The organism is Aminipila sp. (genome assembly GCF_032051575.1).
Lineage (GTDB): Bacteria > Bacillota > Clostridia > Peptostreptococcales > Anaerovoracaceae > Aminipila.
This window is the reverse complement of record NZ_DAMBYD010000004.1, coordinates 230,687-288,357: the sequence shown is the minus strand read 5'-3', so window position 1 is coordinate 288,357 and position 57,671 is coordinate 230,687. Positions and strand designations below refer to the sequence as shown.

General features: G+C 36.0%; 40 protein-coding genes, 1 pseudogene and 1 riboswitch (2 of these 42 running past the window's edge). Of the genes and pseudogenes, 6 read left to right on the top strand and 35 right to left on the bottom strand.

Going from position 1 to position 57,671, the window contains the following annotated elements; all coding sequences use genetic code 11:
* The 4 genes in view from RTW14_RS07340 to RTW14_RS07325 are tightly spaced (at most 23 nt apart) and all read right to left on the bottom strand, a layout consistent with a single transcriptional unit that may run on beyond the window.
* On the bottom strand, positions 1-1,051 hold the 5' portion of the coding sequence (locus RTW14_RS07340) for a pyrimidine-nucleoside phosphorylase (RefSeq protein ID WP_312649058.1). Its footprint begins 254 nt before the window's first position; the window shows 1,051 of its 1,305 coding nt (coding positions 1-1,051); its start codon is at positions 1,049-1,051; its stop codon lies off the left edge, out of view.
* Positions 1,052-1,074: 23 nt separating this feature from the next.
* Positions 1,075-2,250, bottom strand: a complete 1,176-nt coding sequence (locus tag RTW14_RS07335) for a phosphopentomutase (RefSeq protein ID WP_312649057.1) — start codon at positions 2,248-2,250, stop codon at positions 1,075-1,077.
* Between the two features lie 16 nt (positions 2,251-2,266).
* The gene (locus RTW14_RS07330; protein ID WP_312649056.1) at positions 2,267-2,962 is read right to left on the bottom strand and encodes a metallophosphoesterase; all 696 of its coding nucleotides are present in this window, start codon (positions 2,960-2,962) and stop codon (positions 2,267-2,269) included.
* Positions 2,963-2,968: 6 nt separating this feature from the next.
* Positions 2,969-4,285: a DNA recombination protein RmuC gene (locus RTW14_RS07325; protein WP_312649055.1), complete on the bottom strand. Its 1,317-nt coding sequence runs from the start codon at positions 4,283-4,285 to the stop codon at positions 2,969-2,971.
* A gap of 91 nt (positions 4,286-4,376) precedes the next feature.
* On the opposite strand from RTW14_RS07325, the pseudogene RTW14_RS18830 reads away from it, so the two are divergent.
* Positions 4,377-4,721 (top strand): annotated as a pseudogene (locus tag RTW14_RS18830) (nucleoside recognition domain-containing protein); the annotation flags it as partial.
* A gap of 464 nt (positions 4,722-5,185) precedes the next feature.
* Here RTW14_RS18830 and RTW14_RS07320 read toward each other — a convergent pair.
* The gene (locus tag RTW14_RS07320; RefSeq protein ID WP_312649054.1) at positions 5,186-5,320 is read right to left on the bottom strand and encodes a hypothetical protein; all 135 of its coding nucleotides are present in this window, start codon (positions 5,318-5,320) and stop codon (positions 5,186-5,188) included.
* A gap of 98 nt (positions 5,321-5,418) precedes the next feature.
* Here RTW14_RS07320 and RTW14_RS07315 point away from each other — a divergent pair, with 98 nt between their 5' ends.
* A complete protein-coding gene (locus RTW14_RS07315; RefSeq protein ID WP_312649053.1) occupies positions 5,419-6,195 on the top strand; it encodes an enoyl-CoA hydratase-related protein in 777 nt (258 codons plus the stop codon).
* 90 nt (positions 6,196-6,285) lie between these two features.
* Here RTW14_RS07315 and RTW14_RS07310 read toward each other — a convergent pair whose 3' ends face one another.
* Positions 6,286-15,180, bottom strand: coding sequence for an InlB B-repeat-containing protein (locus tag RTW14_RS07310; RefSeq protein ID WP_312649052.1), 8,895 nt, complete (start codon positions 15,178-15,180; stop codon positions 6,286-6,288).
* A 110-nt stretch (positions 15,181-15,290) separates the two neighbouring features.
* Positions 15,291-17,003, bottom strand: a complete 1,713-nt coding sequence (locus RTW14_RS07305) for a hypothetical protein (RefSeq protein WP_312649051.1) — start codon at positions 17,001-17,003, stop codon at positions 15,291-15,293.
* 241 nt (positions 17,004-17,244) lie between these two features.
* A riboswitch (cobalamin riboswitch) is annotated at positions 17,245-17,458 on the bottom strand.
* A gap of 209 nt (positions 17,459-17,667) precedes the next feature.
* Here RTW14_RS07305 and RTW14_RS07300 point away from each other — a divergent pair.
* The gene (locus RTW14_RS07300) at positions 17,668-18,333 is read left to right on the top strand and encodes a class I SAM-dependent methyltransferase (protein WP_312649050.1); all 666 of its coding nucleotides are present in this window, start codon (positions 17,668-17,670) and stop codon (positions 18,331-18,333) included.
* A gap of 83 nt (positions 18,334-18,416) precedes the next feature.
* Here the strand turns inward: RTW14_RS07300 and RTW14_RS07295 are convergent, their stop codons facing one another.
* The 6 genes from RTW14_RS07295 to RTW14_RS07270 all read right to left on the bottom strand — a co-directional run bounded on the left by RTW14_RS07295 (position 18,417) and on the right by RTW14_RS07270 (position 27,020).
* On the bottom strand, positions 18,417-20,381 hold the full coding sequence (locus RTW14_RS07295; RefSeq protein ID WP_312649049.1) for a methyl-accepting chemotaxis protein: 1,965 nt from the start codon (positions 20,379-20,381) through the stop codon (positions 18,417-18,419).
* 208 nt (positions 20,382-20,589) lie between these two features.
* Positions 20,590-21,513, bottom strand: a complete 924-nt coding sequence (locus RTW14_RS07290; protein ID WP_312649048.1) for an SPFH domain-containing protein — start codon at positions 21,511-21,513, stop codon at positions 20,590-20,592.
* Between the two features lie 27 nt (positions 21,514-21,540).
* Entirely contained in the window at positions 21,541-22,023 is a 483-nt protein-coding gene (locus RTW14_RS07285; RefSeq protein WP_312649047.1) for an NfeD family protein, read from the bottom strand.
* Between the two features lie 45 nt (positions 22,024-22,068).
* Complete coding sequence (locus RTW14_RS07280) at positions 22,069-25,494, bottom strand: SNF2 helicase associated domain-containing protein (RefSeq protein WP_312649046.1); 3,426 nt, start codon at positions 25,492-25,494, stop codon at positions 22,069-22,071.
* Between the two features lie 190 nt (positions 25,495-25,684).
* Positions 25,685-26,242, bottom strand: coding sequence for an HD domain-containing protein (locus RTW14_RS07275; RefSeq protein WP_312649045.1), 558 nt, complete (start codon positions 26,240-26,242; stop codon positions 25,685-25,687).
* A 166-nt stretch (positions 26,243-26,408) separates the two neighbouring features.
* The gene (locus tag RTW14_RS07270) at positions 26,409-27,020 is read right to left on the bottom strand and encodes a LysE/ArgO family amino acid transporter (protein WP_312649044.1); all 612 of its coding nucleotides are present in this window, start codon (positions 27,018-27,020) and stop codon (positions 26,409-26,411) included.
* Positions 27,021-27,199: 179 nt separating this feature from the next.
* Here RTW14_RS07270 and RTW14_RS07265 point away from each other — a divergent pair, with 179 nt between their 5' ends.
* A complete protein-coding gene (locus RTW14_RS07265) occupies positions 27,200-28,666 on the top strand; it encodes an aminotransferase-like domain-containing protein (RefSeq protein ID WP_312649043.1) in 1,467 nt (488 codons plus the stop codon).
* A gap of 37 nt (positions 28,667-28,703) precedes the next feature.
* Here RTW14_RS07265 and RTW14_RS07260 read toward each other — a convergent pair whose 3' ends face one another.
* From RTW14_RS07260 to RTW14_RS07205, 12 genes are all read right to left on the bottom strand, one after another.
* On the bottom strand, positions 28,704-29,639 hold the full coding sequence (locus RTW14_RS07260) for a hypothetical protein (RefSeq protein ID WP_312649042.1): 936 nt from the start codon (positions 29,637-29,639) through the stop codon (positions 28,704-28,706).
* 87 nt (positions 29,640-29,726) lie between these two features.
* Positions 29,727-32,222 (bottom strand): ABC transporter permease, encoded by a 2,496-nt coding sequence (locus tag RTW14_RS07255; RefSeq protein ID WP_312649041.1) that lies wholly within the window; start codon positions 32,220-32,222, stop codon positions 29,727-29,729.
* Between the two features lies 1 nt (position 32,223).
* Positions 32,224-32,901 carry an ABC transporter ATP-binding protein gene (locus RTW14_RS07250; RefSeq protein WP_312649040.1) on the bottom strand — a complete coding sequence of 226 codons (678 nt, stop codon included), beginning with the start codon at positions 32,899-32,901 and terminating at the stop codon, positions 32,224-32,226.
* A gap of 95 nt (positions 32,902-32,996) precedes the next feature.
* Positions 32,997-33,920, bottom strand: a complete 924-nt coding sequence (locus RTW14_RS07245) for a sensor histidine kinase (protein WP_312649039.1) — start codon at positions 33,918-33,920, stop codon at positions 32,997-32,999.
* Complete coding sequence (locus RTW14_RS07240; RefSeq protein ID WP_312649038.1) at positions 33,917-34,600, bottom strand: response regulator transcription factor; 684 nt, start codon at positions 34,598-34,600, stop codon at positions 33,917-33,919. The genes RTW14_RS07245 and RTW14_RS07240 overlap by 4 nt, the downstream gene beginning before the upstream one ends.
* Positions 34,601-34,780: 180 nt before the next feature.
* Complete coding sequence (locus RTW14_RS07235; RefSeq protein ID WP_312649037.1) at positions 34,781-38,290, bottom strand: FAD-dependent oxidoreductase; 3,510 nt, start codon at positions 38,288-38,290, stop codon at positions 34,781-34,783.
* Positions 38,291-38,307: 17 nt separating this feature from the next.
* Positions 38,308-40,056 carry an NADH-quinone oxidoreductase subunit NuoF gene (locus RTW14_RS07230; RefSeq protein ID WP_312649036.1) on the bottom strand — a complete coding sequence of 583 codons (1,749 nt, stop codon included), beginning with the start codon at positions 40,054-40,056 and terminating at the stop codon, positions 38,308-38,310.
* A gap of 12 nt (positions 40,057-40,068) precedes the next feature.
* Positions 40,069-40,581: an NADH-quinone oxidoreductase subunit NuoE gene (gene nuoE, locus RTW14_RS07225; protein WP_312649035.1), complete on the bottom strand. Its 513-nt coding sequence runs from the start codon at positions 40,579-40,581 to the stop codon at positions 40,069-40,071.
* 88 nt (positions 40,582-40,669) lie between these two features.
* Positions 40,670-41,593: a DMT family transporter gene (locus RTW14_RS07220; RefSeq protein ID WP_312649034.1), complete on the bottom strand. Its 924-nt coding sequence runs from the start codon at positions 41,591-41,593 to the stop codon at positions 40,670-40,672.
* A 14-nt stretch (positions 41,594-41,607) separates the two neighbouring features.
* Entirely contained in the window at positions 41,608-42,666 is a 1,059-nt protein-coding gene (holA, locus tag RTW14_RS07215; protein ID WP_312649033.1) for a DNA polymerase III subunit delta, read from the bottom strand.
* A 93-nt stretch (positions 42,667-42,759) separates the two neighbouring features.
* Complete coding sequence (locus RTW14_RS07210; RefSeq protein WP_312649032.1) at positions 42,760-45,159, bottom strand: DNA internalization-related competence protein ComEC/Rec2; 2,400 nt, start codon at positions 45,157-45,159, stop codon at positions 42,760-42,762.
* Positions 45,160-45,242: 83 nt separating this feature from the next.
* Positions 45,243-45,674, bottom strand: coding sequence for a HutP family protein (locus tag RTW14_RS07205; RefSeq protein WP_312649031.1), 432 nt, complete (start codon positions 45,672-45,674; stop codon positions 45,243-45,245).
* Positions 45,675-45,874: 200 nt separating this feature from the next.
* Between RTW14_RS07205 and RTW14_RS07200 the strand changes: the two genes are divergently transcribed.
* Complete coding sequence (locus tag RTW14_RS07200; protein ID WP_312649030.1) at positions 45,875-49,195, top strand: transglycosylase domain-containing protein; 3,321 nt, start codon at positions 45,875-45,877, stop codon at positions 49,193-49,195.
* A 71-nt stretch (positions 49,196-49,266) separates the two neighbouring features.
* Here RTW14_RS07200 and RTW14_RS07195 read toward each other — a convergent pair whose 3' ends face one another.
* The 6 genes from RTW14_RS07195 to spoVAC form a co-directional block, all read right to left on the bottom strand.
* On the bottom strand, positions 49,267-50,211 hold the full coding sequence (locus RTW14_RS07195; protein ID WP_312649029.1) for a DUF4037 domain-containing protein: 945 nt from the start codon (positions 50,209-50,211) through the stop codon (positions 49,267-49,269).
* The gene (locus RTW14_RS07190) at positions 50,208-51,071 is read right to left on the bottom strand and encodes a tetratricopeptide repeat protein (RefSeq protein WP_312649028.1); all 864 of its coding nucleotides are present in this window, start codon (positions 51,069-51,071) and stop codon (positions 50,208-50,210) included. The genes RTW14_RS07195 and RTW14_RS07190 overlap by 4 nt, the downstream gene beginning before the upstream one ends.
* A 26-nt stretch (positions 51,072-51,097) precedes the next feature.
* The gene (locus tag RTW14_RS07185) at positions 51,098-51,730 is read right to left on the bottom strand and encodes a DUF4125 family protein (RefSeq protein WP_312649027.1); all 633 of its coding nucleotides are present in this window, start codon (positions 51,728-51,730) and stop codon (positions 51,098-51,100) included.
* A 146-nt stretch (positions 51,731-51,876) separates the two neighbouring features.
* Positions 51,877-52,230: a stage V sporulation protein AE gene (gene spoVAE / locus RTW14_RS07180; protein WP_312649026.1), complete on the bottom strand. Its 354-nt coding sequence runs from the start codon at positions 52,228-52,230 to the stop codon at positions 51,877-51,879.
* Between the two features lie 14 nt (positions 52,231-52,244).
* Positions 52,245-53,342: a stage V sporulation protein AD gene (locus RTW14_RS07175; protein ID WP_312649025.1), complete on the bottom strand. Its 1,098-nt coding sequence runs from the start codon at positions 53,340-53,342 to the stop codon at positions 52,245-52,247.
* Between the two features lie 15 nt (positions 53,343-53,357).
* Positions 53,358-53,825, bottom strand: coding sequence for a stage V sporulation protein AC (spoVAC, locus tag RTW14_RS07170; RefSeq protein WP_312649024.1), 468 nt, complete (start codon positions 53,823-53,825; stop codon positions 53,358-53,360).
* Positions 53,826-54,062: 237 nt separating this feature from the next.
* Between spoVAC and RTW14_RS07165 the strand changes: the two genes are divergently transcribed.
* On the top strand, positions 54,063-54,656 hold the full coding sequence (locus RTW14_RS07165; protein WP_312649023.1) for a Maf family protein: 594 nt from the start codon (positions 54,063-54,065) through the stop codon (positions 54,654-54,656).
* On the opposite strand, the gene RTW14_RS07160 is transcribed toward RTW14_RS07165, so the two are convergent.
* From RTW14_RS07160 to RTW14_RS07145, 4 genes are all read right to left on the bottom strand, one after another.
* On the bottom strand, positions 54,640-54,852 hold the full coding sequence (locus tag RTW14_RS07160; protein WP_312649022.1) for an ATP-binding protein: 213 nt from the start codon (positions 54,850-54,852) through the stop codon (positions 54,640-54,642). The genes RTW14_RS07165 and RTW14_RS07160 overlap by 17 nt on opposite strands.
* Before the next feature lie 137 nt (positions 54,853-54,989).
* On the bottom strand, positions 54,990-56,270 hold the full coding sequence (locus RTW14_RS07155) for an FAD-binding protein (RefSeq protein ID WP_312649021.1): 1,281 nt from the start codon (positions 56,268-56,270) through the stop codon (positions 54,990-54,992).
* 20 nt (positions 56,271-56,290) lie between these two features.
* Entirely contained in the window at positions 56,291-57,091 is an 801-nt protein-coding gene (etfB, locus tag RTW14_RS07150) for an electron transfer flavoprotein subunit beta (protein WP_312649020.1), read from the bottom strand.
* 20 nt (positions 57,092-57,111) lie between these two features.
* On the bottom strand, positions 57,112-57,671 hold the 3' portion of the coding sequence (locus tag RTW14_RS07145) for an acyl-CoA dehydrogenase (RefSeq protein WP_312649019.1). It continues 586 nt past the right edge of the window; 560 of the gene's 1,146 nt are visible here — the last part of the coding sequence; the start codon falls outside the window, past its right edge — the gene reads right to left on this strand; it ends in the stop codon at positions 57,112-57,114.

Below are 57,671 nucleotides of genomic sequence, written 5' to 3'. Positions count from 1 at the left end.
CTGCAATTTTGTTTACATAACCTGATTTATGACAAGCAATTTCTTTTGTGCATGTATGCTGAGGAAACTTGCTATAATCATTTAAAATTTCAGGATTTCCACCTTGCCCTTCAATAAACTCAGACAGTTTGTTCAAGGCTTCGCCACTTTCAAGTGCGTGTTTAGCCATTTCATATCCCTGCTCTTTGCTTTCAGCCTTGCCTCCTGCAAAAATCATAATTCCTGCCAGAGTAAGGGAAAGTTCTGTGATATCACTTGGTCCTTTGCCCTTTAACGTATCAATCGCTTCAATTACTTCAAGGCTGTTTCCCACAGCCTTTCCTAAAGGCTGATTCATATCTGTGATTACAGCAATTGTTTTTTTATGGTCAGCATTTCCAATCTCAACCATCATTTTTCCCAAGATACAAGCATCTTCAAAATTTTCCATAAAGGCGCCATCGCCACACTTTACGTCCAGAACAATCGCATCACTACCTGAAGCCAGCTTCTTACTCATAATACTTGAAGATATCAGACTCATATTGCCCACTGTAGCCGTTACGTCCCTAAGTGCGTAAATTTTTTTATCTGCAGGTGCAATATGTGCAGTCTGCCCAATTACAGAAAGGCCAATAGTATTTACCTGTTCCATAAACTTATCCGCTTCAACTGTAGTCTGAAAACCAGGTATTGATTCCATTTTATCAACTGTACCACCCGTAAAGCCTAAGCCTCTTCCGCTCATTTTTGCAATGGGTACCCCGCAGGCAGCGGCTAGAGGTGCCACAACTAATGTAGTTTTGTCACCTACTCCACCAGTACTATGCTTATCTACCTTAATTCCTTCAATTCCAGACAAGTCTATTACATCACCCGAACATTTCATAGCACGGGTTAAATGAAAAGTCTCTTCTTTATCCATCTTTTGTAAGTAAATAGCCATTAGTAAAGCTGATGCCTGATAATCTGGTATACTACCATCTGTATATCCTGAAACAAAGTACTCAATCTCTTCTTGGTTAAGCTTACCACCATCACGCTTTTTGCCAATGATATCATTCATATTCATACTATTTCCCCCTTGATTCATATCTATGCCTTTAATAAAGATAAGAAACTTTTACCAATTTCAGTTTTGTCTACGTTAAGAATTTCTGATATAGTTGCGCCAATATCCGCAAAAGATTCCCTGACTCCCAAATCGGTTCCTTCTTTCACTTCTTTTCCATAAACAACAACAGGAATATGTTCTCGGGTATGATCCCAGCCTGCATGAACAGGATCATTTCCATGGTCAGCACAAAGCATCAAAACATCCTCTTCACCCATAGCAGATATAATCTCTGGAATCCTTTCGTCAAACTCCTCAATTGCTTTCCCATATCCTATTGCATCTCTTCTATGCCCATACTTTGAGTCAAAGTCTACTAGGTTAGTAAATATGAATCCTTCAAAGTCTTGTTTCAGGGCTTCTATTGTTTTATCCACTCCGTCCATATTGTTGTCCGTATGGACGGAAGTAGCCACACCATGACCATTAAAAATATCACTAATCTTACCTATGGCATAAACTGTTTTACCAGCAGCCTTAACATGATCTAAAACCGTCTTACCTGTGGGCGAAACTGCATAATCTTTTCGTTCAGAGGTTCTGGTTCTGTTTCCTTTTTCATCTATTATATAAGGCCTTGCTATAACCCTTCCACAAGCCACATCACCTACCAGCATTTTTCTTGCAATTTCACAAATTTCATATAACCTTTTTAGCGGAATCACTGCTGTATTTGCTGCAATCTGAAATACACTATCGGCAGAAGTGTAAATTATTGGTTTCCCTGTAGTCTCATGCTCAGGTCCTAATTCCTCAATAATCTCAGTGCCAGATGCTGCATAATTTCCTAAAGTTTCAACACCTATCGCTTCTTCATAAGCTTTCATAAAATCCTTTGGAAAGCCATCCGGATAAGTCTTAAATGGTACTTCTGTATAAAGGCCTGCTATTTCCCAATGTCCTGTAATAGTATCCTTTCCTTTTGATTTTTCTTTTAGTTTCCCAAAAGCTCCTAAAGGAGTATCTACAGCAAGTCTGCCCTGGGCTGCTCCTTGAATATTTCCAAAACCTAGCTTTCTTAAATTCGGTATATTAAAATTCTCCATATGATCTACAATGTGTCCAAATGTATCAGCCCCTTTGTCTCCATAGCTTTCTGCATCTGGAAGTTCACCTATTCCTAAACTGTCTAAAACGATTAATGTTACTCTCTTCATTTCGCACTCTCCCTTTTTATAATATTTGCAGTGGCTTGCATTGTAAATAATCCAACGAGGTTAGACTATACTCTACGCCATTCATTATACCTTTCAATCCATTTTTATACCCGTCTTTTCCATGTAGATGTCCATAAACTACTCTCTCCACACCATATTTTGAAAACAGTTCTGTAAAGCCGGAGTTTTGCATTCGATCATTAGTAGGTGGATAATGCATCATACCCACAATTCTTTTAAAACCCATTTTTTCAGCAGCTGACAAAGAAAATTCAAGTCTCAAGAGTTCTCTCTCATAAATTTTATTATCATGCAGTGTAAATTCATCACTTCCTGGGCATACCCAGCCCCTGCATCCACAAATAGCAATATTTCCTGCTGCATAAAAATCATTTTGCAAGAAAATCATATTTTCATAAAGTTTATTTAATTTTCCTACACCCGTCCACCAAAGATCATGATTACCCTTTGTGAGTATCTTTCTACCTGGCAGTTCCTGAATCCACTCTAAATCCACCAGTGCCTCTTCCTTTTTTAATGCCCAGGATATATCGCCTGGAATTAAAACAATATCCTCTTTTGTAATTGTTTCTTCCCAGTTTTCCTTTAATCTATCCGTATGATTCAACCACTGTCCACCATAGATATCCATGGGTTTCTGCACACGTTCATCAAAAGATAAATGTAAATCCGCAATAGCAAAAATCTTCATCTACGTTTATTCCTCTTCTTCATCATTTAAATATCCAATTAAATTGTTTGATTCTAATTCTAATATAGATGTGCTTTCCAATTCACTTAAACTAGTAATACCTCTAAGTTTTCTTTGAATACTTCTAGTCCTTGTTCCAATCAGCTTATCCAACTCAGCATTTGCTTGATTAATTCTCTGCTGAGTTGCTTCCAGAACATTACCAAACTTATCAAACTCTGTTTTAACCGCCCCTAAAATATCCCAGACTTGACTGGAATGTTTTTGTATCGCAAGAGTTTTAAATCCCATTTGTAAACTGTTAAGAAGTGCAGCCATCGTAGTAGGTCCTGCAATACTAATTTTGTATTCTCTCTGCAGTACCTCAACCATGCCTCTTCTAACCACTTCTGCATAAAGCCCTTCAAAAGGTAAAAACATGATAGCAAAGTCAGTAGTTGCAGGTGGCTCTACATACTTCTCATGAATATCCTTTGCTGCTTTCTTTATGGCTCTTTCCAAATTCTTTGCTGCTTCATCAATTTCTGCAGCATTACCTGAATCATATGCTTCTACAAGCTTAGTATACGCATCTCCAGGGAATTTAGCATCTATAGGTAAATAAACCACGCCATCCTGATCTCCAGGAAGTTTTATTGCAAACTCAACTCTTTCAGTTCCACTGCTTTTGGTTCTTATATTTTCTTCGTATTGCTCTTTTGATAGTATTTGTTCAAGTATAGCTCCAAGCTGTATTTCCCCTAAGATTCCTCTAGTCTTAACATTGGACAGAACTTTCTTTAGATCTCCCACCCCAGAAGCTAATGCCTGCATTTCACCAAGTCCTTTATAAACTTGTTCCAATCTTTCGCTTACAAGTTTAAAGGACTGGCTTATTCTATCCTCTAAGGTTTTCTGCAGCTTTTCATCCACAGTATTTCTCATTTGGTCTAGCTGATTTTTATTTTCTTCCTGTAATGCTGCCAGCCTTGTTTCCATAGTTTTACGAATGTTTTCCAGTTTATGCTCATTTAGCATAGCCATATCATTAAACTGTCTGTTTAACTGTGCCAGCCGCATATCCTGTGCTTCAGCAGATTCTTTCTGATTGCCAGCAACCATATCCCCCATAGCTTTAAAACTGCCTTGTATAAACTGCATCGTTTCCTGTCTGGATGATTTAATTTCGCTTACTAATTCTAACCTTATTTGATTCATATCTTTTTCAGACTTTTCGTTAATATGTAATATCTGGCCTTTCATAGATATATATATATATATATTTATCGCAATAAATAATAAGCTCATGCCTCCAATAAATGCCATGCTTATCATTGAACTCATAAATCTATCCGCCTTTCTTATTCTGCAATCAATATATCATGCATATTGTCTATATAAGTATACCACAAATTAGGAGGTTTAAAAACCCAAAATGAATATGACAAATAACCTGCATTCTTTAATCCAGTACACCCTTTATGGTGATTTCGGATTGCTCACCATGGTACCCTATTTTTTATTCAAAATTTTATTTCCAATTATAACGTCATTCTACCTTTTACAGTTATTTTTACTGGAATCAAATTTGTTAAGAATTGCTTCCTCAAAAGTAGACAGGATACTGAATAAATTTGGACTATCCTCCAATACCCTATTGCCGCTCCTGCTGGGTTTTGGCTGTGTTACTGTAGCATTAGGTGCCTTACAGTTAACCAGCAATAAACGGGAGCGAAGAATTGCACAAATTCTTCTTTGTATGATTATTCCCTGCTCTGCTCAGTTAGTTATCAATTCAGTCTTACTATTTCAAACCAGTAAAAATTATCTAATTGCTTATACATTGATTATACTTTCGATATTTTTATTTCTAAGCTATATCTTAAATTTATTTTTCCCTAATGATACGTTCTCTCATTGCAGCCAGTCATCGAAATGTAGATTTAAATGTAGATATTATTTTTTCATGCCTAAACTCTTGCCGCTTCTATTCAAGTCACTTCGTAACAGCATTGGATTTCTAATAGAAACCGCTGTACCTTTTGCCATCGGTAACATCATTGTTTCTATATTAAATTATTGTGGCTATATACATAAGCTATGCACCTTTTCCGCACCGCTTTTTTGTAACTTTTTGCATCTTCCTGCAGACTCAGCAACCATTTTTATCTTAAGCATTATAAAAAAAGATTTAGGCGCTTCCAGTCTGTTGTCCTTATTTTCAAATGGCAGTTTTACAGACCCTCAAATTTTTATATGTACCGTAATGCTTACTTTATTTGTTCCCTGTCTTGCTTCAATGATTATTTTATTTAAGCATGAAAATAAATTGATTGTTATTGCAATTTGGTTTTTCTGTATATTCATATCTCTAGCCATCGGAAAAATATTATCTTCCTTGTTAATATTGCCAATATCTAGCTGAAGTGTTATGATATTTGTATAAAATATTTCATAGATGAAAGGAAGTTTTTAATATGTACGAGAACTTAAAATTTGAAGTAAAAGATAAAATTGCATTTATCACAATCAATCGTCCTCAAGCAATGAACGCATTAAATATTGATGTTTTAAATGAATTATATGCTGCGTTCACTGAAGTAGAAAATAACGATGATATTTGTTCTGCAATTTTAACAGGAGAAGGAAAAGCTTTCGTCGCTGGAGCTGATATTGCTCAGATGCATTCTCTTGATGCAATTGAAGGCAGAAACATGATGATTACAGGTCATAAACTTATGAACTACATGGAATCAATCGAAAAGCCAATAATTGCTGCGGTAAATGGTTTTGCCCTTGGTGGTGGATGCGAGCTGGCTATGGCTTGTGATATCAGAGTTGCTTCTGAAAAAGCTAAGTTTGGTCAACCTGAAGTAAATCTTGGAATTATTCCTGGTTTCGGTGGTACGCAAAGACTTCCTAGACTTGTTGGAAAAAACATGGGTAAGTACTTAATTATGACAGCAGAAATGGTTCCTGCTGATGAAGCCTACAGAATTGGTCTCGTTGAAAAACTGGTTCCACCTGAAGAATTAATGGCCACTGCAGAAAAAATTGCTAAAACAATTATGTCAAAGGCTCCTATAGCGATTGCTGCTGCAAAAACAGTTATCAATAATGGTTATGGTCTTGATATGAAGACTGCAAGTGCTATGGAAATTGAAGCATTTACAGCACCATTTGCATCTCAGGATAAAACAGAAGGTATGGGTGCTTTTCTTGAAAAGAGAGAAGCTAAGTTCCAGAAGAAATAAATGAATTAAATTTCAAAAGAGTCTATGACCATATTTCAATGGTTATAGACTCTTTTTTACTGTAACACTCAAAAGTGATTTTACAAATATTTAATTATCTTTTCTATAGTTTTTATATCTGCCAATTGCTCCAAATGCTAAAATCATCACGATAATTGCCACAAACATAACGATGAGCCATGGATTCTCCTGTGCTGTTTTCTTGACAATCTCAAAAATGGTTAATTTAACTTTTTCTTTCTCTTTTTCATTTCCAATGCTGCCACCTTCCGTAGACCCACCAGAAGCTTGTATCACTTCCTCTTTTTCAATCTGATTTTGTTCATCCTGTTGCACCATCAACACGTTTTCAGGTGTTTTTCCTTCACTTTGCGTCATAGCCGTCGGATTGGTTACAGTGGTCTTGTCACCGGTTTCGTGAGCACCCTCATGATCTCCGCTGTCGCTGCCCTTTCCGATTCCATCTCCAGTTCCGCCTCCTTCACCAGTTTTCCCAAAATCATCGTTGCCATTGCCGTTACCTGTGCCGCTACCTTTCCCATGCCCGCCTTTGCCGGACTGATTATCTGGCTTTGGTTCTGGTTTTGGCTCCGGCTTTACCCCAACCATCTTAAAGTTGGCCGTTAACACTGCATTTCCGTCACCTAAAGTAAGGTTGCTTTCTGAAATAGTTCCCTTTCCATTTCCATCAAGGCTTAAAGAATCTAGTTCATATTTAGCTGTTTCTGTTGCCGCATTCGGCGTAACAGTAACCGCTACTGCCTTGCCCTGTACCAAATAAGCGGTCTCCATTTCTCCCTTGATAGAAGCTGTCCCCCCTGTTCTAGAACTTATGGTAACCTTATAAACGGAATCATTTCCCTTGCCAAAGGTCGGATAAAGATCTCCTTGTGTCCAAACATTTTTATGAGGCATGTTGTTTCCCCCATCTAGCAAGTAGGCAATCTTTCCTCCTGTAAATGCTTTTTCTGGCTGAGCCATCGGCTCTGGATTCTCTGCGGATAAGGATACGCCTCTTTCCGAAAGGACTTCTTCTGTTCCCATCAGGGACCCAAGAAGGCCCAAAGTTCTGCTTCTTACAATCTCTGTACTGTAATAATAACTGTTTTTAAGGGTTACACCTGTTGCATTGTTGCACAGTCCATCCACTTTGCTGTCTTTGTTGTACCAATAGCAGTTTTCAATAGTGGTAGGCGTATCTGCTCGATCGTAGTTGCTACAAATCCCATAGGTTGTGGAACCGGTAAGCATTGCCACACTATAACAGTTTTCTATTTTTTCAAGTCCTACTCCCGCGATTCCGCAGGCAGTGCCGTTACAGGTTACAGCTCCCGTGTTGCTGCATTTGGAAATCTTGCCACCTGTATCTACTTTACGTCCTAATATTCCCGCAGCATAACTTCCTGTTGAAACTACTTCCCCCATGTTTATACATTCAGATATTGTCACCAAACGCTCATCTTCAGCGATTCCCAACATACCACCAGCAACTGCAACAGAACCACTTCCTATAATCTTGCCATTATTTTTGCAATGGTCAATCAATATATGTCCCTCACTAATGCCTCCTGTGATGCCTCCAACATTCTTATATCCTGCAACTTCCCCACTATTTTCACAGAATAAAATGGATCTTTGACCAGGTGTGTTATTTCTTCCTTTGAAGAACCCTACAATACCACCAGAATCTCCATGCTCAGAAGAAATATTTCCGGTATTTTTACAATTATCCAAAGTCAAAGGAATAATAATCATCCCCACAATCCCGCCAGCCTGCTGGTCTCCCTGAATCTTTCCGCTGTTGCTGGAATTTTGGATTTGGCTTGCATGACCATTCCAATCTTTTTTATTCGATCCAATAATACCGCCTGCAACGCCGTTTTCACTGATTACCTCTCCTGCATTCTTGCACCCACTTATGGAAGCATTATCTAGATTTATACTTCCTGTCACACCTCCAACAGCATTGTGACCGGAAATGCGACTGCTTTCGTCTACTGTGCAGTCTTTTAAATAACCTATGGTTTCTCCCGCAATTCCACCTACTGCCTCAGCATTTCCTCCTTCAATGGTTAAATTCCTTGCATGACAACTCTTGATTACTCCCTTGTTCGTATTGACTAGTCCGCCAAAAGTATCGGTGTCTTTTGCCATCATGTTTCCTGAAACGGTCACATTATTGAGGCTCCCACTTTGTCCAATATATCCGAATAATGGCATGTTTCCATCTTTGACCATAATTGTATGTCCATTGCCGTCAAAGCTCCCTTCAAATGGACAGCTTTGACTTCCTATGGAACGAGTCCAACCATCTAATGTGATATCCTCTCCCAAATTCAGCTTTTTACCTAAATAACTCTCCCCATTCCGTACATTTTCTGACAGTTTTTCAAACAATCCTGCATCTGTTATGTCTTTTAGTTTTTCATCTTCTATATTATAAGTAGTCTTCCAGTGAGCATACAGAGTAATGGTTTTTCCCTCATCTTCTTCCTTTAAAGGTTCATTAAAGTTCCATTCCATCCATCTCACCGGATCCGTTGACCAACCCAAGAATACATGAGACTGTTCAATGTCATTTTGATCCTTTGTAGACCCCCATGTTGGATTTTCAGGTTTAGTTACTTTATCTCCTATAATAAGCTTCTGCTCTGGGGGAGTAGTGCTAGCCCCATCTCCTGCCTTTGGTCCGTTCAGATTAAATCGAATAGTTGTTTTTTCTTTGTATTTTGCATAAATAGTTGTATCCTCAGTAATCAAAGTGTCAAAATTAAACGCTGTATTCAAATCTGCATCTATATACCATCCTACGAAAGCATATTGCTTACCCTCGATTTCTTTGATTGGACTTTCATGTGGTTTCAACTCTAATGCTTTGGTTCCAAAAGGGATTTCTGTTTTTTTCAGCATTTCCTGATTGTCAATTTTCCCTCCTCTAAAGTCAAAGGTTACAGTAAATTTCTTGTCCGCCTTTTCAGCAAATGCAGCATGAATATTCATAGACTTTCCACTTGGCAATTGATAATTCAAAATTTCCTTTCCGCTACCGCTGTAAAGTACCTTTCCTGCTGTATCTACAACTTCAAACAAACTGATGATATGATTTCCTAACGGTTTTACTTCAATTGTCTGTTCTCCTTTAAAGGACTTATAATTTAGACCCTTTTCCAGCCCTGCACCTGAAACAATACCGGCTCCAGTTACGCTTAAACTAATTTCATACACTGAAGGATGTGTTTCATCTGCAAAAACCGGATGCTCTATGCCTTGACCCCATACATTACTATGTACTCCTGTTCCACCATCCATCAGATAGGCTGCCCGCCCACTTTCAAAGTCCTCCAGCTTCATGGCTTTACTATAAGCCGCATCTGCAAAAGACTTTCCCGATGTCAGATAGTAACAATTTGTAATGTTTTTGAAATTGGTCCCTGCAATGCCTCCTACGTTTACTGTAGATGGAGTTTCCATTATACCGGCATTATACGAATCCTTTACCTTAATCTTTCCAGGATTCTCTTGGACTCCAATTAATCCACCTATGCCCTTTGCTTCAGAAGCAGTGCTCTTTACCTTTCCCGTATTGTAACAAAGAGAAACAATAAATTCCTTTTCATCTACAGCACCTTGTGAAAGCCCTCCTAGAAGACCACCCGTTAAATCCTCTCCGGAAATCGTTCCTTGATTATACACTTTTTGCACACTTATAATATCTTGTCCATATCCAGCCAAACCGCCTACATAATTGGAACCTGCAACATTTGCCTCATTGGAACAGTTTTCTATGTTAGCTCCATAGTTTTCGCCCTGCTGCTGTTTGTTTTCGTAAAAACTTATTTTTCCAGAAATCCCGCCTACTTTATCTTCTCCTTTTATGCTTCCACTGACTTTGCAATCATTAAAATTTCCTCCATAAGTCTCTCCTGCAATACCGCCAACTTGGTCAGTACCAGTTACTGTTCCACTAAAGGTGGAGCCCAAGAAATTACTTTCGCCTGTGGTTCCTGCAATGCCACCAACTTGACTTATCCCTATTATCGTTCCGCTGACCTTTAAACTCGAAAGATTGTTAACCTGTAGGACCTTTCCACAACTTTGACCTGCCATTCCTGCAATACCACCAACGTAATTTCCACCTTCAATCTGTACTTCATTTAGAGTTAAATTCTTCACCTCAGCAAAGCTTATGTTACCGAACAAACCTGCATAATCTGTTTTTGCACTAATAGTCAGATTTTGAATAACATGACCATTTCCATCAAAATGTCCTGAAAAAGGAGCGGATGCGGTTCCGATTGGCGTCCATGAAGGAATATCCTTTAAATCCAAATCTGACTTTAAACAGAAATAACAGCCTTTATAGCTATTGCCTTCATTCACACACTCTGCTAGATACTGCAACATCTCAACAGAATCAATAATACATGGTTCTGATAAAGTACCTGCTGACATAGCATCTACTTCTTTCCACTGGGCATAAAGAACCGTATCCTCTTTTATGATATTATTAGAGAAATCCCATACTTTTCCCCCTACAGGTTCCGTATACCAGCCGCAAAATTTATACGCCGTATGTTTATCTTTATATACCCATTTTGGATTTTCAGGTTTGTTTACCTTTCCATTTGGCTCAATCTCCTGATCCTTAAACTGCTCTGGTATTTGTTCCTTTGACCAGCCTTCATGGTTTAGATTAAAACTTACAATGAATTTACCGTGGGTACTCCACTTTGCGGTTAAAGTTACATCCTCTGTTACCGCTTCTGAAAAGTTATATTTTTGATTTCCCACATACCAACCTCGAAAATCATAACCTGTTTTCTGAGGATTTACAGAAGGTTGTTTAAGCACTGTACCAAAAGGAATCTGTGCTGAAGGATCTGGATAATCTTCCCAATCTCCACCATCCAAATCATATTTTATGTTAACATTGCCTTCCCCTTTAGGTGCAAATATGGATAATATATTCACATCTGCCGTAGGCATATTAAAATAGATTTCTACTGTTCCAGCTCCTGTCCCTTGTGTTTCTACTGCTTTCCCGCTTTTAAACTCTGTCACCTTTAACTGTTTTAAAATGCAATTTTTCTCTGCGGATACTGTAACATCTACCTTTGTATTTGCTTTTACATATCTAAAGGATTTGTCATTTAAACCGCTTATAGTAATAGTACCATTTTCACCTTGTGTCATTGATAGCTTATATACCGCTTTATTCTCGCTGTCAGCAAAAATGGGAAAGCTCTCACCCTGACTCCAATATTCTGTACGTTGGGAATTATTTCCACAATCTAAGTTATAGGCTGCTTCCCCACTCTTAAAGAACAAAGCATTTTTTGCCTCTGCATTTATTTTGTCCACTGGTTCTGCAATGCTTTCATCTAAATAGTAGCAATTAGTATTGCCTGTATAACCTTTTCCTGTAATAGCTCCTGCATTTGCTCCAGAAATCTTTCCTGTATTATAACAGTAACTTAATGAATTTTGAGTATTTACGTTGCCTACTATTCCTCCTGCTTCTCCGTTTGATGCTGTTATATTAGCTGCATTAAACATTAAACAATAATCTCCGGAACGAGTATATTCCGGATTTAGCATAATACTTCCAATTATGCCACCTACTTTTGCAGTTCCGGATATTTTGCCGCTTTTTACCCCTAAACTTTTAAATTCACTACTGCCGCACCCAAATATGCCTCCTATGATTCCTCCTACATTACACTTCCCAATCACAGTTACATCTTCAAGATACAAATTCCTTACAGAAGGTTCTCTTGTTGTATATGACACATATCCAAATAATCCCTGATTATCCTTTTCAGGTTCATGGATTTTCAAGTTGGTAATGGTGTGATAATCACCATTAAAATTGCCCTGAAACGGATGTTCCTGTGTCCCTATGGGTGTCCATGATGGAATTTCTTTTAAATCGATATCCTTTCCTAATTTAAAATATTTGCCCTTATATCCTGAAACATTTCCACTGTTCACTCGTTCTGCCAGAAGCTTTAAGGTTTCTGCATCATTAATAATAAAAGGGTTTTCTTCTGTGCCGTTATTAAATGAATCCACCAGCTCCCATGCAGCATAAAGAGTTATTCTTCCACGCTGAGTAATTTCCTGATCTTTCTCCCATTTTGTTCCCTTGACTTTGCCTGTTTCTTTGTCTTGTTTTTCGGTATACCAGCCCAGCATCTTATATTCCATTCCTTCAGGAGTTGGTCTGCTTATTTCTTTCAACTGGAATTTCCCGCCAAAGGCAAAACGTGTAGGTTCTTCAGATTCAGCTCCATCATAGTTAGGATCAAAAGTTACATATAAAGCATCTTCACACCATATGGCGGTTAAGGTAAGATTTCCAGTCACTACACTATCAAAATCATAAGACTGTTCTTTCTCTGGCTGGGGATTTTCACCAACATACCATCCCATAAGCGTATATCCTTTTTTTTCAACTGAAGGTTCTTTTAAAACAGCACCATATTTTATACGTTCAGGCATTGTTCCCTTAGTAACAGTCCCTCCATTTAAACTCCAGACAACATTCAGTTCATCTGGAGCATTCTCACCTTTTTTCTCAAAAGTAGCTTCTGCACTTATATCCTTACCGGGATTTTTAAAAGTGAATATTATACTTCCGTCACCTTGATCTTCCCTGGATTTATTTATTTTATTTCCATTACCGTCATTTAGGCTAAGTAGTTTTAAAATGTAGCCTTCATCTGGTTTTACTTTGACAGTAAGGTCTTTCTTTACCAGATATTGCTCCGATTCTGTACTGTTTTCCAGCATGATAGATCCACCAGTAGTCTGCTCTTCTGCTTTATTAATCTTTAAGACAGCTTTGCATACCACAGGATGTTCATTATCCGCAAAAACAGGATATTCCTTGGCTTGACCCCAGATATCGGAATGACTTCCGTCTGCCTGTGTATTTAAAAGATAAGCCACCTCTCCGTTAGAAAAAGAAATCTCATCTTTGCCTATAGCATATTTTGTATCCACGGGATTTGCAATACAAGTATCTAAAAAATAGCAATGTATAACAGTGGTGTTATTATCTGTAACAATCCCACCTTTTGAATTCATTGAATCTATTTTCCCCCAATTATAGCATGATGTAACAATACTACTAGCGGATTTTCCTGCAATTCCTCCTGCATACTGTTTACTTGCACTAATGCTTCCTATATTATAATTATTACTGATGTTTGGACAATTGCTTAACTCTCCTACTACTCCTCCTGCATATTTAACTGCCTCTATCATTCCTATGTTTTTGCACTGCAATATTTCTGTTTGTTGAGCATAGGCAACAATTCCTCCCGCCCTAAAATTTGAAGCAGAAATATTTCCTTCGTTACTGCAATCCTTTATACTGCTATTTTGTAACTCACCACCAAAGCCACCTATTTTTGTTTTTCCATTTATCTCCTTAAGGTTTCGGCAAGATTTAATTTGTACAGCTTGCCCTTGACCAATTACTCCACCTATATATTGACCGTTTGTTACTTCTATTTCCCCATTATTCTGACAATCTGTAATGAAAATAATTTTATCTTCAGAAGCTTCTGCTATACCAATCACTCCACCAACATATTGACCGTTTATTTCTATTTCTCCATTGTTCTGACAGTTGGTAATGGAAACATTTTTCCCTTGCAAAGTTTGCCCTCTGCCTAAAATACCGCCAACCCACCAGCCTTTAATTTTTACCTTTCCATTATTTTGACAACCTGTAAGAGTAACATCCTTAGCTTGACCTAAAATTCCTCCTGAAGGGTAATTTTGAAAGTTTTCATTTGACCATCCTCCATCAATCTTTCCGGCATTTTTGCAATTTAAAAAGCTTCCTTCTTCAGCAGAACCAGCAATCCCCCCTGTTCCTCCCTTATGAATTAAATTTTTCTTTGCCTCTGAGGCAGAGGTAATGTTACCGTCATTACTGCAATCCGTAAAATTACTCTTTTCTACATAACCTACAAGACCTCCAGTATGAGTTTCATTTTTTTGAGCATCTGTAATTGAATTTAAAGTCATGATACTTACTGCATTACTGCAATTTGAAAATTTGCTCTCTTCTGCACAGCCTGCAAGGCCTCCTGCATATAAGTTTTTTTCTGATGTATTTCCCTCTATACTACCTTTTTCAGTCTTTACATTTTGAATAGTTGCCTTTTTGATATATCCAAAAAGCCCGATATATTCCAAGCTTGAAGTTTCGATTTTTAAGTTAGTTATTTTCTTGTCGCCCCCATCAAACACTCCGCCAAAAGGGTTTGCCGCCGTGCCTATAGGTATCCATTCTTCATTTTGCAAATTAATTTCTTTGGTCACGCTTATGCTTTTTCCTTCAAAGCTAGTTCCACTGTTGACCAATTCCCCCAATTTTTTTAATCCCTCTGTATCTTCAATAAAATATTCTTTTGATTTTGAGTTTGCATCATAATTCTTTATATTGACCGGTCCGCCTAATACCTCCTCAAGAACTTCCATAATTGGCTCAACAACTTTATCCTCAAGCAGTTCATTCAAGGTATCCTTTGATTCGGTTGGTTCAGTCTCAGTATTTATACTGCTGTCTGTTGTATTTTTATCTTCCCCAACAGCACTCCCTGTTGTTACTGTTGTATCAATACTGCTACTTGTTGTGTCTGTATTTTCTTTTAAACCCTCCTCAGCAGTAGATTCTTCTTTTTTCTCACTGTCAACTTTGCTCTCATTATTTTTGGTAATACTCCCATCCTTAGTGTCTGTTTCGGAGTTTGTACCTTCATTTATACCTTCTTTTTCACTTTTACTTTCATTAATCTCTATAGAAGGATTCGTCTCTTTTTCTTCATTTAATTGAATTTTTTCCGTCTCACCTGCCTGCACTGTGATATCGCTTTCTGCATAGCTCCATACTGCCGGCATCACTTGTCCCAAAAGCAAAGCCATACACAGCACTAAACTCAAAAGAAAGTTTCTCTTTCTATGCTTCATTGTTTTTACCATCCTCTACTTAAAATAAGGATGTGTCCGTCACCTTAGGCGGGGGGGCACATCCTTCTCTGATTTTGTACAGTTGCTCAGATTATCCTATCTATCAATCCTTATTGTACAACATAGAAATGATCATAATCATTTCCAAAAGTCAGCACACCTCCGCTGGAAGCCATACCCTGCAATGCATAGGTATCTCCCGGTGTCTGCCATACTTTTGTTCCATTGCTTCCATTGAAACAATAGCCTGCTCCAGTCCCAGAATTTGTATTAAAATACAGGTAATCTACTCCACCGTTTGTATATACCAATACAGAACTTTGTACTGGTCCTGGTGTTGCTACGGTAGAAACTTCATGGTTTCCTGTTTTGGCTACCTTCTGAACACCTCCAGCACTAAATCCACTGTAGTATCCTACATAGATATTATCTCCTACTACCGTTGGGGTAGAAGTAGAAGTTCCTGCTAGCTGAGCTTTCCAGTCTAAGGTTGGTGTTCCTGCTCCAGGAGTAAAGCTCCATAAATAACCACCCTGGCTGGTAAAGTAAAGATGTCCGTCTACCAAAGAAATGGTGCTGCGCACATTCCCTGATTCTACTCCACCTATAGTGGATAAATTAATAACGCTTCCTTCTGAATTATTATCAAAATTATTACCTACTGGACGAGCATATAGATAGCCTTTATCTCCACCAAAGTAAACATACGATCCATCTACAACAGCACCAGCCCAATAAAAACCACCGTTACCTGGATTAAATTCTTTTAACTCTTCATTATCCATGTCATACTGATAATATGTTCCTGCATTTCCTGACCATGTTCCAAAATACAGATAAGCCCCATTCTTTACTATAGGAGTATTGATCTGTGCATTGTTTGGCACGGCTAAAGACCATTCTGTAGTAGGTTCTCCGTCAATATTTGTTACTTTTGTAATAGAACTGTTCTGTTCATACAACTGGCAATATTCAATCTCCACTGTATTGCTGTCATTTCCTGAAATTTCATAGGTAAATTCCAGCGTATTATTTATCCCAGTATTTACAGCGGATTCTGCCGTAGATTGGAAATTATCATTCAGATAGTAATGTCCATCGATTAGGCTAGAAGCGTTTAATGTCTTACTTCCTACTATAGTACCGTTAAGCTTAGCAGTAATAATCATATTTACATTGCTTCCGTTGATTTTTACTCCAGTGGCAGAACGATGAGTCTCACCACTAGTTAAATTAGTATTTGTCTGAGTCAAAGTAACAGTTTGGTTACCTGAAACAACAACCTTACCATTTTCCAAATTTGTTCCTGCAGAAGATACAGACCAATCTGTGATTGCTCCTCCAGTCAATGTCAGCTCATCGTTATTTGCTTTCTGATTAAATCCGGATGCCCCCACATAGATGCATCGGTTTTCAGTATCCAGGTAAGGAGAAGATAGTTGGAATCCTGAACTTTGGGTAATCTGCTTTTCCCATACTACCTGTGGAGTAGATGCCGTACAGTCAATTTTAGCTAGTCTGCCGCCCCCCTTATCATTTGCAACTTTATATCCGTCATAAAGTATATAAGCAAAGGTATTTCCATTTCTGGTTTCCATAACAGCTGCTGAATCCACACCATCCCAACCGGATCCATTTTTCGGCAGATCAATACGTGTGACATTTGGACTTCCGTTGGTTGGTGCTGCATTGATAATCCCGTTGTGAATATCATTTCCCTGATAGGTTGGCCAGTCTGCAGCATAGGCAGTCAGCCCCATGCTCATGACCATAGCTATAATCATAAGCACCGCTAATGGTTTTCTTAACTTTAATTTCATCATTTCTTTTGGTCCTCCTTTAATTTAAGATGATAAGATAAATATCCATACAGCAAAATTGCCGTACTTCTTTTTTTTATGACAATCACCCCCTTTGCTTTATATAAACAAAATTTGCTTTCTAATTAAACACAAAAAAAGACCGTGGCGAAATATGCCACAGTCCGTTTTCACTGTTTTTCTTTAATGTATTCTAAAAAATGTTTTTAAAAATACTATCCCCTGGTCATTTACCTCGTAACCGGTTTTGAATCTCATCCATGCAGGTCTTCTGACTTACGTATCTACATTCTTGTCCTCCTTCCCAAAAGTTTTATTTGCTTCCAGTGGTCGTTTTTCATCTTGCAAATGAATGGTCAAGAACTCCTCGTTTACAGCGGCGGGTCCGTGCCGGACTTTCACCGGCTTCCCTCTTAGCTGTCGGCTTCCGCCGGCAGACATAGATTTTTATTTAATTTTTACTTTATTGCTTTTGTCGAATTTTGTATTATAATGTCGAAACTTCATAAATATATACAAATTGGAAATATTTATGTTATTTTCAACTATCATATCACTTTAATTCTCATATTTCAACATTTTTCTTAAAATAAAAAAATATACAATTAGTCTAAAATTTTACTACAATTTAATGTACAATATAGATGTATGGATGGGGGTGATTTCTATGAAGGATATAGAGAATAAAATTAAAGATGCATATAAAGAATCTAAACATATTTATGACGATGTTTTGACTGCAAATAGTTTCTGGTCAAAAGCCTATAATAAATTGGCTTGGGGTATGAAAGATGAGGATTACGTACCAACACTGCTTTCTTTTATTCCAAATGACTTCAATGGTAAAATGCTTGATGTACCAGTAGGAACAGCAGTATTTACTTCAAGTAAATATAAAACGATTAAAAACGCTGATATTACTGCATTAGACTATTCTACCGATATGCTCTCGCAGGCAGAAAAACGTTTCAAAGACTTGAAAATCAACAATATTAAATGTGTACAAGGGGATGTGTCCAATCTGCCTTTTGAAACAGGTAGTTTTGATTTGGTTCTTTCCATGAATGGATTTCATGCATTTCCTAACAAGGAAACTGCATTTAAAGAAACTGCAAGAGTTCTTAAAAAAGACGGTATATTTTGTGGTTGTTTTTACATTAGCGGAGAACGTAAAACAACAGATTTTATAGTAACTAAAGTCCTAATGCCCAAAGGATGGTTTACACCACCATTTTATACTAAAGATGAAGTACCCAAAATACTTGATAAATTATACACAAAAATGGAGATTTATATTATGAAATCTATCGTGTATTTTAGATGTATCAAATAAAGGTATACAATAAAAGGAGGAAACGATTTCCTCCTTTTAATATTGATTAACACTGTATTCGATTTATAAATACAAGTGCAATCCTATCTTAAATTAAATTTATCTACCAGACTCTTCAACATCTGTGCCTGTGCATTTAATTCTTCACTGGTTGCCGCACTTTCCTCCGCTGTTGCAGAATTAGTTTGAACTACAAATGAGATTTGATCAACACCCTGGGTTACCTGGCTTATTGCATCAGCCTGTTCAACAGATGCCGCAGTTATTTTCTGTAATTGCTCTGTTACGCCACTAGACTTTTCCACAATTACTTCTAGTGATTTAGCTGTAGCATCCGCAATTCCCGTACCATATTTAACTGCGGAAACAGCACTTTCAATTAAAGTTGTTGTATTCTTAGCTGCCTCTGCCGACTTTTGTGCTAAATTACGTACTTCATCTGCAACAACAGCAAATCCTTTTCCAGCTTGTCCGGCACGAGCAGCTTCTACGGCTGCATTTAGTGCCAATATATTTGTTTGGAAAGCAATATCTTCTATGGTATTTATAATTTTACCGATTTCCCCAGAGGTTTCTGATATTTCAGTCATAGCCTGGGTCATCTTCAGCATGTGCTGATTACCATTTTGAACTTCCTCGCTTGTTTCATTTGAAAGCTGATTTGCAACTTTTGAAATGTCTGCATTAGTAGTTACCTTATCAGAAATCTCCATTATAGTTGCTGACAACTCCTCAATGCTGCTTGCTTGCTCCATAGTTCCCTGTGAAAGAGCCTGTGCTCCAGATGACATTTGATCTGCACCTACAGAAACTTGTTCTGCCGCCTGATTAATCTGTTCTAAAGTCTCATTTAAATCATCTGACACCTTTTCTAATGACTGCTGTAGTTCTGCAAAATCCCCAGGGTATGTTATCATTGCTTTCATAGTCAAATCACCATTTGCAATTCCTGTAAGCTGTCTGGCTAAATCTACAATTATATCATTTAAATCCTTAACGATTTTTCCCGTTGCTTCTGCCAGTATACCTGTTTCATCCTTAGTTGTTATCTCAGGTACCTCTGTTTTAAGGTCTCCCTCAGCCAATTGTTTTAATCGATCTACGCAAATTTTAATTGGATTTGAAATCTTATTTGCTACCTTAATAGCAATAATTGCGGCTATTACCATAGACACCACCAATAAAATGCCAGTAGCTATTAGGGATCGCATCGTTGCTGACATAAAGTCTTTTAGTGGAGCTGAAATGCCTATGGTCCATCCTTCCCTGCTTTCTACTGGCTCATAAGCAAGAATTCTTTTATCTCCATTAATTTTATATGTATCAAAACCACCTTTTCCTGATTTCATCTTCGCATGTAAATCCGCCTGTTCTTTAAGGCTGGAATCCGTCTTTGCCATTTTTTCTATGTTTTCATTATTTTTAATGGTATCTAAATCAACGTCAGCTATTGTATCACCTTCTGCATCTATCATATATGCCTCTGAATGTTTACTAATATTAATTGATGCCATTATATCATTCAAGAATGTTTCTTTTGGAATAAAATAAACAACCCCTACTACTTTGGTCCCTGGGATTCCAGATTCCCAAAGGGGTGCCGCTATAACTATAGTAAGCTCTCCAGTTGTTTTACTTATAAGCGGTGTGGAAATAAATGCTTTACCATCCATACCCATTTGAAAGTATTCTCTATCACTATAATCTTTGCCATCAAAGATACTTTTTCCAGTTGCATCTAAAATATTTCCTCTTTGAAATCCATAAGTTTTAGCCTTTTGATCTATTAAATTTTCCTTGTCCGTAATTGGGGTTTCTGAATTTGCAAGCCTGGCAACACTTCCTGCCTCAATAGCTATATTCTGATACGAAACCAATTCTTTTGAAACACGATCTGATGCCAGTTTAGAGGATTCTAGCATAACCTGTTCCAGTAAACTAACTGTACTATTATAATTCAATAAAATAGAAGTTCCTCCTACTATAACCAGAGAAACTGAAACTAATAGTATAATTGCTGTAAGTATTTTCGATTTGATAGTATTCATGTCGGCTACCTCCACCATGCTAAAAACTAATTAATATTAGTCTACAATACCATAATGTGGGGATTCCTACAACATTTTTCGACATTATATTCTATATTATTTTAATATTTGATAAATAGGTTTTACTTATACAAAAATCTAGCTGCGCTCCTCCTATAAAAAAAACGGTATAGCCATATAGCTATACCGTAGTTCTTATATTTCCTAATTACCCATTAATTCTAGGCTGTGCGCTCTTCTTATCCTCTTTAATCAACTCTGAAAAAGAAGTTGCAAGACCAGCTATTCCCTGAATGTCTGAAGGAATAATAATTTTCGTTGCTTTTCCGTCTGCTGCTGCTACAAAAGCTTCTAAGCTCTTTATAGCAAGAACTTCCTTAGTTGGAGCGGAGTCAACAATCATTTTGATACCATCCGCTGTAGCCTTCTGCACCATAAGAATTGATTCTGATTCAGCTTCAGCTGCACGGATAACTGACTGCTTCTGAGCTTCTGCTTCAAGAATTACCGCTTCTTTATGACCTTCCGCAATAAGGATAGCTGAGTTCTTTTCACCCTCTGCACGAATAATAGCTTCTCTTCTTTCTCTTTCTGCTCTCATCTGCTTTTCCATGGCAACCTGAATATCTCTTGGAGGGGTAATGTTCTTTACCTCTACACGGTTAATTTTGATTCCCCATGCATCTGTAGCTTCATCAAGTACCACTCTTATTTTCCCATTTATATGTTCACGACTGGTAAGCGTACCATCCAGTTCAAGTTCACCAATAATATTTCTAAGTGTAGTAGCCGTTAAATTTTCAATTGCAGCCATTGGATTTTCAACACCATAAGCATAAAGTTTTGAATCTGTTATTTGAAAATATATAACGGTATCAATCTCCATAGTTACATTATCTTTTGTGATAACTGGCTGAGGTGGGAAATCAATAACGTGTTCCTTTAAGGACACTTTTCTTGAAATCTTATCAATAAGAGGTATTTTAAAATGAAGACCTACCTGCCAAGTAGCATTGTATGCACCCAATCTTTCCACAACATAGGCTTTAGCCTGAGGTACAACTCGAATATTAGTAACCAGTAAAAGAATAATAATTATTAATAATAATAATCCTCCAATATAACCAAACATAATTTTTTCCTCCCAAATTTAACCCTTTTATTTTTCAGCATTCTGCTCTGTTGCCGGTATGACTACAAGCTTTACGCCTTCAATGCTGCGAACTATTACCTTTAAATCCTTGTCCATTAGCAGTTCTCGATTTTCAGCAATAGCAGTCCATTCTTTACCTTCAATTTTCACTTGTCCTGTAGAAAATGGTTCAATAGTTTTTGTAACAAACCCAATTTCTCCAATTAAAGCATCCGAATTTGTCTTTTCAACTGCAACATTCAATTTTCTTTGTGCGATAGGTCTTGTAAAATACAATAAAACTATTGACACAATTAAAAACAACGCAAACTGTACTCCCAGCGGAGCACCAACCATGGCCACTAATGCAGCTACTACAGCCCCACCACAAAACCAAATAGTAGTGAGTCCCATAGTTACAGCTTCAATAACTCCAAATACTATAGCAACAATTACCCATATAACAGGCCAATTTCCTATAATGAATCCTGCTCCCGATTCTAATGACACATGCTTTCCCCCTTTCGATACAACGTTATGTTAATTATATCACAACTATATTAATAACTCCATCAAATCTTTTCCAGACAAACTAGTTATAAAATTGTGATTTTCAGTAACAATAGCCTCTGCCAAATCCTTTTTACTTTCCTGAAGTTTTAATATTTTTTCTTCTATTGTTCCCTCTGCAATGATTTTGTAAACCTGAAGCTTTTTCTGCTGCCCAATTCTATGTGCCCGGTCTGTTGCCTGATTTTGTGCTGCAATGTTCCACCATGGATCATAATGAATAACCACATCGGCAGCAGTTAAGTTTAATCCTGTACCTCCTGCTTTTAGAGAAATTAAAAATACTTTTACATGCTCCTCATTTTCCTGCAATCCTTCAGACTCATTATTAAAATCTTCCACTAATTGTGCACGTTTTTCTTTGGACGTACTTCCTGTAAGCTTGTAATATGCTATCTTTTTACTCCTTAGTTCTCCCTCTATAATTTCCAGCATAGAAGTAAACTGCGAAAAGACAAGCAATTTATGTCCTCCAGATATTGCTTCCTCAATGATTTCAATACAAGCATCCAGCTTATTGCTTCCCTGCCTGTAATCTTCATAGCATAAAGCTGGGTGACAACAAATCTGCCTTAGCCTAGTCAATAGTGCTAGAATCGCAATCTTATTCGATTCAAATCCACCTTCTTTAATTTCTCTGCCAATTTCAAGTTTAGCTTTTGCTAGATTTGCCTTATATAATTTTTGTTGTTCCCCTTCCATCTTAGCGTAAATAACGGTTTCTGTCTTTTCAGGAAGTTCCTTTAATACATTTTTCTTTAAACGTCTTAGCATAAAAGGAGCTACTTGTCGTCTCAGAGACTCCATCTTTTCTTCGTCCTTATCCCTCACTATAGCCATCTCATATTTTTCCTTAAACTTGTTATATGAAAACAAATATTGAGGCATAAGAAAATCAAAAATACTCCAAAGTTCACTTAGTCGATTTTCAATAGGCGTTCCTGTCAATGCAAATCTCTGTTTGCTATTGATTAGTTTTACAGCTTTGGCATTTTGAGTAGAATAGTTTTTAATATATTGAGCTTCATCAATTATGCAATAATCAAACTGTATTTTCTGATAATGTTCTAAGTCTCTCCTAAGCAAATCATAAGATGTTAGTATTACAGTTTCACGTTTTGCTTCCTTTATCAGCTGCTTTCGCTCTCTTGCCGTACCTATTACTGAGACTACACTAATATCTGATGCAAATTTTTGAATTTCTCGTTCCCAATTTAAAACTAATGATGCTGGTGATATGACTAATGCAAGCCTCTTCTTTTCTTCATCTTTTATATGATCAGAACCATCACTCTCTTCCCCATTTGTTAGAGACTCGCCAGCATCCTTAAGTAAAGTAATAATTTGTAGTGTTTTCCCAAGACCCATTTCATCTGCCAATATACCGCAAAACCCAAATTGGGTCATAGTTTTCAGCCATTGGAAGCCCTCTTTTTGATAATCTCTTAATGTACCCGTTAATCCTGCGGGAATATCGTAGTCACTATCCTCTATGGCGCTCATACCTCTTATCAAACTTTTAAAATGTCCATCTCTATCAAATTTTATACTTTTAGAATTTTTTAAAGTACTATTTAAAAGTAATGCCTTGTATTTGGGGACTTCAAACGATCCTTTTTCTAAATCACTCTTTACTATTCCAAAATCATCAACAAATGAAAGCAATTCTGCAAATTCCTTGTCATTTAAATCTACAAACCCCCCATCTTTCATTCTGTAATATTTCTTTTTATGTCTATATTGTTCTAATGCTCCCATAAGCTCTGCTATGGGGAACTGATCTAAGTCAAAGTCTAATTTCAACAAGTCACTCTCAAGTTTTACACCTACAGAAGCCTTTGGAAGAACGGCATTCCCGATTCTTCTATATTTTTCAGTAGTAAATACACTTCCAATTTTAGTAAGACCTTTAGTTACTACATTCACAAATTCATAGATTCTCTCGTCGTTACCTGAAAAATATAGAATTCCAGACTTCTTTTCATAGCCATCAAAATACTTTGTCAGCAATATCCTTGCTCTGTCTTCTAAAACCAAATCTCTGACTGTTTTAGCACCTTCTAACGCTTTCTCCGTCTGCCCCCCTGCCCAAGATTCAAATACTTGTTCCTCCGATATAATATCAAATACAACGCCTTCATCATATTCACATAAAAGTTTTGATGTAATGGTGTCACTGTTGGGGCTGTCCAGATAAATCTTTACCTTACCTTTGTCTGGCATAAATTTTTCGAGAATCTCTCGTCCTGAAGAAATTTCAACATATTCCTGTACTTGCGATATAACATTAGCAAAAAACGCATTCATATCTTTTTCTGCTATATAAATCTTTCCATCCCCTAAATTTAGAATTTCAATAAAATTCTTCATTTTTTCTGTGAATTCTTTGCTTGTCTGCCAAAGTTCATAATCATCTGCAATATAAATGTATTCTTTACCTACGACAAAATCATACTCTGAACCTTTAATTAAATACTCGTTCAATGAAGTCTGTTCAACAGAAACTTCTAGTTTTGGTGTATATTCTGTTATTTTATATGAATTTTCACGTTTCCGTTTCCATCTGTCTTTTCCTTCACTGTAAGCATAGCGGCCTCTTAGATATTCTTGGCCTGCGATGTTTATTTCCTGGTCTTTCAAAAGATTCATTAATATATCTAGATTTTTAGGCCCTATCCTTATATTTCGTTTCGTATTATCATATCCAAAATTAGCATCAAAATAACTATCATTCCTATAGCTTTCGATTTCATTATATCTATCCATAATATAGGAAACTAATTTCTTAGAATAATCATCAAACATTGATAAATGATGGGTTAGCACAAGCTCTTTCCCATAAGTTACAGTTTCTTCCCGCTGCATACTTTCGCAAAAATTCTTTACATTTTTAATTACATATTGTCTTTTTCTACCTACCGTAAATGACAACTCAACTATATTTCTGCCTATAGTCAGCTTAGGGATCAATTTCACAGGTTCTGCCTCATTAATAGAGGTCTCAACCGCCAAAATGTTCTTATGTGTATATAAATCAATCAGCCTTAAAGCATTCCTATCCGACAATATATTTTTATTATCTTCGTTTTTCCCAAAACTTATTTGTGTAGTTTCCCTGCTATTTTCAGCATTTATCTCAATCAGTGTTCCAATGATGTGCTTACATGGTCCACTATTGCTCTGAAATGCAATGCAATCACAATCATATTTAACAATTTCTCCAAAAGCGTCACATATAATTTCCACATCATACAATTCGCTTCCACTTACTGTAGCGTAATAGTGTTCTAAATTTGTAAATTCATCAAGATGTTTATTAACAACTTGAACTTTTCCATATTTATAATACTTAAGACCTTTTTCATAAGTATTTATGTTTTTTGTTAATTTTTTTATTTTAATTAAATTCATTTAAAATTCCTTCTTTATTTTGATCTAATCAAAAATAAATATATTATTATGAAAAAAAAAGATTACCTATAACGTTTTATTATACTATAAGTAACCAAATTTATCACTAGTTATGAAATTATAATTTTGAATCCACAGCTATTTTTTGGTTCTTTAACCATTTCTATATCCCTTTTATTATTGGGCAAAATTAATATGTTTTTAATTCTCTATATATTTGTATAAATTGTGCTTCCACTTCATTGTGTGGAACTTCATTCTCATTTATAGAAATGTGGATTTCAGGCTCTTTCTTAAAAAGCAATTCTCCATGTAATAGCTTAAACTCATGATAAAGCATGCAGCTGTCAATTTCTTTTATGACCTTTTCATCTGCCTTGTTTAGTGAATCCACACCTAATGCCTTTAATACTGTAGCTTGTAAAGCATTTTCATATTCTTTATACGCATTCAACTGTATCTTAAGTGGAGTAATCACGTCTCCTATATATGCTTCTGAAGCATCATGTAACAAGCATTGAAGCTGAATTTTAGTAGAAAGTCCCCTTTCTTTAGCCTCTAGTGCACAATTAATTGAATGCTGAGCCACAGAAAAAAATATTTTTAGATGGCCGTTAGCTCTGCATATAAGTGACAAAGCGTGGGCCACATCACCAATTGTTATATCTTTCTCTACTGCTCTGGTAGGATTAAATTTCCTTTTGTAATATGTTGTAACATAGCTTCTATCAAGATTTCCTTCAAACATTATTTATCCTCTTTTAGTCATCTTCTAAATTTTATTTTACATTATATCATATCACATTTTTATAAAAATTAACACCTAACAACAAGAAAAGTTTGTTAAATACTGAATCATCAATTTCAACAAACTTTTCTTGTTTTATCATTTATTTTTTATTTGGAGTTTTGTATTACCAAAGCATATTTATAAAACTTAATCCTAGTTTTGCACCATATATAACTATTACCACACCACAAATGATATTAATTACCCTTAAAACCTTATCTGTAATTTTAGCACTAAATAGCGAAATAATAGCGGATATTCCCATAAACCATAAGCAGGATGCTGATGCCACTCCCAATATAAAATCTAAATCCTGCCCCTCAGGTAGTGTGGCTTTAAAAGCCCCTAACATCATACTTCCATCTATAAGCGCCTGTGGATTAAACCAAGTTACAACGCATGCTGTAGATATTACTTTCAAAATTGGTACATTAACATTTGTACTATTATCCATAGAATCTTTTGCCCTTATCAGGCTTATACCAATCATAATTACTATAATACTTCCAATTAACAGAACACCCATTTCCAATAATCTTGACTGTTCCATTATGGCCCCAACACCGAAGAAACAAGCTAAAGCTAATGTAACATCAAAGAATATTACAATTAAAGCCGTCATAAAAACTCTATTTTTTTTCTGAGTCAATGCCGTATTAATAACAAATAAGTTCTGCAGCCCTATAGGTGCTACATATGCCAACCCCATTGTTAACCCTTGTAAATAATAAATCATAACTACTCCTTCTTTCTAGTAACATACCAACCAATTTGTTTTTCATAATACTAATATATCTTTGTTTCATGATTTTGTAACCATCCAACTATTGACTTTTTATCCAACCAAGTTTAAATTATTAATATAAGTTATGAAAAAAGATATAATTATCTATATAGAGAAGTAAAGGAGTTTTAATGGCAGACTTTTTAAATATTGACTGGAAACCAGACAAGGCCTCAAAAGTGCCTATTTACAAACAAATCTCTGAATATATAAGTGGAAAAGTTTCATGCGGAGACTGGCTTGTTGGCAGTAAACTCCCCTCACAACGTAAACTTTCTGAAATATTTCAAGTAAATAGAAGTACCATAGTTGCTGCTATGGAGGAACTAACCTCTTATGGTATGTTAGAAAGTGAACATGGTGGAGGTACAAAGATTGCTAGTAACACCTGGTCACTTTTCATGTCTACGCCTCCTGATTGGAATAAATATATTCAATCAGGACCATTTAAATCTAATATGCCAACCATCCAGATTATAAACAAATTAGAATTTGATGACAAATACATCCGCTTGGGCACTGGCGAGCTTTCTGCTAATTTATTTCCTCATGATCTCATGAATAAAGTTTTTAAAAAACTGCCTTCAAAGATTCCTTCTTTGAATTATCTGGGTCCTTTAGGTCTTCCTGAACTTCGAAGGAGTTTAACTGAAAGACTGGCATTGCAGGGAATTGATGCCCCTGAATCTTCTATAGTTATCACCTCTGGGGCATTGCAAGGGTTACAATTAATTTCTGTATGTATGCTAAAACCCGGCTCTACAGTATTTACCGAAGCCCCTACTTATTTGAAGTCGCTTCAGGTATTTCAATCTGCTGGAATGCAGTTGTCTGGGGTTCCTATGGATAAAAACGGCATGATGTATTGGCAGATAAATAAAGAAGTAAGCCAATCTCTATTGTATACAATACCCACTCATCAAAATCCAACCGGAATTATCATGTCTGAAGAACGAAGACAGGATTTATTTAACTTCTGTAGCAGAAACAGACTTCCTATGATTGAAGATGATGCTTACGGGGATTTATGGTATGATAAGGTTCCTCCAAAACCAATGAAATCTAAGGATAAGAATGGGATGATTTTGTACTTGGGTACAATTTCCAAAACCCTGGCGCCTGGTTTAAGAATTGGTTGGCTCGTAGGTCCAGAATCAGTTGTATATAGAATTGGGGATGTAAAAATGCAAGTTGATTATGGAGCAAGTTCTGTTTCTCAATGGGCTCTTACTGAGTTTCTGGATAATGGATACTATGACGAGTATCTTATATTTTTAAGAAAAGAACTGAAAGCTCGTCGTGATCACGCCATTTCCTTATTGGAAGAGTACTTTAAAGATCTGGCTGACTGGAATATACCAGAGGGTGGTTTTTTTATCTGGCTTCGTTTTAAAAACCACGTGTCTATTGATAAACTATTTCAGTTGTCCTTAGAAAACAATATTTTATTAAATCCCGGTAATGTTTATGATTTTTATGATAATAATGCTTTACGGTTATCTTACGCTTATGCAGAGCCAGATGATTTTAAAAAAGCTGTTAAAACATTAAGCGAGATAACGCTTCGGTGTCAGAAAAATAAGGGGCTGTTGGACTAATTTCCACAACCCCCTTATCATTGAAATATCTTTACTATTATTTAGTTGCACTAATATTTCCTTTTACAACTGTTGGATTATCATCACCTTTTTCCACAGTCTTTTCTTTATCTTTGTCATCATCATTTTTGTGCGTTAAATTATCTGGAGTTTTTCCATCAGTTATCTTCATATAATCATCCATCAAAGGCTTTATTTCCACTAGATATTTACCAAAATTGGTCAATAATTCCATTCTTCTTTCTTTTGCCGAAGGCATAGTTAATTCTTCAGGTAGGAATTCTCCATCATAATATCTTGCTTTCCATACTCCAAAAGCGTCTCGATCTTCATCCCCTATTCTGCATATTTTAGCCATTTTACAATATTGTTCTTCCAGATTACTCTGCATTCCTTTAATTGTATCCCTGCATTCTTCCTTTGAGATTAAACCCGTGTTTAACTTCTCACATAATATTAGCGCTCTCCCTAAATGAGTTTCATCATCTGGGAATTCTTTATTTATTTTTTCAGCTATTTCTTGATGATTCATTCCCTCATAGCCATTACATTTCTTGTAAAGCTCTATTACTTTATTATCAAAGATTTCATTATCCTGAATATTTAAAGCTTTTTTCAGTTGTTCATCTCTTTGCACTGCCACTTTTCCATATAACTCTTTATTTAAACTTTCATTTGCTCTAAAATCTGGAAATTCTCTATTGTAAGCTTTTTCAATCACCTTAAAAACTTCGGTTTCACTCATTCCAGTAAAATCTTTATTTTCAAACAGAGCATCTAACCTTTTTACTTTAGCATATATATCCCCTGATTTTGAGATTTCAACAGTATCTCCACCATTCTTTGCGGCTTCAAAATCCAAACTGCCTGAATTGTAATATTCAGTAAATCGTTTTGCACTCTCTTTGTCTACACTTGAACTACTTTTGTCTAAATTACTATAACGTAATCCTGTTCCCCCTATAATCCTCATTTTCTCGGTTCCCTTCTTAAATAAAATAAAACTGTAAAATACGCCTCATTTTATTTACATCGACAAAATAGAAATTTATGTAATACTTTATTCAAATTCTTTTATTCGTTCAACTACACTTTTCTTTCTTGTTAAAAACTGATATGCAATAAGTGGTATACAGATACAAAGCAAAATCACCATACAATAGCTGCTTATAACAGGTATAAACGGAACTACAAATGGCACATGAAAATAATTTAAAGATTGATACAGAATATAAGTAACTCCCATACCCAAAGTAGATGTAAGCAGTAAAGAAATCCCTGCAAAGATTACCCCTTCCCCAATTAACATCTTCCTGATTTGTCTATCTGTCATTCCAATGCTTTCTAAAATAGATAATTCTAAAAGGCGGTTTTGGATATTACTGATTACCGTATTAATATAATTCATAAACCCAATCATTCCAAGAATGATGACAATTCCAATTCCAAACTTCATCATATGACCCTGTGAATGCCGTATATTTTCCATATTTGTAATTTTAGAATCCAAACTCACGTCCTTCTCACAAGGACTTTTCTGAATAATACTCTGCAATTCCTGCTCTGTCTTTTCATCAAATTCTTCCTGATACTGAATTGACAGCCTTTGCAAATAAGGCTCATTTATGATTTTCTTCATATATCTATCACTGACAATAATGTTTGGTGCCATACCTATTACTCTAAACAGATAGTGGTCATCTGTAACCCCTGCAATTTTTAATTCCTGCGGCTTTTCCTTTCCCTCCTTAACGGAATAAAATTTTAAGCTCTGTCCTACTAGTTCTTTGTCTTTAAGGGCTAAATCATTTCGATATACGATGCAACATTTTCCTGCCATAAAATTTTTCTTATCGATTGGATGAGGAAGTTCTCCATTTAGCTGATCAAATTCTTCTTCATCCAGTCCCGCCATAATAGAATAGAATTTTTCCGGATGATTTTTATATTGCTCCACAAAATCTTCATAGAAACAAGACATCCACTTCTCATAAAACTCCCGCATCCATGTATTCGAGAACCCAGCTTCCCAGGGAACTGCTATATCCTCCGTATAGAACTTATGTATCTGCTTTACTCCTGATGCCTGACCTAATTTTTCCAGAAATTCCGCGTCAAAAATCTGGTCATACTGCAAACGGTCATCTTTTGTAAGGGTATCATTTTCCAATACCAAATCAGCATCCATATAATTAGATGTAATCGTTCTGGCACCCTGACTTTGAATTAATGTAATGATACACAAAAATATAGATGCACTTAAGGCGAGAGAAAGAATAACTATACTGGTTTTCTTTTTGTCTTTCCCCATATTCTGCAAAGCCATGCCAAGGATAACTCTTCCTTTTCTTGTTTTCCTTATGCTTTTACCACTTTTCCTCGTTGTATACCCTGTAGCCTCAATAGGTGAAATTTTACTTGCAATTTTTGTTGGCTTTTTACTTCCTGCATAAATGGTAAAACATATCAGCACAATTGCTGCCAGATATACCAAAGGTTGAAAAGATACTCCTATCACATCATTGCTGCGGATACCCAATGTTTTCACAATTCTTGGAATGATAAAAAATGATGTTCCACTGCCGATTAAAATACCCGCTGTAAGTCCGGCCCCACCTAGATAAAACATCTTTCGGAATAACATGGATTTAATCTGCTTTTCTGTCATTCCTACAGTCTGTAACAACCCATAATACCGAACATTATTAGTAACAGAAAGATATAGAATATTATAAATCAACAAATACGCACTACAAACAGTAATCAGTATAATTCCTATAATTCCAGCAATAATCAGTAATGGCTGTTCCATTTCACTTGTAACAAAAAATCTCTGCTGCTTTCCCAAATGCAGCTGATTTTCAAATTCATTCTGTTGTTTCTCAGTAAGCAAAGGATACTTAAACTCAAGATATAAAATACCACATACAATGTCAGATGTTTCATATCCCGTTGTTTTATAAAAAGCATCGGATACATAGGCTTGCTCGCTTCCTTCATAATCTTTAAATATGCCACTGATTTTGAATTGTTTGCTATGTTGCCCATACTTATCATGATAAATGAGCACCATTTTAGAGCCGATATCCATCTGCTCATTTCCACACTCTTTTAATGCCGCCTTGGAAATCATCAATTCATCTTCATTTTGCGGATACTTTCCTTTTATCCATTCCAAAGCAGGCTTTTTCTGCTTTTCCCAAAAATTCTTATCACTCCAAATAAACTTTGTATTCAATGTATCATCCACACCATTACTATCCGCCCAAGAACAAATAACGGTAAGCCCTGCCAATGAAATCCTTTTATCCTCTCTGCACATCTTAATCTGCTTCTCAGTAGGTGCCATTACAACTGCATCATGTTTTGCTCCATACATACGTATGTTTTGTTTCTCATTTGCCTGAAAATAGGAAGTTCCAAGCGTTAATACAGTTATAAGCATAAATGCTGCCAGAGCAACGGCGGTAATCATAACCAGATTTCTTCTTCCATTCCCAGCCACTGATTTTCGAGCCATTTTAGAGATAATCTGTGAATTATTATTTGCCAACAAATCACTCACCTCCCAGCACAATTCGGCCATCTTCAATTCGAACAATTCGATCTGCCAGCTGTGCGATATCTTCATCATGAGTAATTACTATCAAAGTCTGTTGAAATTTTTTTGCTGTTAAAATTAGCAGTCCCAGAACATCATGACTGGTGGCGCTATCCAGATTGCCAGTTGGTTCATCGGCTAGAACAATTGCTGGTTTTGTGGAAAGTGCTCTGGCAATTGCCACTCTCTGCTGCTGTCCTCCAGATAATGTCTTGGGCAGGGCCTCCTGTTTCTCTTCCAGATGCAGCAATTGGATTATCATATCAATATATTCCTTGTCAACATGTCCTCCATCCAATTCTATAGGCAATATGATATTCTCATACACATTCAAATCCGGAATTAAATTATAGCTTTGAAATACGAAACCTACCTTTCTCCTTCGAAAAATGGTCAACTGTTCTTTCTTTAGATTCTGCAACTGTTTCCCATTAATAATTACCTCTCCTTCCGTAGGCACATCCAGACCTCCAAGCATATGAAGCAATGTTGATTTGCCGCTTCCTGATTTTCCAACAATTGCAACAAATTCTCCTTCTTTTACTGAAAAATCCACTCCGTCCAAAGCTTTTACCACATAGTTTTCTATTTTATAATATTTTTTTAATCCAACTGTTTTTACAATTTCTACCATTTATATATTCCTCCTTTTCTTCTGATAAATCTAGCCTACCATCAAAAAATCACAATCTAATCTCAATTTTTCATTATCACAATCTTGTGATTCTTTTACCTAGGCAGATAAATCCGAAATTCGGAACCTTTTCCCTTCTGTGATTTTACTTCAATATACCCTTGCTGCCTTGTAATAATTTCTCTGGCAAGATATAATCCAATTCCTACACCTTCCTGCTCATGTGCATCTTCTTCCCTGTAAAAACGCTGAAATACTCTTCCCTGATTTGCTTCTTCAATTCCTTTTCCATTATCACGAATACTAATTTTTATGTAAAATTCCTGAGGAGCAACCAATAAATGAATCTGTCCGCCCCGTTCTGTATACTTGACCGCATTATCTAAAATATTAAAAATTGCTTCTTCTGTCCATTTTCGGTCATGGCTAATAGCTAACTCTTTTGGACAAGTAACAGAGACCTGTATCTTTTTCTTATCTGCTTTAGGCTGAAGTACTGCCAAAACATTTCCAATGGTTTCATAGAGGCTGCACTGTTTTTTCTCTATGCTCAGAATACCCGTTTCTAATCGTGACATTTTTAACATTGCCTGGATTAAAAAGTCCAATTTCCTTACCTGTGCATCAACCAAATTTAAAAATTCTGCTTCTTTCTCTGGCTCATTTTTTCTATTTTTCAAAATCTCTATATACATTATTATATTTGCAATAGGAGTTTTCGTTTGGTGTGAAATATCAGACACCAAAGCCTGCATTTTATTCTTCTCCTCAAAGTTCTGTTGGCTATACTTCCTTTGAATTTCATATAATCTTTTCAATTTTGTCTGCAGCCTGGAAAGTACATTTTCTCCCATTTCATCAAAAAATATTTCCTCTTTTCCAAGAATCATCTCTTCAATACATTGATCCAATGCATCTGTGAATTTGTAGATATCTCTCTTGATTTTCCAGTTTCTTATAAGGCAAATACACGTTACTAGGAAAGAGCAAATCGTTAGTATCATCTGTATTTTACTCATTCCTTTTCACCCACCCATTGATACCCCATTCCATATACATTGGAAATATAAGTATGTTCTGCATCTTCAATCTTATTTCGCATTCTGTTAACGTTGACTGCTAATGCATGCTTATCTATAAAAACGCTCTCTAGGCCCCACACCTTTTCTATTAGCATATCATGTGTCAGCAATTGTCTTGGATTTGCCAAAAATACCTTCAACAACTTATACTCTGTTGGGGTTAAATTTATTCTTTCCTGCCTTTTGCAAACATCTATATTTCCAAGGTTTATAGATAAAAATCCATCATCATAATCCAGCAGATTTTCCTCACTTTCAAACCTTTTTAATATGACTGCAATCTTTTTTCTAAGGAGTACAACACTAAAAGGTTTGGTAACATAATCTTCTGCCCCTAAATCATATCCCTTTACTGCATCTTTTTCTAAATCTCTAGCTGTAAGAAAAATAATTGGTATTTTTTTGTTCTGTTCTTTTGCCCATTTGCAAAAATTAAATCCATCTCCATCTGGCAGATTGACATCAAGCAAAACCAGATTAATATGCTTTTTACAATAAATCCTTTTTGCTTCTTCCATATGAAAAGCAGAGAACGTCTGATATCCCTCTGCTTCCAAATCGTATTGCAGCCCCTTATTTAAAAATTTGTCATCTTCTATAATTAAAATAGTATTCATAACATCACTCCTGCCTAAAATCTAATATTTATTATAAAAGTCCTCCATATAAAAAGCAAACCTTCAAATATCACAGTAGTGAGATATTTGAAGATTAATGTTAAAAAAAGGGACTTTCTCACTGAGAAAGTCCCTTTCTATTCAATTCAATAAACCTTTACAATCTATCAAACTATCAAATTAATTATTTGCTGGCTTTGGTAATCTAGCCGCAATAATGTTCATTAAATCATCTGTGCATCTTAATGGTTCTACAAATGCAGCATCATGAACTAGTACAAATTTAGGATCAACTGGCTCTAACGTTCCACCAAGAATTTCTCCTACTTCAGAATACTTATATCTTGGAAGAATATCTTCCATCTCAAGCGAAATATCAAAAGTATCATCAAACCCAAATTCAACTTCATATACATGTGCGATTTCAGCGGCAATTTCCCAGTTAGTCAAATCAACACCTTCAAAAATAGTTGCTTCTACTGGCATTAATCTTCTTTCAGTATTCGTGAAAGTTCCATCAACGCTTGTAAATCCTGTACCAGGAATGATTACATCCGCCTTAGCAGCAGTAGCAGTCATATAAATATCGCTTACCATTAAGAATTCAAGACCACTTAAATCTACATCTGGATCTTCTCCAAAGATTAATAGTGCCTTAACACCTTCAAGAGCTTCAACTCCAGCTTTAATGCCAAGGTCAATAATACCCTGTGAATTGTTCTTTGCTTTAACCTGAAGTATACCATCTCTAGGCGTTCCAATATGTCCTGATAGAAGAGCAATATCTCCTATTAAAGTAGCTGCTTCAGTTGAAACAAAATTCTGCTGGAACACAATCATAGCCTTCTTTGCTTTTCCGTAAAGTTCAGCAACCTGTGCTGCCTCTTCTGAAACCTGTGTATTCTTTAAGTCTTCTGCAAATGAATCAAATCCTTCAATCTTTGAAGTTTTCCCCATATCAAGCAGTGCCTTTGCTATGCCTTTCAGCATATCTGTGTTATTTTCTGTATAAATAACCTTTTCAGCAAAATCAAATCCATGCTGCTTATATTCTACAGGATTAATTAAAACAACCTTAGCCCCATTTTTAGCCGCTTGTTTAATCTTCAGCTGGATAACTGGATTAAGAACAGTATCAAAACCAACTACTAGAATTACATCGGTTGAAAGTAATTCATTGATTGTGTTTGGAGAAGCATCATGTCCAATCACTGGTGCAATACCACTGATTCTGTTATTAAAGCAAAGAGTTCTAGCTCCCATAACTTTAGCCATCTTCTTAATTGCATAAGCTTCTTCATTTGTGTATCTGTCAGAAATAGCAACTGCAACTGCATCTTTGCCATATCTTGCAGCGATAGCCTCAGTCTTCTTTGCAATAAGAACCATAGCCTCATGGTAATCTGTTTCAACAAATCCTTCACCATCTTTAATCATTGGTTCAAGAAGCTTATCTTCTAGCATTGTGCAGTCAAAGCCCCATTTACCCTTACCGCAAGCAAGTCCTTCATTAACGATGCCCTCAGTATTTGGATTTGCTTTAACAAGTAAATCACCATAGGTTTCAATATCTAAAGTGCATCCAACTGAACAATATGCACAAGTTGATTCTGTACATTCAGTATTAAGAGGTACAGCTTTTGTCATAGTCGTTCTTTCCTGCAATGCTCCTGTTGGGCAAACGCTTACGCACTGACCACAAGATACACAACCAGATTCAACAAGTGGTTTTTCAAGGGTTGGCTTAACAACTGTGTCAAATCCTCTATGAACAAGACCTAAAGCACCAATACCCATTATTTCATCGCAGACTCTTACACAAAGCCCACAAAGTATACATTTATTTGGATCTCTTAAAATGAATGGGTGATTATCCTCAAATTCAATTTTATTCTTATCTCCTGCAAATCTTTCAGGATGTACATTATACTCATTAGCGAAGTCTATCAGCTTACACTCAAAATAATCATGGCATCCACATTCAAGGCATCTTGAAGCATCGGCAATTGCCTGATCTTCATCATATCCAAACACAACCTCTGTAAAGTTGTCTTTTCTTTCATCTGCTTCAAGCTGATCCATAGTTGGCCTGCAAAGTCTTTCTCTATCTTCAAAAGTCTTTTCATCAATATCGTCTCTTTCAACAGCAAAAGGTTTTTCATATTTAACTTCTTCGCCATTTAAATAAGCATCTATTATTGCGGATGCCTTTCTTGCATCTGCAATAGCCTCAATCGCAATTGAAATCTTATCATTACCACAGTCACCACCAGCAAATACACCTTCCATACTTGTCATGAAAGTATCTTTATCATAAGCGATGGCCTTCTTTCTGGTCTTATCAACATTAAATTGAGCTGCATCTACAGCCTGGCCAATCGCAAGAATAGCCGTATCGATATCCAGAGTTTCAGTTTTTCCTTCCACTGGTTTTGGTGCTCTTCTTCCCGATGCATCGGGTTCTCCAAGTTCCATCACCTGAAGGATAACCTGTTTCACTCTCCCATCTTCTCCCGCTACAAATTCAATCGGATTTGTTAAGTTCTTAAAGATGACGCCTTCTTCTTCCCCTTCAATAATTTCAATCCTGTCAGCAGGCATTTCATCTTTTGTTCTTCTATAAATGTTATAAACCTTCTTTGCACCAAGCCTTACTGCAGTTCTGCATGCATCCATAGCAGTATTACCACCACCAACGATTGCTACACTATCACCAAGCTTGATTTCTTCGTTTCTAACCACTTTTCTTAAGAAATCAATACCACCAATAACACCTGGTAAATCTTCGCCTTCACATCCAACACCGGTTGAAACCCAAGCACCTATGCCAAGGAGCACTGCATCATAATCCGTTCTGATCGTTTCAAATGGAATGTCCACACCAACTTTAGTGTTAGGAACCAGTTCTACACCCATTTTTTCAATCATAAAAATTTCTTCATCCAACACTTCTTTAGGAAGCCTGTATTCAGGGATACCATAACGAAGCATACCACCTAACTTAGGCATTGCTTCGTAAATTGTGACATCATGCCCCTGTTGTCTTAAGAAGTAAGCTGCTGACAACCCCATAGGACCACCACCAATAACAGCTACACTTTTCCCTGTTTCAGGTGCAATATCTGGCATAAAGGGATCTTCAGAAGCCATATCCTGATCCGCTGCAAATCGCTTTAGCCACTGAATGGAAATAGCGTTTTCTGGTCCATCAATCAGTTTTCTTCTACACTTATCTTCACATGGATGAGGGCAGACTCTGCCGATAGCACCAGGAAGTGGTATATTTTTCTTAATTAATTCAATAGCTGCCTCAAACTCACCATTGGCAATCAGCCCAACATATCCCTGACAATCTGTGCCTGCAGGACAGGCCAGTGCACAAGGAGGTCTGCAGTCTCCTACATGATTTGAAATCAGTAATTCAAGATTTGTTTTTCTTGATTCTAATACTCTTTCCGTATTTGTTTTTATAACCATATTTGGAGCAATTTCAGTAGCGCAAGCCTTTACAAGCTTAGGATTCCCTTCAACCTCACAAACACAGATTCCACATGAACCATAAATTTCAGTTCTTTCGTCAAAACATAGAGTTGGAATAAAAATATCATTTTCTTTTGCAACTTCCAAAATAGTCTGTCCAGGAACTGCATAAACTTCTTTCCCGTCAATGTTTAGTCTAAACTTTTTCATATCTTTCTCCCCCTCCCTTAGTTTTTCTCTATAGCACCAAACTTACAAGTTTCTAGGCACTTTCCGCATTTAATACATTTATCCTGATCAATAACATGTTTGCCCTTTACTTCGCCAGAAATAGCCTCCACAGGACATTTCTTTGAGCATAAAGTACATCCCTTGCAAGCATCAGTAATCGTAAATGTTAGTAATGGCTTACATGATTTAGCTGTACACTTCTTGTTGTAAATATGATCTTCATATTCATTTCTAAAATACTTAATCGTAGTAAGAACTGGATTTGGAGCAGTCTGACCAAGTCCACACATAGAACCATCCTTGATTTTATATGCTAATTCTTCCAGAAGTTCGATATCTCCGTCCTTACCTTCTCCTCTTGTAATTCTTTCCAGAATTTCAAGCATTCTCTTAGTCCCTACACGGCAATAGTTACACTTACCACAGGATTCTTTTCTTGTAAAGTCCAGAAAATATCTAGCCATATCAACCATGCAAGTATCTTCATCCATTACAATCATACCACCTGAGCCAACAATTGCTCCAGTCTTATTAATATCTTCATAAGTTACAGGAGTATCTATTAATTCTGCTGGAATACATCCACCTGATGGTCCCCCCATCTGAACAGCCTTAAACTTCTTATCCTGTTTTATTCCTTCTCCGATTCCATAGATAACGTCCTTAAGAGGAAGCCCCATAGGAACTTCTACAAGTCCGCCTTTTTTAATCTTCCCTGCTAATGCAAAAACCTTGGTTCCTTTACTCTGCTCAGTACCCATAGCACCAAAAGCAGCTCCACCATTTACGATAATCCATGCAACGTTTGCAAAAGTCTCTACATTATTAATATTTGTAGGCTGCTGCCAGTATCCCTTTTGTGCTGGGAAAGGCGGCTTAAGTCTAGGCATACCCCTTTCTCCTTCAAGAGAAGCAATTAATGCAGTCTCTTCTCCACATACGAAAGCACCAGCACCAGCCTTAATTCTTAAATCAAAGTCATACCCAGTTCCCAAAATATTTTTTCCTAAGTACCCTTTTTCTCTAGCCTGGGACATAGCAATCTCCAGTCTATGTATAGCAAGTGGATATTCTGCACGACAATAGATGATACCTTCTGTAGCACCCATAGCAAATCCACCAATAATCATACCTTCAATTAGTGAATGAGGGTCCCCTTCCAGAACAGATCTATCCATAAATGCACCTGGGTCACCTTCATCAGCATTACAGACAATGTATTTGTTTTTCCCCGGATTGCCTTTTGCTGCATTCCACTTAAACCATGTAGGAAATCCAGCACCGCCTCTGCCTCGAAGACCTGAAATTTTAATTTCTTCAATGACTTCTTCTGGTGTCATGGAAGTAACAACCTTTTTTGTTGCCTCATATCCAGCAACTTCAAGATATTCTTCAATATTTTCAGGATCGATTAAACCACAGTTTCTAAGAACTACTCTTTTCTGCTTATCAATAAATTGCTTGTTAATATCTGAAATTGAATATTCTACAACCGGTGTTCCTCCAACCAAATGCTTTTCTACAATTTCAGCAACAATTTCAGGCTGAACCTTAACATATCTTGTCATGTCACCATTGTCCTCATAAATATCAACAATTGGTTCCAAATAACAAGTACCAACACAACCTGTGATTCCTACTTCAACGTTTAAATTCTTTGCGTTAATCTGCTTTTTGAATTCATCTGCTGTTTTTTTAGCTCCAGTAGCTACACCACAACTCCCCTGTCCAACTATTACCTTCATCGTTACTCCCTCCTATGCTCTTGCTTTAATTTCAGCAAGGACTTCTTTAACACTGTCCTTAGTAAGATTGCCATAGGTTTCATCCCCTTCAGCGCTCTTAATCATCATAACAGGTGCAAGCGAGCAACAACCTAAGCATGCTACATTATTTAACGTAAAAAGCCCGTCCTCTGTTGTTTCCCCATCATGAATACCTAAATATTCACTGATTGCCTCTTCTATAATATCTGCGCCGTTTACATGACATGCTGTCCCCTTACAAAGCATAATTAGATATTGGCCAATAGGCTGTAATCTAAACTGTGCATAGAATGTTGCAACTCCGTAGATTTTGGCTGGTTTTATGCCAGTCTGCTGTGAAATATAATTAATCGCATCTATGGATAAATATCCATAGATATCTTGTGCCTTCTGCAAGATTGTTATCAAGCTTCCAGGCACCTTACCATACTTTTCCAACACTGGAGCGAGCTCCTTAAAGTCGGCAGTAAAGTTTTGGTCTTGAGTACCACATTTTTCACACATAATAATCCTCCTACCTTTTTTATTGTCAAATATAACAAACTAGTTATAGTCTATTATACTTAAAAACAGCCCTAATAGCAACATCAATTCAATCCTTGAAATTGTCAGAATTATCAATTCTCAAATCGTTTGAAGCTATTTTTTTATTTACAATGCTTTTAAAATCGACCTCTAATATAATAATACCTGCCAGCATTAACAAGGCACCTATATATGCCCTTGGCAGTAATCTTTCTCCCGCAAAAAAGAATGCGGCAATAGCTGCAAATACAGGTTCAAGAGCAAATATCACGCCCACGTGTGTGGCAGATGTATATTGTTGAGCTATGACCTGAACTATAAAGGCAACCCCAGTGCAAAAGATAGCCAAAAACAGCATGGCCGCCCATATGCTAGGCTTACTTGGTAATACAGGTGTCTCTAAAACTATAGATAAAACAAACATATATAAACCTGTAAATCCCAATTGATATACTCCTAATTGAAAGGCATTAACTTCTTCTTTATGTACGGCTTTATCTACTAACATTAAATCTACCGCATAAATAAAAGCACACAATATACAAAGCACATCACCTAAAGCTGGCTTAAGCTGCTCATTTAAAGTCATTAATCCTATACCTATTAAACACATAATAAGAACAGCTATTAATTTTTTGTTTGGTGCTTCCTTCTTAATATAAAACGTTAATACGGGTGTAATAATTACGGTTAAAGCACATAAAAAACCTGCATTGGATAAACTGGTATACATAACACCATAAGTTACACTTATATAAACAAGGGCTAAAGCTAATCCAATCATTGCACTATATCTAAGCGTAGCCTTATTTACATTTTTCAACTTCGGAAAAGCTAATATAAGTGCAGCGAAAAATGCGATTAAAAAACGATATGCATTCAACGTAAGTGGCCCTATTTCCCCTAAACAAACATTCATCAATATGTAGGATACACCCCAGCATAAAGTTACCAGCATAAGCATCAAATCTGCTTTTAAGGACTTAGACATTTCTATTTCTCCTCCTAAATCTGTGCTATAAATAGTTCAAGTGCTAAATTTTGTTCCAGTATACCTGTCTTTATACTTCGGTCTATCTCATAAACTTTAGTTAATATCTTTCTTAAGTTATTCACTGAATATCTCCCAGCAAATGACATGGCCTTTTTTATCCTAAATTCATGAATTTTTAATATGCCTTGTATTTGCTTTTGATTTTTCCCCTCTTCCAGCATTTCTTTCACTTCTAAAATGATTTCAAATTGTGAGGCAATTAGTGAAAGAATCATATACAGATTTTCACCTGCACTTAACAGGGAATTCAACAAAATATACGCCTCGTTTTTCCTTCCTATACTTATAGCATCAAGCATGGCAAATACACTTGTCTCAAGATTCCCAGAAACTGTAGCCAGCACATCAGACAATAATATTTCTTCACCCTCACTATATGCAATTATTTTACGAATATCATTTTCAAGATTATATAATGTGTAATTTGCTTCTTTATGAAAATATCCACTGCTTTGTACAAATTCATTTATAACGGAAGGTTTTGTTACTTTCCCTGCTGACCTAAATCTTTTTTCTACAAATGATTTTAAAGCTTTTTCATTTAAAGCCTCAAAATCATATGCCTGTCCATTCTCATTTATGGACTTAAAAAGTCTTTTTCTTTTGTCTGCATTATTTGCAGTAATAATTAGTATACACCCTTCTGGTACATGTTTCATATAATCAGCCAGTTCACTCTCCTGATTTTCTGAAAAGCCCTTCATCTTTGTTCCTTCAAGCAATGTAAAATCTCTTACAATCACTATCCTTTTTTCAGACATCATTGTAAAAGTTTCACAAGCTTCTTTTATGGCATCTATAGTTATTTTTTCCCCCTCAAGCACGGATAGATCCAATTCCTTGCATGCAGGATTAATATATTTATCAACAATTTGCTCACACGACCAATTTACAAGATATTGCTCTCGTCCAAAAAGTGCAGCAACCGGCCCTATTTTATCTGCCTTTAAGTCTTTAGCTATCGTTTGAAAAGCATGTTCTTTTTCTGTCTGCTTATACTGATACGTCATTATCATATCTCCCAAAATAAAAAAATCCTCTGCGAGGCGCTCTTAGCTTGCATTCGCTCAATTCTTAATATATCATTATATCACTTTTAAGCATTAAATCATAGTGTGTATTTTAACCTTTCCATCTTTCTTAATCTCTACTCCTACTGCACCCTGAATATCATTTCTATAAACAAAAGCGCCTGCATTTTCTATTCTTTCCAAAGTTTTCTTATCGGGATGTCCATAGGTGTTCTTTCCTACTTGAACAACCGCTATCTTAGGTTTCACTGCCTCTAAAAATGCCTGTGAGCTTCCATATTTACTACCATGATGCGCAACCTTCAAAATGTCAGTATTCAAGCATTTATCTGAATTATCCGCTAAAATATTCATTTCACCATTTGTATCTATATCACCTGTCATGATTACAGAAACTCCTTTAAACATTATTTTCATAACCAGACATGTGGCATTTTCATCCTTTTCATTCTCCATAATCAGGTTATACTCTTCAGCGGATTTTTTATTTGGATATAGTACCTCTATTTCTAAATCTTTTCCTATTTTCACGCTTTGTCCTTTTGTTAAATAAACGAAATGTTCTGCTGACACTCCTATTCGTTCCTCTACCTTATCTGAAATCAACGAATTCCCCTCATATATTCCCACCTTTTTTACAGGCAGTTCTTTGGATAATGAACAAAGTCCTCCCACATGATCAGTATGCAAATGGGTGATAATAGCCATATCAATTTTTTGAACCCCATTCTTCAAAAGAAATGGAAGCAATAATTTTTTACCTACATCATACTGGCTGCTGCCCCCGCTATCTATTAATACATTCTTTCCCTCAGGTGTCTTTATTAATAAACAATCACCTTGTCCAACATCAACGAAAGTAAGTTGAACATGTTCAAATCCATCTTTAAGGGAATTGCCCAAGATAAAAGTTACACATATTATTGTTATCCCAAACCTAAAAATTTGTTTGTAATGCTTTCTCTGCCACATAATTCTAAAGGATTCTGATGATAAAAAAAATAAAATACAATAATAAAGAAGTACAGTCCATAGTGGAGGGCTTATTACATACTTATATGAAAGATTATCTATAAAAGCCAGATTATTTATAAAAAGTAACAGTTTTGAAAAAAATTCTACTAATATTCCAGTAATTTGAAAACCACAATTCAGAGTAGCTGTGACCATGCCCAAATCTGGCAAGCTTGCAGCAATAGTTGAAAAAAGTAATAATAACATACCCAATGGAATTAACAGTCCGGCTATAAAAATTACTGGAATATTTGCCAAAAAAGCACTAAATGAGAAGTAATTAAATGCAAATGCTGAAATAGGTGCCATACCCGCCTGAATAACAAGAATGGGCGTTATACTTTTATCACATATTCTTTGCGCAGCAGGCAGTATAACTGCCAATGTAAATATAGCTAAAAAGGATAATTGAAATCCTAAATTTATAAGAGACATAGGATTAAAGCATAACATTACCGACATAGTTATGGCACCTGATGTAAACATATCATATCTGCAATTCATATATTTTGAAAATATATGTAAAGTAATCATCAATACTGCTCTTATAACTGAAGGGGAAAAGTTAGCTAAAGAAGCATAAAAAAATAATATGATTACACTTATTATATAAAACTTTATTTTTTTCCTTCCTCCTAAAATAGCATTAACGCAGACATATAATGCTCCTATATGAAGTCCACTCACTGCCAGTACATGGCATATGCCGTTTTTTTGAAAGGATTCATAAAGTTCTTCTGATAAGCCGCTATTATCTCCAAAAATCATACCCATTAACAGACCCGCTAGTTGTTCATCAAATAAAAGGTATATATTGCACTTAAAGATGTACTTCATTTCAGATAAATAGTTAAGATAACGATCATTTATTTCACCAGACACTTGAATATTTTCAGCCGTCACAGACATAATCGTTGATATTCCTTTTGTCTTTAAATACATCTTATAATCAAACGTTTTAGGATTTCTCCTTGCCGTCGGTAATTCTATAAATCCTATTGTTTGTATAATGTTTCCCTGCAGTTTATAATATTCAGGGCATAGTCCATAAATATTGACTAGGATTTTTTCTTTACTAGGTAAGTTTCCAAAACCTTCAAGGTTCTTCACTACAACTATTATCTTATGATTTTCTTCATCCTTCTCTACTGCGGAAATTACTTTTCCTTGAATTCTTAAATACTCCCCTTGATTTTTTTCCAAAACCCCTATTTTGTTTGACTGATAACTATATTGCATGGCTCCAAATATTCCTACTATAAAAGCAATAAAAAACAGACATAGATGTTTCTTATTCCATCTAAGTCTGCGAGTTTTGTAAAAATGCATACTAACTATCATTGCGATTATGATACAAAGAGCAATGATTAAAATGATAATCTGATCTATTTTTAGAAACAATTCTATTGCCATACCTAATATGTAGGCACCGCAAACAAAAACAGCTGGCCTTCTCAAAGTAAAAACCCCCAAGTAAAAGCCATTATTTATAATCCCTAAACTATTTTACCATATTTTTACATTTAATCAATGGGTTACTTTTATTTTTCTGTATGACCTATGGCTGGAATTGTTCTATGTCCAAGTCCCACTACCACTTCATTTAAATACATCATGCCTATACTCATAAAGATGCAGACCGTAACATGTTCGTCACTTCTGCATATGGCTATTTTGCCACCACCATTGAGTCCTACCGCTTTAGCAATAATTTGTGTCTGGGCTTCCCGGGCAGCTCCTGCAACAGCACCATCCTGCACATGTTCTTCTTTTATTATACCTGCTTTTCTGGCTATAAATATTGATCTCTCTATGACAATATGAGTAGCATTTATAATATCACCACCAATGTCCACCGCAGCTGCTTTAATATTTTTCTGTGCAAGTTCCTCAATCATTTTTTCTTCTTCTGATCTATTTGGTGTAATAGCTAATGCTATAGCTGCTCTTGCCACGTCTATACTATCATACATTTTGCTGTCCTCCTTAAGTTAATCTCTATTATGTTATTTTGCCATAAATATATAATAATGTCAGCAAAAACGTTAAAAATGTCAATAATAAATTATAAACAATTTATTAAGAATTTACTTGGATTTATAAATTCTTTTGCCTTTTATTCTATCTATGCTATAATATAATAGAGTTTTTGTATAATAAGGCAGGTGATATTTTGTCAGACGAATTTAAAAATAAAAATGAAACCAATGAAGATAAATTAAGAAAAATAGATGAATTCTTTAACCAATTTGAAGAAAAAACGAATGATAATTCTACAAATGTTGAAGATTTTCTTTCAAGATTTAACGAAATGGAACAACAACAACAAGAAGAAAAAGCGGAAATTGAGGCTAGACGAAAAACTCGAATGGATCGGCTTAACGAGAAAAAAACTAAAGCAAAAAAGGAGTTTTCATTTAAGCGTTCAGACTCAATGGTTCGTGATAACGAGGAAAATATTATGGAAAAAAATACAGAAAAAAAGGGAAAAAAGCATAAACATAGGCTGAACCTTAAAAAATTTATTTTGTTTTTGACAGGATTAGGTTTGTTGGGAGGTCTGGTTTTATTTGGCTTAATCATTTCGGTAGTTATAAAAGCACCAGATATTGATCCTAACAACATCTATTCCCTTTTAAGTGAAAGTTCAACCCTTTATGATGATCAAGGCAATGTAATTGATAACTTAACTTCATTCTCTGCCGAAGGTACTAGAACAAATGTAGAATACAACGAACTCCCTCAAAACTTAGTGGATGCATTTGTGGCGCTTGAAGATAAGACCTTTTGGGATCACCATGGTTTTAATTTTGTACGTATACTTGGAGCTGTTAAGGATAGTTTTACTACAGGTAAAATTAGCGGAACCAGTACCATTACACAACAGCTTGCCAGAAATTTGTACTTATCTGAAACAAAATCAGAACGCTCTTTAACACGAAAAATTAAAGAGGCATATTATACTATTTTGTTAGAAAAACATTTAACAAAAGAAGAAATTATTGAAGCATACCTTAACACAATTTATCTGGGTTATAATTCCTATGGTGTACAGGCTGCTTCTCAAGCATACTTTTCAAAAGATGTTAGTGATTTGGATTTACTAGAATGTGCTTCGTTGGCATCGCTCCCACAAGCTCCAGATTCTTATGCGCTAATTAAGAAAATATACCCTGAGAATATTACCAATCCTAATAATAGTGATATTCTGTTAAAGGGCAATGACTTTTATTATGTGTACAACGATATATCTGACAGCAGAAGAGAAAATTGTTTAAAATTTATGAATGAACAAGGATTTATTACCGATTCAGAACGTTCTGATGCTTTAGCAACCAATCTAAAAGATCATTTGAAACCAAGCTCTGGTTCTACGTCTGAAATTTCTTCATACTTTGCGGATTATGTGGTTGAACAGGTAACTAACGCATTAATGGAAGAAGGAATGTCAGAAGAGCGAGCTAACAGAATGATTTATACTGGGGGATTGAAGATTCAAACAACATTGAACTCTGATATGCAGCATATTGCAGAAAAAGAATTTTCAAATAATAAAAACTTCCCAAGCGTAGCCAACTTAAAAAAAGATAAGAAAAACGGAAACATTGTAAGTGATTCAGGAAGTATTATGCTGTATAACTACAAAACTTATTTTCAGCCAGACGGCGACTTCATACTTAATTCAGATGAATACAAAAAAAATTCGGATAATTCTCTTACAATATATAAGGGTAAACGTTTAAAAATATATAATGTAGAAGTACAAGAAAAAATTGATTGCAACTTACAGTTTAATGATACCTATACCCAAGAAGATGGTATATTTTACAGTATTGATGGAAGTATCATAGCTATTCCTGCTAAATATAAGACGCGAGACGACGATGGTAATTTAGTTATAGCTAGTAATCTGTTTACTGAAATGCCTAAAGTATTTAAATCCACTTCAAAGGGTTTAGCTATATCAAGTGATTACTATACTATGAAGCAAAAAGTTGTTCAGCCACAATCCGCTATGGTCATTTCAGACCCATCTACCGGTTCCATTAAAGCTATGGTTGGTGGACGAAACACGGTAGGAAGACTGTTATTCAACAGAGCCATAAAACCTAGACAACCAGGTTCTTCTATTAAACCTATTTCTGTCTATGGCCCTGCTCTTCAGGCTTCTGCTGATGCTGTCAATAGTGGAACTTCCATGAAGTTTAGTGACAGTTCAGGTGTCTCAAAATTATTTGGTGACTACTTTACTGCTGCCAGCGTTATTGACGATACACCGCTTATCATACAAGGAAAACAGTGGCCTAAAAACTGGTATTCAGGTTATAGAGGATTATATACCATGAGAGAATCTTTACAACAATCTGTAAACGTAAATGCCGTAAGAATTTTTCAACAGTTAGGTGTTCAGAAAAGTTTATCTTTCTTGAAAAAAGTAGGAGTTTCCACTATTGTGGAATCTTCTGGTGAGGCCAATGATTTAAATGCTGCTGCACTTGCTCTTGGTGGTATGACGAAAGGTATTTCACCTCTCGAAATGTCTGCAGCCTACAGCACTTTTGTAAACGATGGAAAATATTCAGAACCAATGGCCTTTACAAAAGTTACAAATAACCGCGGTGAAGTTCTAGTAGAAAATTCTCCGCAAACTACACAGGTAATGGATTCAGGGGTAGCCTTTATCATGAGAGATATGCTTAGAAGTGTCGTAACACATGGAATAGGTTCTAAAGCCGCTATTTCAAAGCAGCCTGCTGCTGGTAAAACAGGTACTACCACTGATAATTATGATGCTTGGTTTGTTGGTTTTACACCTCAGTATTCTGCTGCAGTTTGGATTGGAAACGATGTTAATATTGAACTAAGTCAAGGCAGTGCTGCTGCTGCAAGGCTTTGGAGCAATATCATGGGTAAGGTATGTGCAAAGATTCCAACGGAAAATTATCATTCCAAACCAAGTAATGTTATCAGCGTTACTATTGATACAAAAAGTGGTAAGTTACCTTCTTCACTAAGCTCTTTGGATCCTAGAGGGACTGTCCACTCAGAGTATTTTATCAAAGGCACAGAACCAAAGACTACAGATAATGTTCATAGCTATGTGACCGTATGTTCAGAAACAGGATATCTGGCAACACCATCTTGTCCTTCAACTAGAAAGGTATTGGGCGTAAAACGGCCTTATACAGTAAGCCACTCTGTGGCTGATATAGGTTATGAAGTACCGCATAGTTATTGTCCTATTCATAATCCGGACCCTGGAAAGTACCCAGTAAGTTCCAGTGGAAAAACGAATTATAACTTCAATGGTGTTCAGTCACCCCCTGATGACACTGGAACTGAAACCCCTGGTGATAGCACTAACGGAAATAATGCTAACAACGGAAGTAATAATACTACTCCACCTGCTAATGGTACTTCTCCAGGCAATGGAGAAAATAATAATACAGATGAAAATGGTAATAGTACAATTCCAGATTGGCTTAAAATTTAATATGCAAAATATAGAAAAAACCGACTCTTAAGAGTCGGTTTTTTTCTATATTTCTACTAAGTAACTTGTCATTATTTACAATCATAAATAATGGGTAAATTTCGAATCTGGGCATCAGAAATTGAATTCATAACCTCATAACAATGATTTTGAAGGAAATTATCTATACCTCCAATAATTTCTTGTCGATTTAATTCTTCTCTGATTTTAATACATACATCTTCTATTAGATTTACTTTTTTTATGGTATTTTCAGTGGTATCTGAAAGAAGTACCAGCTTCTCTAATAGAACTTTTACTTCTCCTAAAATAACTAGGTTATTCATCCCTCTGAACATCCATTTATAGAACGGCATGTACTTTCTGTTTAACAGGTAAACTGCTGAAACTGCTGCCTGTATAAATTCACTACATGCCAGATAAGCAGCCGCAAACTCTCCTCTTTTCATACAGCGCTCATAATTATATTGACCCGCTTGAGACATAACCGCCATTCTGGCAACGATTTTCTTCAGAAAAATATCCTTTGGGTAAAATTTCAGTAATTCATTTCTAATAGAAGTAAATTCCCCTAAAGAATCTGCAAAGACTTTTCCATTTGACACCGTACATAAACTATTTTCAGGAATAAACATCCATTCCACATTATTTTTAGGAGTTCCTGAGCAGCCAATATATTTTTTATAAAACTCATTTATATTAAAGACACCAATTCTACCTTTCCCCTCCATAGTTTCCAATCGATATTTGTCTTCAAAAGCCTTCGGCAGATTTTCATATGCGTGCTGCATTTGAGGACCAATAGCCTTAAATACTTCTTCTGGAAGCCAAATACAGAATCCTGGTCCAAAATCATGATCTTCTGAGAAATCATCATCAAAACCTAAACATTCAGAGCCTTCACCCACAAGCCCAACAGCAGTACATTTCTCATATTCCGGGAATTGGTTGTGTATCATACTTCTACCATAAGCCTCATAGTAAGCCTTTGATAGTTCAAGTCCAGTCATCCTCATATTTTACTAATCCTTTCTTCAAGTGCTGTTGCTATAGCTTCATATTCATTTCTTTTTGACGGATCACCTACAACTTCATAAACCTGCGCAAGATTCCTGCAAGTTGATGCATAAGATATATTTTCCCCATAGTTATTTCTAATCATTTCCAAAGCTTGTTCAAAATATCTAATAGATAATGTATAATTACCGGTGTAATAATATAATTCACCCATAGCACTTAACGTGGCTGCATAATGTGGATTCATATTTCCATGTTGATTTTTGAAAATCTGTTGTGCAGTAAATAAATTTCGTTCTGCTTCATCATACCTTTTTTGCTTCAAATATATACATGCTAAAGATGTATATGTAGTAGCCTTCTCAATGGGAAATTCAGGTAAAATTTCTATTATTCTTAAAGATTTTTCTGCATTTAACTGTGCTTTGTCTAATTCTTTTAATTCATCATATACATGACTTATATTGTTATATAATGCTGCCAATCTATAATCATTACTTAATCCAGCTTCTTCAAATATTTCAGCTGCCTGTTCATATAGTTTTAAAGCTTCCATATTATTTTTAGAGGCTGCATAAACACTAGCCAGATTTAAAAGGGTTGTTCCATGCTGTTCTGTATTTTCTAATTTCAACAGTTTAATTGCATGAATTGCTATGGAGTAGGCATTCCTTCCCTCCTCAAATCTACTTGTTACTCTGTATATTCCACCTAATTCATTTGCTATAGCAAGTATAGCCGGAATATTACCCTCTTTTTGAGCTTTCTCCATCCATTCTAAAACAAGCTCCTCAGCTTTTTTTATATCTCCTGTTTTAAAAATTAAATCTAATTCTTTAAAAAATATTTTTAAATCCATATCATCATCCAATCTATTTGTAAAACTTACAGCTTATTTTCTGCATCTTGTATAGAATCATATCCATACATTTTTATCATTGTATCCTGTACTATCATAGCAAGATTTTTTCCTGCTGCCCTATTTGATCTGACATAATCTAAATAAAGTTTCAAAGTATCCTTTGAATAAGTCTTCAGTTCACCCTTTGCATAAGTTTCTACAGATGTAAATCCAGTAACATCCCCTTGTGCTTCAATGGGTCTGCCCGAATTGCTCAGTCTTGGAAATTTAGATGCAATCTCTTTTTCACAGTCAACCATATACCAGGCAACTTCTTCTATCATATTCATAGTATCTAAATCAATAGCTGGCAAATGTGGCTCTAGTGCTTGCTTGTAGTACTGTGGATCTGTAAACTCCATCATAAAAGCATACTTTTCTGTAATTAAATTTCTTCCTTGTCTGATTGCGTTTTCTATATCCTTTGCATAGCTCTTTATCATTAGATCGTTCCATGCACTATATTGACTAAATCTCATAATATGGAAGGTCTCCCAGTCGTTTTGGCAACTGGCTCTGCCCCCTATGTTATCCACCTTTTGAAACATATTCCATTCACTCTTAATGATTCCCTCAACAACGGCTGCTCTCTCTTCCTCATCTTTAAATCCAAACATCATATTTCCTCAATTCAAAATCTTTTTTTATTTATATAGTACCACCATCTGTTAATTTTGTAACTATAATAATTTATACAAAATAGAAAATCTGCCCTTGCTAAAATTTAAAGCAACGGCAGAAAAAATTAAGATATTTACTAAATCTATCGAATAGATTTAGGGTTAAATATAACTGCTATGATATATCCAAACACAATGGCCACGGTGACTCCTGCTGCAGTATCTTTTACTGCACCAGTTAATGCTGCTAAAAATCCATCTTTTGCTCCCTCCATGGCCCCCTTTGCCAATGCATATCCAAATCCAGGCAACGGGACTGTTGCACCATTTCCTGCCAGGTCAACTAATGGCTGATACAAATTTAGCCCTTGTAATACTGCCCCTGAAACAACAAAAATAACTAATATTCTAGGGGCAGTCAACTTAGTTGTATCAAGTAAAATCTGACCAATAACACATATTATCCCACCTATCAAAAAACAATATAAATATTCCATAATAACTCCCCTTTCTAACAGGTTTCAATGGATACCGCATGGGCAATTCCAGGTATAGATTCCCCTTGTCCTGGACTAATTGTAGATAATAGAGCTCCTGTGGAAATTAAAAGTATTCTCTTAAGTTCTCCTTTTTTCATTCTTTTATATACATATCCTGCAAAAACACTTGCAGAGCATCCACAACCACTGCCACCGGCATGGGTATCCTGCTCTTTTTCATAAATCATTGCACCACAATCGTCGTAACAATTTATTAAATCCTTCATAGGTATACCTGCATCTGCTAACAAATCTATAGCTATCTGCTTTCCAATATGTCCTAAGTCTCCACTTAGAACCATGTTGTAATCAGATAGTTTTCTCCCCGTATCTTCTAGATGATTCAGCACAGTATCTACAAAAGCAGGTGCCATAGCTGCTCCCATTTGATTTGCATCTTTAAGTCCAGTATCAATAATTTTTCCTAGAGTTCCATGAGTAATGACTACTGTTTTTTCGGTAACGGGATTTCCTTTACTATTATCTATAATCATGGGTTTTTGTTCTTCCATTATTTGATTGCAATTACCCTCAAGCAAAATTGCTCCTGCAGCAGTAGCTGTCCACTGCGCTGAAGGTGGTCTCTGATTACCGTGTTCAAGCGGCATTCTAAACTGCCTTTCAGCCGTGCAGTAATGACTGGAGGCCCCTGTAACTATATTACTTCCATATCCTCCATCTATTAAAACACTTCCCATTAATAAGCTTTCAGCCATAGTTGAACATGCCCCATATAGACCTATAAATGGGATTTGCATATCACGCGCCATGAAAGCTGACGACATTAATTGATTTAATAAATCGCCGGTAAGTATAGCATCAATGTCCGACTGATTTTTTCCTCCTCTGGTCATAGCCATTTTTACAGCTTCTTTTAACATCTTACTTTCTGATTTTTCCCAGGTTTTTTCTCCAAAGGTATCTTCCTCTAACACCATATCAAACCAATTCCCCAATGGCCCTTGTCCTTCTTTAACTCCTACTATAGCGCTACCACTTGCAATAATGGGTCTATTGGAAAAAACTAAAGTCTGTTTTCCTATTTTATTATTCGCTTTTTTTAATGTCATTCCCTTAACCTCTCCTTAAAAAAATCTCTCAATTACCCAATAAATCATTCCTATAACTGTAGCTGCGCTTATACCACACACAAGCACTGGGCCCGCTAAACTAAAAAGTTTCGCACCTGTACCTAAAACTAAGCCTTCTTTTTTAAATTCAATAGCTGGCGCCACCATAGAATTTGCAAACCCCGTAATTGGTACAATCACCCCTGCTCCAGCGAATTTTGCAATAGAATCAAATACACCTATTCCTGTTAAAAGCTGAGCTGTACATATCAAAATAATAGTTACAAAGCTCCCTGCTGTATCTTTATTCATATCATTTGCAATAAAAGAATTACTTAAGAAAAGAGCTATAAGACAAATAATTCCTCCTGATAAAAAAGCTCTTACACAATTTGCAAAATATTTCGGCTTAGGTGTAAATTGATCTGCATATTTTTCATAAGCTTTTGCTACCTTTTTCTTTTGCTCTTCTTTATTTTCCATATATATCTCCCTTCAAACCGTCTTACAATTCTGTTATAGTATTTCCCATATTTTTTAATTTACACATAGATGTGTATTTGTCATTTTTGAGTATTTTACTAATTGTCTATTGCTATCACAAAAAAGATGGAAGATGGATGGGAGATTATATCATAGTTTTTATTAAATTTATGATATAATGTTTCTCATAATTGATACAGTTTTTCTGTACTATAACATTCAAGGAGATTTTATATAATGAATAAAGAGAATATTATTTTAGCATCATCATCACCTAGGCGCATTGAAATAATGCATCAGAATGGCATATATCCAACTATAATGCCCGCCGATGTTGATGAAACTATTCCCCAAGGATCAGAGATGCAGGATGCTGTTATGTATCTTGCACTAAAAAAAGCCTTATTTGTTGAAGAAAAAGTTTTAGAATCAAATCACAATAATCCTGTTATTATTGCCGCTGACACTGTGGTTTATAAAGATAAAGTTATTGGTAAACCAAAAGACAGGCAGGATGCTTACGATATTCTGTGGAATTTAAAAGGAGAAGCCCATTATGTAGCAACAGGCGTATGCATATTACAAGCAGGTACTTCTATAAGACATTGTTTTTATGAAATAACAAAAGTTTTTTTTAAAGATTATACAGAAAAAGAAATAAATGCATATTTAGATACACCAGAGCCTTATGATAAAGCAGGTGCATATGCCATTCAAGGAACTTTTGGCAAATATGTAGACCATATTGAAGGTGATTTAAATAATGTAATAGGATTCCCATGGAATAGAATAGAAAAAGAATACAATAAAATTTTTATGAACCATAAGTGATTGCATCTGCTGGACATTTAGAAGCACACACTTTACAGCTGACACATTTTTCTTCATTAACAATATAATAATCTTTGCCTCTGACAATTGCTTCAAATTCACAATTTCGTTTACAACTGCCACAACCTATACATTTTTTTTCGTCAATATGTGCCACCTCTTTTTTTTGGATGTTCTTGTTTTCTTCTGAAATCATATTTATACTCCCTTCCATAAGTTAATAACGTTAATGAATATTATATACCCACACAAATGGATAATAATCTATCTTGTTAAAAAATCCGGCAGAAACCTGCCGGATTTTTTATTTTAATATTATAAAAATCTCAAAGCTTATTTTGTTGAAGCATCATAAAGAGCTTCAGCATTGTCCCATTCAGCCATGATTTCAGGGATTACCTTATAAAGGTCTCCACAAATTGCATAGTCAGCAATTTCCATCATAGGAGCATCTGCATCCTTGTTGATAGCAACAATGATGTCAGAAGTCTGCATACCAGCTAAGTGCTGAATAGCTCCTGAAATACCACAAGCAAAGTAAATTTTAGGCTTTACAGTTGTACCAGTCTGGCCAACCTGATGTGAATGATCAATCCATCCAGCATCAACGCAAGCTCTTGATGAACCAACAACTCCACCAACTTTATCAGCGAACTTCTTCATAAGATCGAAACCAGAAGCATCACCAATACCTCTACCTGCAGAACAGATAATATCTGCATCAGTTAATGATACCATTTCCTTAGCTGACTTAACAATTTCAACAATAGTAGTCTTAATGTCAGCAGCTGTAAGCGCTGGCTTGAATACTACTAATTGACCCTTAGCGCCATCAACCTTTTCTCTCTTCTGCATTACTCCAGGTCTTACAGTTGACATCTGAGGTCTAGTTCTAGGACAAATAATTGTAGCCATTAGGTTACCACCAAAAGCAGGACGAGTCTGCTTGATTCCTGTTGAAGGATCATTAGGGTCTAATGTTGATGTATCTAATGTAGTGTTCTTCTTAGCGAAGTCAATGTAGCTTGATACTTTAACGTCAAGTCTTGTACAGTCAGCTGTTAAACCTGTGTTACATCTAGCTGCTACTCTTGGAGCTAAGTCTCTACCAATATGAGTTGCACCATAAAGTACGATTTCAGGCTTATATTCGTGAATAGCATCTGTGATAACCTTAGTATAAGCATCAGTTGTGAAATTCTTTAGAAGAGGATCTTCAATAAGAATTACTTCATCAGCACCATAAGCATAACATTCGTCAGTTAAGTTAGCAATTCCATCACCAACTAAAACAGCACAAACTTTTGTATCTTCGCTGATTTCCTTAGCAAGTCTATAACCTTCACCAATTAATTCAAGAGCTACGTTCATTAACTTTCCGTCTCTCTGTTCAGCGAATACCCAAATATTCTTATACGCACTTAAATCTACAACTTCATCGCTACCAGTGTTTTCAATAGCATTGAATGGGCACTTTGCGATACAAGCTTTACAAGCTGTACACTTTTCATTAATTACAGCTAGCTTACCTTCCATATCAATAGCATTGAATGGACATGCTTTTACACAAAGCTGGCAACCTTTACATTTATCTTTAATTACTTGAATAGCCATTATAAAATTCCTCCTCCTTCTTAGATTACATGCTTACCCTTTAGGTTAACTAAAAGCTTCTTTGCAATATCATTATTTGTGTCACCTTCAATTGTAACACCCTTGCCCTTTGGAGCAGGAGTAAATGATCTGAATACGTTTGTAGGAGAAGCTTCAAGACCAACCTTAGTTAAATCTACTTCGATATCCTTTGCGTTCCAAACCTTCATTTCCTTATTCTTAGCTCCGAAGATGCCAGCCATTGACATGTATCTAGGAACGTTAAGTTCTTTAATAGTAGTAAGCATGCAAGGAGTCTGAAGTTTGATTATTTCATAACCATCTTCTAACTGTCTCTTAACAGTGATATCCTTCATGTTCTTATCCATTTTAAATTCTTCTACATAAGTTACCTGAGGTATTCCTAATTTTTCAGCAAGCTGAGGTCCAACCTGAGCAGTATCTCCATCGATAGCCTGACGACCAGCGAAGATAAGGTCAAATTCTCCAACCTTCTTAACTGCTGCTTCAAGAGTGTTTGAAGTAGCCCATGTATCAGAACCACCAACAGCTCTGTCAGATACTAGGATACCTTCGTCAGCTCCCTTAGCTAAACATTCCATTAATAAGTCATTAGCCTGTGGAGGTCCCATAGTGATAACTGTAATATGTGTATCAGGATACTGATCCTTAATTTTTAATGCTTCTTCTAAAGCGTTAGCATCATCATGATTTAAAATGCTAGGTACGCCGTCTCTGATAAGAGTTCCTGTCTTAGGGTTAATCTTAATAACGTTTGTATCAGGAACCTGCTTTGCGCATACGATAATTTTAAATGCCATTTCTATTTCCTCCTTCTTCTTTATTTACCAAATACTGATGCAGCGATTACGATCTTCTGAACTTCTGATGTTCCTTCATAGATCTCAGTGATCTTAGCGTCTCTCATCATTCTTTCAACTGGGTAGTCCTTAGTGTAACCATAACCACCGTGTAACTGAACAGCCTTAGTTGTTACGTACATAGCAGTTTCTGCAGCAAATAACTTAGCCATAGCAGACTTAGGACCATAATTAAGATGTTTGTCCTTCATATCTGCTGCTTGGTAAATTAGAAGTCTTGAAGCTTCGATACGAGTCTTCATGTCAGCAATTTCAAACTGAAGAGCTTCCATCTGAGAAAGCTTCTTACCAAACTGTTTTCTAGCCTTCATATATTCAACTGTAACGTCAAATGCTCCCTGTGCAATACCTAATGCCTGTGAAGCGATACCAATACGGCCGCCATCAAGAGTTGACATAGCAACTTTAAATCCGTCACCAACGCCACCTAACATTCTGTCAGCAGGAATTCTGCAATTCTGCATAATAAGTTCTGTAGTTGAAGATGCGCAGATACCCATCTTATCTTCAGTCTTACCAA

Bases quoted from the DNA above. Each gene is read 5' to 3' on its own strand.
- RTW14_RS07230 (WP_312649036.1), bottom strand. From the start codon at position 40,056: ATGAAGGTAATAGTTGGACAGGGGAGTTGTGGTGTAGCTACTGGAGCT.
- RTW14_RS07275 (WP_312649045.1), bottom strand. From the start codon at position 26,242: ATGTTTGAAGGAAATCTTGATAGAAGCTATGTTACAACATATTACAAA.
- RTW14_RS07315 (WP_312649053.1), top strand. From the start codon at position 5,419: ATGTACGAGAACTTAAAATTTGAAGTAAAAGATAAAATTGCATTTATC.
- RTW14_RS07330 (WP_312649056.1), bottom strand. From the start codon at position 2,962: ATGAAGATTTTTGCTATTGCGGATTTACATTTATCTTTTGATGAACGT.
- RTW14_RS07185 (WP_312649027.1), bottom strand. From the start codon at position 51,730: ATGTTTGGATTTAAAGATGAGGAAGAGAGAGCAGCCGTTGTTGAGGGA.
- RTW14_RS07155 (WP_312649021.1), bottom strand. From the start codon at position 56,270: ATGGCTATTCAAGTAATTAAAGATAAATGTAAAGGTTGCCAGCTTTGT.
- spoVAE (WP_312649026.1), bottom strand. From the start codon at position 52,230: ATGGAATATTTATATTGTTTTTTGATAGGTGGGATAATATGTGTTATT.
- RTW14_RS07240 (WP_312649038.1), bottom strand. From the start codon at position 34,600: ATGAATACTATTTTAATTATAGAAGATGACAAATTTTTAAATAAGGGG.
- nuoE (WP_312649035.1), bottom strand. From the start codon at position 40,581: ATGTGTGAAAAATGTGGTACTCAAGACCAAAACTTTACTGCCGACTTT.
- RTW14_RS07320 (WP_312649054.1), bottom strand. From the start codon at position 5,320: ATGGCTAGAGATATGAATATACAGAAAAACCAAATTGCAATAACAATC.
- RTW14_RS07160 (WP_312649022.1), bottom strand. From the start codon at position 54,852: ATGATTTCAGAAGAAAACAAGAACATCCAAAAAAAAGAGGTGGCACAT.
- RTW14_RS07335 (WP_312649057.1), bottom strand. From the start codon at position 2,250: ATGAAGAGAGTAACATTAATCGTTTTAGACAGTTTAGGAATAGGTGAA.
- RTW14_RS07290 (WP_312649048.1), bottom strand. From the start codon at position 21,513: ATGTTTGGTTATATTGGAGGATTATTATTATTAATAATTATTATTCTT.
- RTW14_RS07305 (WP_312649051.1), bottom strand. From the start codon at position 17,003: ATGATGAAATTAAAGTTAAGAAAACCATTAGCGGTGCTTATGATTATA.
- RTW14_RS07165 (WP_312649023.1), top strand. From the start codon at position 54,063: ATGAATAAAGAGAATATTATTTTAGCATCATCATCACCTAGGCGCATT.
- RTW14_RS07295 (WP_312649049.1), bottom strand. From the start codon at position 20,381: ATGAATACTATCAAATCGAAAATACTTACAGCAATTATACTATTAGTT.
- RTW14_RS07265 (WP_312649043.1), top strand. From the start codon at position 27,200: ATGGCAGACTTTTTAAATATTGACTGGAAACCAGACAAGGCCTCAAAA.
- RTW14_RS07220 (WP_312649034.1), bottom strand. From the start codon at position 41,593: ATGTCTAAGTCCTTAAAAGCAGATTTGATGCTTATGCTGGTAACTTTA.
- RTW14_RS07270 (WP_312649044.1), bottom strand. From the start codon at position 27,020: ATGATTTATTATTTACAAGGGTTAACAATGGGGTTGGCATATGTAGCA.
- RTW14_RS07260 (WP_312649042.1), bottom strand. From the start codon at position 29,639: ATGAGGATTATAGGGGGAACAGGATTACGTTATAGTAATTTAGACAAA.
- RTW14_RS07195 (WP_312649029.1), bottom strand. From the start codon at position 50,211: ATGAGGATGACTGGACTTGAACTATCAAAGGCTTACTATGAGGCTTAT.
- holA (WP_312649033.1), bottom strand. From the start codon at position 42,666: ATGACGTATCAGTATAAGCAGACAGAAAAAGAACATGCTTTTCAAACG.
- RTW14_RS07300 (WP_312649050.1), top strand. From the start codon at position 17,668: ATGAAGGATATAGAGAATAAAATTAAAGATGCATATAAAGAATCTAAA.
- RTW14_RS07325 (WP_312649055.1), bottom strand. From the start codon at position 4,285: ATGAGTTCAATGATAAGCATGGCATTTATTGGAGGCATGAGCTTATTA.
- RTW14_RS07245 (WP_312649039.1), bottom strand. From the start codon at position 33,920: ATGAGTAAAATACAGATGATACTAACGATTTGCTCTTTCCTAGTAACG.
- etfB (WP_312649020.1), bottom strand. From the start codon at position 57,091: ATGGCATTTAAAATTATCGTATGCGCAAAGCAGGTTCCTGATACAAAC.
- RTW14_RS07280 (WP_312649046.1), bottom strand. From the start codon at position 25,494: ATGAATTTAATTAAAATAAAAAAATTAACAAAAAACATAAATACTTAT.
- spoVAC (WP_312649024.1), bottom strand. From the start codon at position 53,825: ATGGAAAATAAAGAAGAGCAAAAGAAAAAGGTAGCAAAAGCTTATGAA.
- RTW14_RS07190 (WP_312649028.1), bottom strand. From the start codon at position 51,071: ATGGATTTAAAAATATTTTTTAAAGAATTAGATTTAATTTTTAAAACA.
- RTW14_RS07175 (WP_312649025.1), bottom strand. From the start codon at position 53,342: ATGACATTAAAAAAAGCGAATAATAAAATAGGAAAACAGACTTTAGTT.
- RTW14_RS07310 (WP_312649052.1), bottom strand. From the start codon at position 15,180: ATGAAGCATAGAAAGAGAAACTTTCTTTTGAGTTTAGTGCTGTGTATG.
- RTW14_RS07235 (WP_312649037.1), bottom strand. From the start codon at position 38,290: ATGAAAAAGTTTAGACTAAACATTGACGGGAAAGAAGTTTATGCAGTT.
- RTW14_RS07250 (WP_312649040.1), bottom strand. From the start codon at position 32,901: ATGGTAGAAATTGTAAAAACAGTTGGATTAAAAAAATATTATAAAATA.
- RTW14_RS07205 (WP_312649031.1), bottom strand. From the start codon at position 45,674: ATGTATGATAGTATAGACGTGGCAAGAGCAGCTATAGCATTAGCTATT.